This is a genomic window from Nocardiopsis sp. NPDC055551, from assembly GCF_053619415.1.
Window position 1 is genome coordinate 1 of record NZ_JBSHJJ010000003.1, and the last position, 55,612, is coordinate 55,612.

The 55,612-nt window shown below is 67.7% G+C and carries 56 protein-coding genes and 1 pseudogene (1 of these 57 cut by a window edge); 23 read left to right on the forward strand and 34 right to left on the reverse strand.

Going from position 1 to position 55,612, the window contains the following annotated elements; translation table 11 throughout:
• Both ACWGSK_RS06380 and ACWGSK_RS06385 read right to left on the reverse strand, forming a co-directional pair.
• A partial coding sequence (locus ACWGSK_RS06380; RefSeq protein WP_452455367.1) for a trehalase-like domain-containing protein occupies positions 1-1,317 on the reverse strand: 1,317 nt, incomplete at its 3' end.
• A 396-nt stretch (positions 1,318-1,713) separates the two neighbouring features.
• Positions 1,714-2,427 carry a class I SAM-dependent methyltransferase gene (locus ACWGSK_RS06385; RefSeq protein ID WP_358514534.1) on the reverse strand — a complete coding sequence of 238 codons (714 nt, stop codon included), beginning with the start codon at positions 2,425-2,427 and terminating at the stop codon, positions 1,714-1,716.
• Between the two features lie 144 nt (positions 2,428-2,571).
• On the opposite strand from ACWGSK_RS06385, the gene ACWGSK_RS06390 reads away from it, so the two are divergent.
• The 4 genes from ACWGSK_RS06390 (at position 2,572) to ACWGSK_RS06405 (ending at position 5,393) form a co-directional block, all read left to right on the forward strand.
• Positions 2,572-3,402, forward strand: coding sequence for an SDR family NAD(P)-dependent oxidoreductase (locus ACWGSK_RS06390; protein WP_358514532.1), 831 nt, complete (start codon positions 2,572-2,574; stop codon positions 3,400-3,402).
• 171 nt (positions 3,403-3,573) lie between these two features.
• A complete protein-coding gene (locus ACWGSK_RS06395; RefSeq protein WP_014913038.1) occupies positions 3,574-3,837 on the forward strand; it encodes a phosphoribosyl-ATP diphosphatase in 264 nt (87 codons plus the stop codon).
• 89 nt (positions 3,838-3,926) lie between these two features.
• Positions 3,927-4,781 carry an ATP phosphoribosyltransferase gene (hisG, locus tag ACWGSK_RS06400; RefSeq protein WP_358514530.1) on the forward strand — a complete coding sequence of 285 codons (855 nt, stop codon included), beginning with the start codon at positions 3,927-3,929 and terminating at the stop codon, positions 4,779-4,781.
• 129 nt (positions 4,782-4,910) lie between these two features.
• Positions 4,911-5,393, forward strand: a complete 483-nt coding sequence (locus tag ACWGSK_RS06405) for a permease-like cell division protein FtsX (protein WP_452455368.1) — start codon at positions 4,911-4,913, stop codon at positions 5,391-5,393.
• On the opposite strand, the gene ACWGSK_RS06410 is transcribed toward ACWGSK_RS06405, so the two are convergent.
• The 4 genes from ACWGSK_RS06410 to ACWGSK_RS06425 all read right to left on the reverse strand — a co-directional run bounded on the left by ACWGSK_RS06410 (position 5,333) and on the right by ACWGSK_RS06425 (position 9,481).
• Positions 5,333-5,779: a DoxX family protein gene (locus ACWGSK_RS06410; RefSeq protein ID WP_452455369.1), complete on the reverse strand. Its 447-nt coding sequence runs from the start codon at positions 5,777-5,779 to the stop codon at positions 5,333-5,335. The genes ACWGSK_RS06405 and ACWGSK_RS06410 overlap by 61 nt on opposite strands.
• Positions 5,780-5,855: 76 nt before the next feature.
• Positions 5,856-6,983, reverse strand: a complete 1,128-nt coding sequence (locus tag ACWGSK_RS06415) for a 2Fe-2S iron-sulfur cluster binding domain-containing protein (protein ID WP_358514524.1) — start codon at positions 6,981-6,983, stop codon at positions 5,856-5,858.
• The gene (gene hcp, locus ACWGSK_RS06420; RefSeq protein ID WP_358514522.1) at positions 6,980-8,650 is read right to left on the reverse strand and encodes a hydroxylamine reductase; all 1,671 of its coding nucleotides are present in this window, start codon (positions 8,648-8,650) and stop codon (positions 6,980-6,982) included. Before hcp ends, ACWGSK_RS06415 begins: the two co-directional genes overlap by 4 nt.
• Positions 8,651-8,794: 144 nt before the next feature.
• Positions 8,795-9,481, reverse strand: coding sequence for a Crp/Fnr family transcriptional regulator (locus tag ACWGSK_RS06425; protein ID WP_452455370.1), 687 nt, complete (start codon positions 9,479-9,481; stop codon positions 8,795-8,797).
• Positions 9,482-9,677: 196 nt separating this feature from the next.
• On the opposite strand from ACWGSK_RS06425, the gene ACWGSK_RS06430 reads away from it, so the two are divergent.
• Positions 9,678-10,403, forward strand: a complete 726-nt coding sequence (locus ACWGSK_RS06430) for a spermine/spermidine synthase domain-containing protein (protein WP_358514518.1) — start codon at positions 9,678-9,680, stop codon at positions 10,401-10,403.
• Positions 10,404-10,420: 17 nt separating this feature from the next.
• On the opposite strand, the gene ACWGSK_RS06435 is transcribed toward ACWGSK_RS06430, so the two are convergent.
• From ACWGSK_RS06435 to trxA, 8 genes are all read right to left on the reverse strand, one after another.
• On the reverse strand, positions 10,421-10,639 hold the full coding sequence (locus ACWGSK_RS06435) for an EF-hand domain-containing protein (protein WP_358514516.1): 219 nt from the start codon (positions 10,637-10,639) through the stop codon (positions 10,421-10,423).
• Between the two features lie 124 nt (positions 10,640-10,763).
• Entirely contained in the window at positions 10,764-11,672 is a 909-nt protein-coding gene (gene pstA, locus ACWGSK_RS06440; RefSeq protein WP_358514514.1) for a phosphate ABC transporter permease PstA, read from the reverse strand.
• Positions 11,669-12,673 carry a phosphate ABC transporter permease subunit PstC gene (gene pstC / locus ACWGSK_RS06445; protein WP_087097526.1) on the reverse strand — a complete coding sequence of 335 codons (1,005 nt, stop codon included), beginning with the start codon at positions 12,671-12,673 and terminating at the stop codon, positions 11,669-11,671. The genes pstA and pstC overlap by 4 nt, the downstream gene beginning before the upstream one ends.
• A gap of 161 nt (positions 12,674-12,834) precedes the next feature.
• Positions 12,835-14,034, reverse strand: coding sequence for a phosphate ABC transporter substrate-binding protein PstS (pstS, locus tag ACWGSK_RS06450; RefSeq protein WP_358514512.1), 1,200 nt, complete (start codon positions 14,032-14,034; stop codon positions 12,835-12,837).
• Positions 14,035-14,433: 399 nt separating this feature from the next.
• A complete protein-coding gene (locus ACWGSK_RS06455; protein ID WP_358514510.1) occupies positions 14,434-15,219 on the reverse strand; it encodes a response regulator transcription factor in 786 nt (261 codons plus the stop codon).
• A gap of 49 nt (positions 15,220-15,268) precedes the next feature.
• Positions 15,269-16,141, reverse strand: coding sequence for a phosphate ABC transporter ATP-binding protein PstB (gene pstB / locus ACWGSK_RS06460; RefSeq protein WP_358514508.1), 873 nt, complete (start codon positions 16,139-16,141; stop codon positions 15,269-15,271).
• A 217-nt stretch (positions 16,142-16,358) separates the two neighbouring features.
• On the reverse strand, positions 16,359-16,568 hold the full coding sequence (locus ACWGSK_RS06465) for a hypothetical protein (protein ID WP_452455371.1): 210 nt from the start codon (positions 16,566-16,568) through the stop codon (positions 16,359-16,361).
• Positions 16,569-16,760: 192 nt separating this feature from the next.
• A complete protein-coding gene (gene trxA / locus ACWGSK_RS06470) occupies positions 16,761-17,132 on the reverse strand; it encodes a thioredoxin (RefSeq protein ID WP_067602168.1) in 372 nt (123 codons plus the stop codon).
• A 275-nt stretch (positions 17,133-17,407) separates the two neighbouring features.
• On the opposite strand from trxA, the gene ACWGSK_RS06475 reads away from it, so the two are divergent.
• Both ACWGSK_RS06475 and ACWGSK_RS06480 read left to right on the forward strand, forming a co-directional pair.
• Positions 17,408-17,755: a YidH family protein gene (locus tag ACWGSK_RS06475; protein WP_358514504.1), complete on the forward strand. Its 348-nt coding sequence runs from the start codon at positions 17,408-17,410 to the stop codon at positions 17,753-17,755.
• On the forward strand, positions 17,752-18,111 hold the full coding sequence (locus tag ACWGSK_RS06480; protein WP_358514502.1) for a DUF202 domain-containing protein: 360 nt from the start codon (positions 17,752-17,754) through the stop codon (positions 18,109-18,111). The genes ACWGSK_RS06475 and ACWGSK_RS06480 overlap by 4 nt, the downstream gene beginning before the upstream one ends.
• A 302-nt stretch (positions 18,112-18,413) precedes the next feature.
• Here the strand turns inward: ACWGSK_RS06480 and ACWGSK_RS06485 are convergent, their stop codons facing one another.
• The 3 genes from ACWGSK_RS06485 to ACWGSK_RS06495 all read right to left on the reverse strand — a co-directional run bounded on the left by ACWGSK_RS06485 (position 18,414) and on the right by ACWGSK_RS06495 (position 21,140).
• Positions 18,414-19,397, reverse strand: a complete 984-nt coding sequence (locus tag ACWGSK_RS06485) for an NAD-dependent epimerase/dehydratase family protein (protein WP_452455372.1) — start codon at positions 19,395-19,397, stop codon at positions 18,414-18,416.
• A gap of 99 nt (positions 19,398-19,496) precedes the next feature.
• Complete coding sequence (locus ACWGSK_RS06490; RefSeq protein WP_358514498.1) at positions 19,497-20,210, reverse strand: PIG-L deacetylase family protein; 714 nt, start codon at positions 20,208-20,210, stop codon at positions 19,497-19,499.
• Between the two features lie 111 nt (positions 20,211-20,321).
• Positions 20,322-21,140 carry a WbqC family protein gene (locus ACWGSK_RS06495; protein WP_358514496.1) on the reverse strand — a complete coding sequence of 273 codons (819 nt, stop codon included), beginning with the start codon at positions 21,138-21,140 and terminating at the stop codon, positions 20,322-20,324.
• A gap of 268 nt (positions 21,141-21,408) precedes the next feature.
• On the opposite strand from ACWGSK_RS06495, the gene ACWGSK_RS06500 reads away from it, so the two are divergent.
• Together ACWGSK_RS06500 and ACWGSK_RS06505 are read left to right on the forward strand one after the other, a co-directional pair.
• A complete protein-coding gene (locus ACWGSK_RS06500; RefSeq protein WP_358514494.1) occupies positions 21,409-22,977 on the forward strand; it encodes a glycosyltransferase family 2 protein in 1,569 nt (522 codons plus the stop codon).
• 142 nt (positions 22,978-23,119) lie between these two features.
• Entirely contained in the window at positions 23,120-23,539 is a 420-nt protein-coding gene (locus ACWGSK_RS06505) for a DUF3817 domain-containing protein (RefSeq protein WP_358514492.1), read from the forward strand.
• On the opposite strand, the gene ACWGSK_RS06510 is transcribed toward ACWGSK_RS06505, so the two are convergent.
• Both ACWGSK_RS06510 and ACWGSK_RS06515 read right to left on the reverse strand, forming a co-directional pair.
• Complete coding sequence (locus ACWGSK_RS06510; protein ID WP_358514490.1) at positions 23,515-24,315, reverse strand: SURF1 family protein; 801 nt, start codon at positions 24,313-24,315, stop codon at positions 23,515-23,517. The two genes, ACWGSK_RS06505 and ACWGSK_RS06510, sit on opposite strands and share 25 nt — an antisense overlap.
• Before the next feature lie 377 nt (positions 24,316-24,692).
• On the reverse strand, positions 24,693-25,226 hold the full coding sequence (locus ACWGSK_RS06515) for a DinB family protein (RefSeq protein ID WP_358514488.1): 534 nt from the start codon (positions 25,224-25,226) through the stop codon (positions 24,693-24,695).
• 151 nt (positions 25,227-25,377) lie between these two features.
• Here ACWGSK_RS06515 and ACWGSK_RS06520 point away from each other — a divergent pair, with 151 nt between their 5' ends.
• Positions 25,378-26,145: an alpha/beta fold hydrolase gene (locus ACWGSK_RS06520; protein ID WP_358514486.1), complete on the forward strand. Its 768-nt coding sequence runs from the start codon at positions 25,378-25,380 to the stop codon at positions 26,143-26,145.
• An 11-nt stretch (positions 26,146-26,156) separates the two neighbouring features.
• On the opposite strand, the gene ACWGSK_RS06525 is transcribed toward ACWGSK_RS06520, so the two are convergent.
• Both ACWGSK_RS06525 and ACWGSK_RS06530 read right to left on the reverse strand, forming a co-directional pair.
• On the reverse strand, positions 26,157-26,600 hold the full coding sequence (locus tag ACWGSK_RS06525) for a VOC family protein (RefSeq protein WP_358514484.1): 444 nt from the start codon (positions 26,598-26,600) through the stop codon (positions 26,157-26,159).
• 201 nt (positions 26,601-26,801) lie between these two features.
• A complete protein-coding gene (locus ACWGSK_RS06530) occupies positions 26,802-27,467 on the reverse strand; it encodes a class II aldolase/adducin family protein (protein ID WP_358504024.1) in 666 nt (221 codons plus the stop codon).
• Positions 27,468-27,767: 300 nt separating this feature from the next.
• On the opposite strand from ACWGSK_RS06530, the gene ACWGSK_RS06535 reads away from it, so the two are divergent.
• The 8 genes from ACWGSK_RS06535 to ACWGSK_RS06570 all read left to right on the forward strand — a co-directional run bounded on the left by ACWGSK_RS06535 (position 27,768) and on the right by ACWGSK_RS06570 (position 37,998).
• Positions 27,768-29,303 (forward strand): aldehyde dehydrogenase family protein, encoded by a 1,536-nt coding sequence (locus tag ACWGSK_RS06535; protein WP_358504082.1) that lies wholly within the window; start codon positions 27,768-27,770, stop codon positions 29,301-29,303.
• Between the two features lie 188 nt (positions 29,304-29,491).
• Positions 29,492-31,066 (forward strand): GMC family oxidoreductase, encoded by a 1,575-nt coding sequence (locus tag ACWGSK_RS06540; protein WP_358504021.1) that lies wholly within the window; start codon positions 29,492-29,494, stop codon positions 31,064-31,066.
• Complete coding sequence (locus ACWGSK_RS06545) at positions 31,063-32,229, forward strand: quaternary amine ABC transporter ATP-binding protein (RefSeq protein ID WP_358504018.1); 1,167 nt, start codon at positions 31,063-31,065, stop codon at positions 32,227-32,229. Before ACWGSK_RS06540 ends, ACWGSK_RS06545 begins: the two co-directional genes overlap by 4 nt.
• A gap of 1 nt (position 32,230) precedes the next feature.
• Positions 32,231-34,201, forward strand: a complete 1,971-nt coding sequence (locus ACWGSK_RS06550; protein WP_358504015.1) for an ABC transporter permease — start codon at positions 32,231-32,233, stop codon at positions 34,199-34,201.
• The gene (locus ACWGSK_RS06555; protein WP_358504012.1) at positions 34,194-35,165 is read left to right on the forward strand and encodes a glycine betaine ABC transporter substrate-binding protein; all 972 of its coding nucleotides are present in this window, start codon (positions 34,194-34,196) and stop codon (positions 35,163-35,165) included. The genes ACWGSK_RS06550 and ACWGSK_RS06555 overlap by 8 nt, the downstream gene beginning before the upstream one ends.
• Before the next feature lie 105 nt (positions 35,166-35,270).
• Positions 35,271-35,588, forward strand: a complete 318-nt coding sequence (locus tag ACWGSK_RS06560; RefSeq protein WP_358504009.1) for a hypothetical protein — start codon at positions 35,271-35,273, stop codon at positions 35,586-35,588.
• 206 nt (positions 35,589-35,794) lie between these two features.
• On the forward strand, positions 35,795-35,986 hold the full coding sequence (locus tag ACWGSK_RS06565) for a hypothetical protein (RefSeq protein WP_358504006.1): 192 nt from the start codon (positions 35,795-35,797) through the stop codon (positions 35,984-35,986).
• 116 nt (positions 35,987-36,102) lie between these two features.
• Positions 36,103-37,998, forward strand: a complete 1,896-nt coding sequence (locus ACWGSK_RS06570; RefSeq protein WP_452455373.1) for an endonuclease/exonuclease/phosphatase family protein — start codon at positions 36,103-36,105, stop codon at positions 37,996-37,998.
• 37 nt (positions 37,999-38,035) lie between these two features.
• On the opposite strand, the gene ACWGSK_RS06575 is transcribed toward ACWGSK_RS06570, so the two are convergent.
• Positions 38,036-38,284 (reverse strand): hypothetical protein, encoded by a 249-nt coding sequence (locus tag ACWGSK_RS06575; RefSeq protein ID WP_358504000.1) that lies wholly within the window; start codon positions 38,282-38,284, stop codon positions 38,036-38,038.
• A gap of 157 nt (positions 38,285-38,441) precedes the next feature.
• On the opposite strand from ACWGSK_RS06575, the gene ACWGSK_RS06580 reads away from it, so the two are divergent.
• Positions 38,442-38,714 carry a helix-turn-helix domain-containing protein gene (locus tag ACWGSK_RS06580; protein WP_358503997.1) on the forward strand — a complete coding sequence of 91 codons (273 nt, stop codon included), beginning with the start codon at positions 38,442-38,444 and terminating at the stop codon, positions 38,712-38,714.
• 62 nt (positions 38,715-38,776) lie between these two features.
• Here ACWGSK_RS06580 and ACWGSK_RS06585 read toward each other — a convergent pair.
• The 9 genes and pseudogenes from ACWGSK_RS06585 to purS all read right to left on the reverse strand — a co-directional run.
• Positions 38,777-39,101: pseudogene (locus ACWGSK_RS06585) on the reverse strand (AIR synthase-related protein); the annotation flags it as partial.
• 191 nt (positions 39,102-39,292) lie between these two features.
• The gene (locus tag ACWGSK_RS06590; protein ID WP_452455374.1) at positions 39,293-40,573 is read right to left on the reverse strand and encodes an outer membrane protein assembly factor BamB family protein; all 1,281 of its coding nucleotides are present in this window, start codon (positions 40,571-40,573) and stop codon (positions 39,293-39,295) included.
• Positions 40,574-40,620: 47 nt separating this feature from the next.
• A complete protein-coding gene (locus tag ACWGSK_RS06595; RefSeq protein WP_452455375.1) occupies positions 40,621-42,987 on the reverse strand; it encodes a TPR repeat region-containing protein in 2,367 nt (788 codons plus the stop codon).
• Positions 42,988-43,005: 18 nt separating this feature from the next.
• The gene (locus ACWGSK_RS06600; RefSeq protein WP_452455376.1) at positions 43,006-43,344 is read right to left on the reverse strand and encodes a hypothetical protein; all 339 of its coding nucleotides are present in this window, start codon (positions 43,342-43,344) and stop codon (positions 43,006-43,008) included.
• A 217-nt stretch (positions 43,345-43,561) separates the two neighbouring features.
• A complete protein-coding gene (gene purL / locus ACWGSK_RS06605; RefSeq protein WP_452455377.1) occupies positions 43,562-45,856 on the reverse strand; it encodes a phosphoribosylformylglycinamidine synthase subunit PurL in 2,295 nt (764 codons plus the stop codon).
• An 81-nt stretch (positions 45,857-45,937) separates the two neighbouring features.
• Positions 45,938-46,468, reverse strand: coding sequence for a hypothetical protein (locus ACWGSK_RS06610; RefSeq protein ID WP_452455378.1), 531 nt, complete (start codon positions 46,466-46,468; stop codon positions 45,938-45,940).
• Positions 46,469-46,523: 55 nt separating this feature from the next.
• Positions 46,524-47,219 carry a phosphoribosylformylglycinamidine synthase subunit PurQ gene (gene purQ / locus ACWGSK_RS06615; RefSeq protein WP_358503988.1) on the reverse strand — a complete coding sequence of 232 codons (696 nt, stop codon included), beginning with the start codon at positions 47,217-47,219 and terminating at the stop codon, positions 46,524-46,526.
• Between the two features lie 312 nt (positions 47,220-47,531).
• Entirely contained in the window at positions 47,532-47,999 is a 468-nt protein-coding gene (locus tag ACWGSK_RS06620) for an ATP-binding protein (protein ID WP_358503985.1), read from the reverse strand.
• A 168-nt stretch (positions 48,000-48,167) separates the two neighbouring features.
• A complete protein-coding gene (gene purS / locus ACWGSK_RS06625) occupies positions 48,168-48,410 on the reverse strand; it encodes a phosphoribosylformylglycinamidine synthase subunit PurS (protein WP_067602247.1) in 243 nt (80 codons plus the stop codon).
• 278 nt (positions 48,411-48,688) lie between these two features.
• Here purS and ACWGSK_RS06630 point away from each other — a divergent pair, with 278 nt between their 5' ends.
• A complete protein-coding gene (locus ACWGSK_RS06630) occupies positions 48,689-49,318 on the forward strand; it encodes a sigma-70 family RNA polymerase sigma factor (protein WP_358503981.1) in 630 nt (209 codons plus the stop codon).
• Between the two features lie 428 nt (positions 49,319-49,746).
• Here ACWGSK_RS06630 and ACWGSK_RS06635 read toward each other — a convergent pair whose 3' ends face one another.
• From ACWGSK_RS06635 to ACWGSK_RS06645, 3 genes are all read right to left on the reverse strand, one after another.
• Positions 49,747-50,820 carry a CPBP family intramembrane glutamic endopeptidase gene (locus ACWGSK_RS06635; protein WP_358503978.1) on the reverse strand — a complete coding sequence of 358 codons (1,074 nt, stop codon included), beginning with the start codon at positions 50,818-50,820 and terminating at the stop codon, positions 49,747-49,749.
• Between the two features lie 118 nt (positions 50,821-50,938).
• The gene (locus ACWGSK_RS06640) at positions 50,939-51,337 is read right to left on the reverse strand and encodes a VOC family protein (protein WP_452455379.1); all 399 of its coding nucleotides are present in this window, start codon (positions 51,335-51,337) and stop codon (positions 50,939-50,941) included.
• Complete coding sequence (locus ACWGSK_RS06645) at positions 51,334-51,627, reverse strand: ArsR/SmtB family transcription factor (RefSeq protein ID WP_452455380.1); 294 nt, start codon at positions 51,625-51,627, stop codon at positions 51,334-51,336. The genes ACWGSK_RS06640 and ACWGSK_RS06645 overlap by 4 nt, the downstream gene beginning before the upstream one ends.
• Positions 51,628-52,069: 442 nt before the next feature.
• Here ACWGSK_RS06645 and ACWGSK_RS06650 point away from each other — a divergent pair, with 442 nt between their 5' ends.
• The 3 genes from ACWGSK_RS06650 to pdhA form a co-directional block, all read left to right on the forward strand.
• Entirely contained in the window at positions 52,070-54,535 is a 2,466-nt protein-coding gene (locus tag ACWGSK_RS06650) for a molybdopterin oxidoreductase family protein (RefSeq protein ID WP_358503969.1), read from the forward strand.
• Positions 54,532-54,999, forward strand: a complete 468-nt coding sequence (locus ACWGSK_RS06655) for a hypothetical protein (RefSeq protein ID WP_358503966.1) — start codon at positions 54,532-54,534, stop codon at positions 54,997-54,999. Before ACWGSK_RS06650 ends, ACWGSK_RS06655 begins: the two co-directional genes overlap by 4 nt.
• A gap of 304 nt (positions 55,000-55,303) precedes the next feature.
• On the forward strand, positions 55,304-55,612 hold the 5' portion of the coding sequence (gene pdhA, locus ACWGSK_RS06660; RefSeq protein WP_358503963.1) for a pyruvate dehydrogenase (acetyl-transferring) E1 component subunit alpha. 807 nt of this gene lie beyond the right edge of the window; the window shows 309 of its 1,116 coding nt (coding positions 1-309); its start codon is at positions 55,304-55,306; its stop codon lies beyond the right edge, outside the window.

The window sequence follows — 55,612 nt, forward strand, 5'->3', positions numbered from 1 at the left end:
GGTGGCGGCGGCCATGACCCCGCCGGTGGGGGTGCACAGGCCGCGGAGGGTCAACGCCGATCGGGCCGCCAACGAACTCTCCGTACCGGGCAGGGTCAGGGTGTCCAGCCACCGGGACCAGTGGTGGGCCGCCCTCTCCTGGCGTTCGGGTTCGGTGCTCTCCTCGGCGGCGAGGGAGTCGGTGCCACAGCGCAGTTCCAGGACCACGGGCTGCTCGGAACGCGGGTGGACGGTGGCTCGGGCGACGTCGTCGGTGCCGTCGTGGTCCACGTGCCACTCCACACCGGGGGAGCGCAACACCATGGGGAAGTCGGCGCCCTGGACGCGCAGCCCCTCGGGCTCGATGGTGAGGCGGATCGGGGCGCGACCGAAGTCGGGGCGTGGCGCGAACTCGATGGTGGCGGGCGTGACACCGGCGATCACACGGATGAGGTCGGTGCGGCCGGGTTCGGTGTCCTGGGCGAGGTAGTCGGTGACCTCCAGCCGCGACCAGCGGGTGCGCACGGTCATGGTGCCGGGCAGGTAGCGCTGTCCCAGGGGGAGACCGCCGTGGGCGGGGGCGATCGCGAAGACGCCCGCCTGGCGCCCGCCCAACACCTCGGCGAACAGGGCGTTGGAATCGGGTTCGGGGTGGCAGAACCACAGCAGCCGCGCGTCCGGTCCGATCAGCGCCACGGAGGACTGGTTGGAGAGCATGGACATGCGCTCGATGGGAGTGGGCCGTTCGCCGAACACCCAGGAGCGACGCTCGTTGGCGAGCAGGGTCAGGAGCGTGGCGGCGGTGGGGGTGTCCGGGACGCTGTGCGAGGCGACGGTGGGTTCGGGGCCCACGCGGACACCCGCGTCGGCTCCGGTGTTCAGGTTCGTGAACACCGGCTCCTCACCCTCGCCGCCGCCGATGTAGAGGAGCGCGGTGGCGTCGACCTGTTCGCGGAGCACCTCCAGGGCGGCGGACTTGTCCGTGGGGGTGTCGACGGTGAGGTCGGTGTCGAACTCGGTGCCGTGGGCGCCGACGAGGCGGACCTCGGCGGGCAACCGGGACAGCACGGCGAGGTCGCGCAGGGGACGGGCGGAGACGACCGCGCACACGGTGCCCGGCAGGTCGGCCAGGTCGCGCAGGGCGCGGACGGCCTCCGGCAGGGGGCCGCGGTGGTCGGAGCCGACGGGGGCCAAGGCGCCGTCGTAGTCGCAGGCGACGAGAAGTCGCGAGGTGCGCGCCAACGCGGAGACGCGTTGGCGCGCGTCGAGAGGCATGGTCGCGAGAGTTGTGTCGGTCGCCCTCGTGGACGTCGCTTCGACCGCTTGGGTGAGCGTCACGTTGCCTCCTCCACATGGTCCACTACATGACCTGGGAAAATAGGTGAGATGTAGGACTCCGCGCACATGCGATCGGTTCACACGGGATCGGTGTGGAAAACGTAGACGCAAGGATGGTGGCGCGGGATGAGCCTCGGGGAACTTTGACCAGATATCAGGAACTTTTAACGCGCAGTGTGGCGAATCAGCTGATGTCGGTCGTTCCAGGAAAGAACGTCTCCCCCGGAGGTCAACGCGAGACTACCCGCGTCGTGGGACTCCTGCGACCGGAGTGCAAAGTGATGCAGATCACCCGAAAACGAGGACCGGAGAACCTCGGGAGGTTCCTCATCTTCGGCGCTCGAAAAAGGCCGGGTGGGACGGTGTGTCGCCCACCCGGCCGGGACTTCGCGGAAGTCAGCCTCGGAGATCGTTCTCCGGCTTGCGAAGGTGGTGGACCCAGGCGGGCGGGACGTTCGCGAAGACCTTCTCCGAACCGATCCCGTAGCGGTCGATCCAGTCCTGGACCACCCAGCTCGTCCGGGCCTGGCGCAGGTAGTCCTCGCGCTTGGCGATGACCGCCTTGACCTCCTTCGTGTACAGGTATCCGTAGAACGACAGCGTTCCGCCGGGGCGGAGCACCGTGAAGTAGTAGTCGAGGATGTCCTTCACCTGGTCCGCGGTGAAGTTGGCGAACGGCAACCCGGACACGATCACGTCGTAGGTCCGGTCGGTGCCCAGGTCGTTCACCAGGCAAGCGTGCACCGTGGCGGAGTCGGCGATCCGTGACATGTCCGGGTCGGTCGACAACAGCTCCTCGACGTGGGCGGCGAACTCGGGGTTCGCCTCGACGAGGTCGAGGGTGTCGCCGGGGCGCATGGCGGCCGCGATCCCACGGCTGATGGCGCCGGTGCCGGCGCCCGCCTCCAGGATGCTCAGGGTCCCGTCGGGGTCGGTGCGGTGGCGGATGTGTTCGGCCATCTCATAGGCGAGCGCACCACTGCTGGGCAGGATGGATCCGGTGGCGTGGAAGGTTCGCAGCGCCTGACTGAAGAACAGTCGGGTGTCGCGCAGTCGTTCCTCGATTCGGAGGGCGGAAAGGGGTCCGGCATGGCTGTGTGTCTCGGACATGCTTGAACGCTAACGCCTCGGCGGGTCGTGGGGGAATTCACGTGGGCGTTTGTCCGGGAAACACCGGGTGGGCATCGCCACTCGGAAAACGGGAACCGGTGGTGGGCCCGCGCCGTTCCACACCGCCCGCCCTACCCTGAGGGCATGAGCGCACCGGACAGCACATCCCCCGTCCCCGACCACCCTCGAACGGCGTTGGTCACCGGTGCCTCCAGTGGGATCGGTGAGGAGTTCGCCCGCAGGCTCGCCCAACGCGGCCACGCCCTCGTCCTGGTCGCACGTCGCGCGGAGCTTTTGGCGGAGGTCGCGTCCGACCTGCGGGAGAGCTACGGAACCCCCGTCGAGGTCCTCGTCGCCGATCTGGGCGTCCCCGAAGGCCTCGCCTCGGTCACCGAACGCCTCGCCGTGGACGGCACGGGGGGCCTCGATCCCATCGACCTGCTCGTCAACAACGCGGGGCGTGGGGACGGCGGCGTCTTCGCCGAGCAGGAACCCGCCGAGATCGACGCGATGCTCGACCTCAACGTTCGCGCCGTCCTCCAACTGACCCGAGCCGTGCTCCCCGTCCAGATCGCCCGGCGGGCCGCCGGCGAGACCCGGAGACTGGGCGTGGTGAACGTGGCGTCCATGGCCGGGGAGATTCCCGCCAACCCGGGTGGTTCGGTCTACGGGGCGGGCAAGAAGTTCGTCACGATGTGGAGCGAGAGCGTCGCCGCCGAGGTACGTAAGAAGGGTGTGCACGTCACCGTGGTGCTGCCGGGGTTCGTGCGCACCGACATGACCCGCGAGGTCCAGGCGCAGGGAATGCCCCAGTTCGCGTTCGTCCACAAGGAGCACATCGTCCGCGACGCGCTCACCGCGTGGTCGGCGGGGCGCCCCGCGGTCATCCCCGGGGCCCAGTACAAGACCGCCGACGGGCTCCTTCGTCTGCTGCCACGACCCCTCGTACGGGCCGTGGCGCGTCGTCTGGCCTGACCCGTGGCCCCGACCCGCGGACCGGGATCGGACGGTGGATACCGGGCGGGGCCCTTGCCGTGACCTGGCACACCCGCCGTTCTCACATGCCGAGACTCCTGGGCCCCGGTTGGGCACCGGTGGTCCGGAGCACCTACTCTGGTACAGCACTGTCGGTCGAGGAAAGAGACCATGAAGACCTTCGAAGAGCTGTTCGCCGAGCTGTCCGAGAAGGCACGCTCCCGCCCCGAGGGGTCCGGGACCGTCGCCCAACTCGACGCCGGCGTCCATGCCATCGGCAAGAAGGTCGTCGAGGAGGCAGCCGAGGTCTGGATGGCCGCCGAGTACGAATCGGACGAGCAGGCCGCGGAAGAGATCTCGCAGCTCCTCTACCACCTCCAGGTTCTGATGCTGGCCCGTGGCCTGCGGCTCGAGGACGTCTACAAGCATCTGTAGGTCGGCCCGCCCCATGCCCCTGCCGGGCGTGAGCGTTCGCCGGCCACCGGACGTCCCCGTACACGTAAGAGCGATCAAGGAACCACGACATGCCCGACATGCTCAGAATCGCCGTGCCCAACAAGGGCCAACTCTCCGAGCCCGCCGTCCAGATGCTCACCGAGGCCGGTTACCGGCAGCGCAAGAGCAGCCGTGACCTGGTGCTGGTCGATCCGGACAACAACACCGAGTTCTTCTTCCTGCGACCCAAGGACATCGCCGTCTACGTCGGCGAGGGCATCCTCCAGGCCGGGATCACCGGCCGCGACATGCTGCTGGACTCCGGCGCGCCCGTCGACGAGGTCCTTCCCCTCGGCTTCGGGGGGTCCACCTTCCGATTCGCGGCTCCCGGCGGCGCCGGAATGAGCATCGACGACCTCAACGGCAAGCGCATCGCCACGTCCTTCGACGAACTGCTCCGCTCCTACCTGGAGGAGCGGAACGTGTCGGCGCGGGTCATCCACCTCGACGGAGCCGTGGAGAGCTCGGTGCAGCTCGGCGTGGCCGACGCGGTGGCCGACGTGGTCTCCACCGGGACCACCCTGCGCAACGCCGGGATGGAGACCTTCGGTGACCCCATCCTGGTGTCCGAGGCCGTGGTCATCCGGCCCACGAACGCGCCCGACAACCCCCAGATCGATCTGTTGCTGCGGCGGCTGCGCGGCGTTCTGGTGGCTCGGGACTACGTGATGATGGACTACGACGTGCACGCCGAGAACCTGGAGGGCGCGGTCGCGCTCACTCCGGGCATGGAGGGGCCGACGGTCTCCCCACTGCACCGTGAGGGCTGGGTCGCGGTGCGTTCGATGGTGCCGCGCAAGGAGGCCCAGCGCATCATGGACGACCTGTGGCAGTTGGGGGCCCGAGCGATCCTGGTCACCGACATCTACGCCTGCCGCCTGTAGGGAAACGGCCCGTACGAACGCGCCCCGCTCCGTTCCGCCGAAGACGCGGTTCGGGGCGGGGTTTCTCGTTTCCCTCCGCGGCTCCGGCATCCTGGGGGTGCCGTCGAAGAGAAACGAGGATCGTGGAAGATGTCCGCCCCCCTGCGCCCGGTCGCCCTGGCCGCCGTCCCCCTCCTGTTCGTGGTCACCACCGGATGTCTTCCCCCCGGACTCGACCAGGATTTGGTACCCGACGAGGACCAGGACCTGCTCAACGTCCTGGTGTGTTCACAGACGTACCTGGACCCGTTGTGCGAGGGGCGTGAAAACGGGTTCGACGACGAGTGGGAGGAGATCGAGACCTTCCTGAACGAATCACCCGAGGTCGTTTCGTACCTCTTCGTCACTCAGGAGGACGCCTACCGGCAGTTCCTCGAAATCTCGGAGGACCCGCCGGAGGGGTTGCGCCCGGATAGCTTCCCGCCCCGGTACGACGTGAGGGTGGAAGACGGTAACCGGCGTGGGGCGGTCGCTTCGGCGATGGCGGAGATGTGCGGGGTGGTGGAGGTCCACTACGTCGAGGCCGGAGAGGATACGCGTACCGACTTCCCCGGGGCCGGATCGGGGTGCTGATCGTCGGCGGGACGTGACTGTAGGGCCGCCCAGATCAGCGGAACCTGGAGGGGCACACGGCCCCAGGCGATGAGCCGGTTGTCGGCCGGCCCGGGCAGGCGGCCCGAACCCGAGTCCAGGGCCATCCGCACGTTGGCGGGCCACACGGACACCAACAGCGCGGCGGCGGCCGGACCGGCCCACTTCCGCCGGGCCAGCAGACCGACCCCGCAGGCCAGTTCGGCCGCCCCACTGCCGTATACGAACGCGCGGTGGGCGGGCAGCCGCCGGGGCATGATCGCCTCGAACGGCTTCGGTGCGACGAAGTGCAGCATCCCGGAGGCGACGAACAGGCCTCCGAGCGCCCGCGGGGCCACTCTGCGCAGTACGCTCACGCGTTCGCTCATGAACTCTCTCCCTCTCGTGACGTGCCGGGATCCAACTTACTCGCCGGTAGGTTCGGGGCGGAAGGGAGACAGCCCTTCACGAGGGCAGGAAACGCTCCCAGAACACGTTCTCCTCGGAGACACCGCCCTCGACCGCGGCCTCCAGAACCGAGTCGATTAACGGCGGCGGCCCGCACACGTACAGGTCGGGGAGCACGCCCTCGGACTTCAGACCCGATCGCACGAGGTCGGCCGGGGTCCCGACCGACCCCCGCCACGTGTCGCTCGGGCGCCACACGCAGACGTCGAAATCGAAGCCCGGGAGGCCACCGAACGCGGAGATCGCCGGAGCCTCGGCGGACAGCTCACGCATCTCCGACAACCCGAAGACCTCCTCTTCCTCGTTGACCCCGAGGATCAACCGGACCGGATACGGCTCCTGCCACTCGACCATGTGCCGGGCCATCGACAGCATCGGCGCGAGACCGGTCCCGCCGGCGACGAGCCAGCGTGGCCGCAGCCCCGTCTCGTTCAGTCCGAAGGCGCCCAGGGGGCCGCGAACGATGAGCTTCGATCCGGTTCGGGCCTCGTGCCGGAGGTGACCGGAGAACGCGCCATCGGGCCGCAACCGGACGAAGAACTCCATCAGTCCTTCCCAGTTTCCGGTGTTGGCCAGTGAGTACGCCCGCTTGGCGTCCTCCCGGTCCGGCGGCTGGAGTTCCACGAACCGGCCGGGCTCGAACTGGCAGTCGAGCCCCTCTTCGGAGTCGGTGTCGACCCGCACTTCGAGGCGGACGGTGTCCTTGGCCACCTCCTCCAACGTGGTGATCGTGGCCTCCCACACCGGGATCTCACCGCGCAGCACACGCGAACCGTCATAGGGCAGGTCCGCCGAGACCGGTCCCCGGGGGAAGGTGCGGCACAGCAGCACACCCCTGTGCTCGTCCCGGTCCTCCTCCGGCAGCGCCTGAGGACTGTGGGAGCCCAACTCGTACTCGCCGTCCGTCACGTTGGCGTGGCAGGACCCGCAGGTGCCCCGCTTACACGAGGCGGGCAGAGTGGCGCCCGCCGCCGCTGCGGCCTCCAACACGTTCTGCTCGGGTGGGCAGCAGAACTCCAGGTCCTCTCCATCGGAGGTGGACAGTGTGATCGGGTGGCACCCGCCACCGCCGCACCCGCAGGGCTCGGAATCGGCCGCCGACGAGTCCGGGACCGTTTCGGTCATGCCCCCACCTCGCGCAGCGCCGCGGCCACGTCGGCCACCGGGTCGTCGATCGTCCGCAGCCCGAACCGGTCGATGAACTCGTCGGCCAGGTCGGGTGTGAGGTAGGCGGGGAGCGTGGGGCCGAGGTTGATGCCGCGGAAGCCGAGTGCCAGCAGCGTGAGCAGGACCGCCACCGCCTTCTGCTCGGTCCAGGACAGCACCAGAGTCAGGGGCAGGTCGTTGATCCCGCACTCGAACGCGTCGGCCAGCGCCATGGCGATCTTGATCGCGGAGTAGGCGTCGTTGCACTGCCCCGCGTCCAACAGCCGGGGGATCCCCTCGATGTCACCGAAATCGTGTCGGTTGAAGCGGTACTTGGCGCAGCCCAGGGTGAGGATGATCGAGTCGTCCGGCGCCCCGAGCGCGAACTCCGTGTAGTAGCTGCGCCCCGGCGTGGGCCCGTCGCATCCGCTGATCAAGAAGAAGTGCCGGATGGCGCCCCGCTTGACGGCGTCGGTCACCTGGTTGGAGATGGCGAGCACCGCGTCGCGCCCGAAGCCCACCATGATGGACTTCTCCTCCGGATCGGTCTCCTCGTATCCGGGAAGCGCCTTCGCCGCCCGGATCACCTGGCGGAAGTCACCGTTGGCGACGTGCCGTACCCCGGGCCACCCGACGGGGCCCGTGGTGAAGATCCGGCGCCGGTAGGAGGCGTGTGGTTCGATGATGCAGTTCGACGTCATCAGGATCGCGCCGGGGAACCGGGCGAACTCCTCCTGCTGGTTCTGCCAAGCGCCACCGTAGTTGCCGACCAGGTGGGGATAGGCCTTGAGTAGCGGGTAGCCGTGGGCGGGGAGCATCTCGCCGTGGGTGTAGACCTTGACCCCGGCGTCCTTGGTCTGTTCCAGCAGATCGGCCAGATCCCGCATGTCGTGCCCGCTGACCAGGAGCGCCTTGCCCTCGACCGGTGTCGTCCGCACGGCCGTGGGCTGTTGGGCGCCGAAGGTGCCGGTGTTGGCCCCGTCGAGCAACTCCATGACGGTGAAGTTCAGGTGCCCCAGGTCGAGGGCCCTTTCGAGCAGTTCCTCGATGTCGGTCGGGTCGGTGGCCAGGTAGTCCAACGCCGATTCGACCCCGCCGAAGACCTCCGCGCTGTGGCCCCCCAACACGTGAGCGTGGTGGGCGTAGGCGCAGATCCCCTTGAGCGTGTAGAGGTGCAGCGAACGCATCCCGATGACGTCCGGGCCGACGGCGTCGAGACCGGCGTCGACGCGGACGTCGGCCGACTGGCGCAGCAGCCCCTCCATGTCCGGCGCCGGCCGCCAACGGGCGGGGCCGGCCGGCTCCTCGGGGATGATTCCTCGGGCTCGCGCGGCCTCCTCGTACGCGGCCTTCGCCCGGTCCCGGACCGCCGCGGCCTCCTGTAGGAGGGTGACGAACCGAGTCTGGCTGAAGTTCACGTTGGTGAGCGTGTTGAAGACCGAGAAGAGGATGAAGCCCGCGGCCTCGTCATCGGGCGCGGACAACGCCCGCGCTCTGGTCGCGTACTGGGCGATGCCCTTGACCGCGTGGACCAGGAGGTCCTGTAGGTCCGAGGTGGGGGCGTCCTTGCCGCAGTTGCCGACGGGTCCTCCGCAGCCGATGACGGCGCCGGTCCTGTCGGTCTGCTCGCACTGGAAGCAGAACATGCGTGGTCCTTTCACGGACTCGTCGTCTCCGTGGGCTCCGGATGTGGTCGGAGCCGCGGGGCGAACGTAGACCCGTGCCGGGACCCGTTTCCTTGACCCCGGTCAATCGGCGACCGAGTGTGACTCGGATCCCACGGTCGGCCCTCACCGCTCCAGAAGGGCGGCCAGCCGGGGAACGTCGTGCAGGACGATGCGGTTTCCCGCCACCTCGATCAGACCGGCGGCGGACAGGTCGTGCAGTACCCGGGAGAACGTCTCCGGAGCGATGTTGAGCCGGGAGGCGAGCACCTGCTTGCGGGTGGGAAGGAGAACCACGCTCCCGCCCGCGCCGTCGCTCTCGGCCTCCCGTAACAGCAGCCCCACGACCCGCTGTGTGCCCGACATCAAGGAGTAGGACTTCACGTCCTGGAGCAGCTGGTGGAGGCGCCCCGCCATGTTCGCCAGGATCCGGCGGGCGAACGCCGGGTCCCGGTCGAGCAGACCGAACACCGCCGTTCCGGTCACGACCAGCAACTCCGTGGCGGTCAGTGCGGTCGCGGTGGCAGGGGCGTCGTGTCCCTCGAAGAGGATGGCTGCCCCGAAGCTCTCACCCTCCCGGATGATCTCGACCACCTTGCGGGCTCCGTCGGCGGTCGACACGGTCAGTTGCATCTGCCCGCGCTGGACCATGAAGAATCCGCGGACCGGGCTCCCCTGGTGGAAGGCGGCCTCGTCCTGGTCCAGCGATAGGAACCGACAGCCCCTGGAGAGGGCGTCGAGTTGTCCCGGGGCGAGCCCTTGGAAGAGCGGTGTTCGTGACAGCAGGTCCGACACCGACGTGGTCGTGAGCATGTGGGGGTATCTCCTGCTCGGGGCGGGCCGGAGCCGGTGGCGGGCGCCCGCGTCCGGTTCTTCGGGTGACCGTGCGTCCCCAGTGTCCCTCGGCGCATCGGCCCTCGTCTGCCGACGATGGTCTCCGTTCGTCCGCCGAAGGGCGCATGTCCCGAGTCATCGCCCCCTTTCCGCTCGGGGCGGGCACAATGGGGCCATGAACCAGCGAACGGGATACCTCGCACCTGAGGAGGAATCGGTCACCCTGGCCCGCGTGACCGGGGAGACCGGCGGCGATCTGGTGCTGCGCCGTGTGGGCGCGCACTACGAGATCTACTCCAACGGTCTTTTCCTCATGGACACCCGGGACGGCACCTCGGAGCGGGAGATGGTCCGCGAGAGCCTGGAGGCCCTACCGAAGGGGCGTTCACACGCACGTGTGCTGATCGGTGGGCTGGGCGTGGGTTTCTCCGCCAGGGAGGCCCTGGACCATCCGCAGGTGTCTCGTGTGGACGTCGTGGAACTGGAGCCCCAGGTGATCGCCTGGCACGACGACGAGCTCGGTGAGGCCGCCGACTTCGTCCACCACGACCCTCGCTGCCGGGTGCACAACGAGGACATCGTCGCCTGGCTGGCCAAGGCCGCGGCGAAGCCGAAACCCGCCCGCTACGACGTCATCTGTCTGGACACCGACAACGGACCCGACTGGACCGTGGTGGAGAACAACAACCGCCTGTACGAGGCGGCCGGCCTGGAACAGCTCATCCGGTTGCTGGCTCCCGGAGGGGTGCTCTCGTTCTGGAGCGCCAACGCCGTCGAGAGCTTCGAGAAGCTGCTCCACACCCGCTTCGAGGTGGTGGAGGTCGTTGAGGTCACGGTCGCCCGGGGCGTCCCCGACACCGTCTACCTCGCCTCGAAACCGTGGGTGGAGCAGCCCTCCTAGTGCCGCGACGGCTCGGATCAGCCCCTGTTCCGGGACATGTAGCGGGCGAACTCCTCCAGGGAGATGCGCTGGTCACCGTCGGAGTCCATCGCCCGGACCACCCCGGCGGCCTGCTCCTCGGTGGTCTCCTCACCCAGGTTGCGCATCAGGGAGGCCAGCTCCTGCGCGGAGATGAGGCCGTCGCCGTCGACGTCCACAAGGGCGAACGTGGCGGCGTACTCGGTGGTCTCGGGCATCGGGGGTCACACTCCGGATCGTCTCGGGATGAGGGCTCGGGCAAGGTTACCGCCGCCCGACAGGGCCGGGAAAGCCCGCGGGGCCGTGCTCCGAAAGGAACACGGCCCCGCGACAGGGGATGGCTCAGGCGTTGTTGGTGGAGGCCCTGGAACCGACCCACCGGGCGATCACGGTGAAGAGCAGCACCAGCACGAACAGGCACAGCGCGGCGCCCCAGGCGCGGTCGATACCGGCTTCGAAGGGCTGGGCGGCGCCCTTGAAGAGCTGGAGGGGAACGGCGCCCTGCGGGTCGCCTTGGAAGCCGGTGACGATGAGTCCGGTACCGAAGGCGGTCAGCATCAGCGGAGCGGTCTCACCGATGCCTCGGGCGATCGCCAGCATCGAACCCGTGGTCAGACCCGGCGCCGCGGTCGGCAGCACCGTGTGCACGATCGTCTGCCACTTGCGCGCGCCCAGACCGTAGCTGGCGTTGCGCATCTCGTTCGGGACCAGCCGCAGCATCTCCTCGGCGGACCTGGTCACGATGGGCAGCATCATCACGGCGATGGCCACGGCGCCCACGAAGGTACCGAAGCCCATGCCGCCCCAACCGATCACCAGCAGGCCGTACACGAACAGACCCACGAAGATCGACGGGATACCGGTCATCACGTCGGTGAAGAAACGGATCGCCGAGGTCATCCGGTTGGGCCCGTACTCGACGATGTACACGGCGGTGGCGATGCCGAACGGGATCGACATCAGGATGGCCAGCGACATGATGTACAGGGTTCCGAAGAACCCGGCCGCGTAGCCGCCGCCATCGCGTCGGGGCGGGGGCTCGGTCTGGGTGAAGAAGTCCAGGTTGACCACGCCGATACCGCGACGGGTCACCTCGAAGATGATCAGCACCAGGGGGATCATGGCGAGGATCATCGCGCCGGTCAGGAGCACGGTGGCGCTGCGGTCCTTGAACCGGCGGAACCCGGAACCAGGGGGGCGTTGGCTCAGCGGAACGTGCTTGCGCGGGGGAGTCGAGGTCATGGTGCTCATACGGCGGCGTCTCCCGTCATGCGCCCCAGGCGCCAGACGATGACGCGGGCGAGGATGTTGACGATCATCGTGACCAGGAACAGGGCGACACCGATGGCCATCAGTGCGGTCCTGGCCTCGGGGCCCGCCTCGCCGAAGGTCGCGGCGATGTGCGAGGCCATGCTGCTACCGGTGCTGAACAGGCTCGACCCCCAGGACTGGGAGCCACCGATGAGCATCAGGACCGCGATGGTCTCACCCAACGCACGGCCCAGACCCAGCATGGCGGCGGCCACGATCCCGGAGAAGCTGGCCGGTAGCACCACCTTGCGCAGAACCTCCCATCGGGTGGAACCCAGGGCGTAGGCGGCCATGCGCTGGTCGATCGGGTGTACCACGATGACCTCGCGGATGATGGCGGTCATGATCGGCAGGATCATGATCGCCAGAACGATCCCGGCGGGCAGATAACCGACACCGCGGATCGGGCCCTCGAAGAGGAAGAACCACCCGAACGTGTTCCCGAGGAACTCGAAGAACGGGCGGAGCACGTTCGGCAGGAACCAGTGCAGGCCCCACAGACCGAAGATGACGCTGGGCACCGCGGCCAGCAGCTCCACCGTGTAGGAGAGCGGCTTGGCGAGACGGCGCGGTGCCAGGTGCGTGATGTAGAAGGCGACCATGATCGCCAGCGGCAGTGCGATGACGATGGCGATGGTCGCGGTGACCAGGGTGCCGTAGATGAACGGCCAGGCACCGTAGGTACCGGTGATCTCGGTCCGGGAGCTACCGGAGGTCCAGTCCTCGCCGGTGAGGAAGCCGAAGAAGCCTTCCTTGGCGAAGACGGGCCAGGCTTCGGTGGTGGTGCGGATCACCATCAGGGCCAGGATGACCAGCACGATCGTTCCGCAGGCCGCGACGACCCACTTGAAGATCGGGTCGGCCATGCGCCCCTTGCCTGAGCGGAGGGAACTGCGCCGGGGTTCCTCCGGGGCCGGGGCCTCGGGGGCCTGAGTGGACATTGTGCTTCTCCTTGATGGCTTTCGTGGGAGTCGGAGAGCGGTTCACCCCTGTTCTGCGTGCCCCGGGGTGTGAGGGGGGCGGGGCCGGAACCGGAGTTCCGGCCCCCAAGAAGCGAGAGAGGCGGTGGGGCCGGGACCCAGCGGTCCCGGCCCCGGAGGGGTTACTCCTCCTCGGAGCCCTCTTCGGCCTCGGCGTCTTCCTCGGTGCCGGCCTCGGCGTCGTCACCGTCGGTGGCGTCGTCCTCGGCGCCCTCCTCGGTGTCGCCCTCGCCGCCGCCGTTCTCGGAGTTGGTCTTCTCCAGCTCGGCGATGACGCGGTCGGTCAGCTCGTCACCGAGCGGCGCGTAGCCCAGCTCACCGGCGACGTCCTGAGCACCCTCGTCGGTCAGGGCCCAGGTCCAGAAGTCGATGATGGCGTCGGCGGTGGCGTCCTCGTAGCCGCAGGTGTAGGTGAAGATCCAGTTGGTACCGGCGATCGGGTAGCCCTCGCCACCGATGTTGTCGATCGAGAACTGGAAGTTCTCCGGAACCTCGGCCTCCTCGGAGGCCGCGATGGTGGCCTCAAGGGTCGGCTCGATCGGGTTGCCATCCTCGTTGACGATGGTGGCGACGGACAGGCCCGCCTCCTGGGCGAAGGACTGGTTCAGGTAGCCCATGCCGCCCGGGTTCTGGCTGATGCCCTGGGCCACGCCGTCGTTCTGCTGGCCGCCGACCAGGCCGGACGCCCAGTCGAGCTCCTTGCCCTCGCCGTATTCGTCGGCCCACGACTCGACCTCGGTGGAGAGGTAGTGCGTGAACACCGCGGTGGTGCCGGAGCTGTCGGAGCGGTGGACCGGAACGATCTCGTCGCTGGGCAGGTCCAGGTCCGGGTTGAGCTCGGCGATCGCCGGGTCGTCGAACGTGGTGATCTCGGTGGAGTAGATGTCGGCGATGGTCTGCGCGTCCAGGACCAGACCGTCCAGGTCCGGGTTGTCGAAGGCGATGACCACGGAGCCGAACACGACCGGGAACTGGACCGCTTCGCAGCCGCGAGTCTCGGCGGCCACGGCCAGGTCTTCGTCACCGAGGTACTCCTCGGAGGAACCGAAGTCGACGGTCTCCTCCAGGAACTGCTCGATGCCCGCGCCGGAGCCGACGCTCTGGTAGTTGATGTCCACGCCCGGCTGGACGTCGTTGCCGTAGGTGTAGATCCAGTCCTGGAAGAGAGGGTCGGGGAAGCTGGCCCCGGCACCGGTCAGCGAAGCGCTGAGCTCGGCGTCTGTACTGGCGGCACTGCCGCTGTCCTCGTCACCGTTGCTGCACGCCGCCGCGAGCAGGGGGATGGCCGCCAGAACGGCGAGCTTGGAACGCCCGTTGCGCATGTCGTAGTTCTCCTCGTTGAATCACCGCTGTCGGGGCTGACGTAAAACGACACTAGGCGGGCAGAAAGACCCCGGGTCATCGGAAGAGAAGACGTTCGATAGAAGAAGAGTGAATGCCGGATGAACGAAAGTCACTTTTAGATAACGGGAGTCGTGTGGGTCGGTTTCCGTTATCTCGCGTGTTCGGCGAGTGACGTGCCGTTCACCCGCTTGAACTGGGAAAATAAGAAAGTGGTGTGGAGGGATGGGATTGTTCATCCCTGGTTCCGATGACGTGTCGACTCCCGCTGTGTCACCTGAACGTGTGTCGGAGAAGGCCGTTTGGAAACACGGTAGAACGGCCTCTCCGATCGCGCCGGAAGGCCTTTTCCTTGGAGTGCGGAAGATTCTTTCTCCGGCCTATCCACCGTTTCCCGTGTCGAGCCGATAACCGATCCCGCGCACCGTGTGGATGAAACGGGGTCTGGCCTCGGAGTCACCGAGCTTGTGCCGCAGGCGCCGGATGTGCACGGCGATCGTGTTGTTCACCGGGGGCAGGGGCTTGTGCCACACCTCGGTCCACAGTTCCTCGCGACTGACCACGCGACCGCTGTTGCGCAACAGGAAGTCCATGATCCCGAACTCCCGCAGGGCCAGGTTGACCGGCTGCCCGTCCACGAACAGTCGGTGGCCCAGCGCGTCCAGCTCAAGGTCACCCGAGCGAAGCGCCGAGTGGGAAGTGGTGGAGTTGTCCAGCAGGCCTTCGGTCCCTGGCAGTGAACCGCGCAGCAGCGCCGAAAGTTCCGGGATCCGGTAAGGCCGGCTCACGCACGCCGTCGCACCCGCGGCCAGGGCCCGGACCGCCCGTTGTGAGTCACCCGGACCCACCCCGATGAGGATGGGGATGTCCGTGGCCCGCCGGGTCACCCGAACCAGGGTCTCAAGATCGACCTCCGACGGATCGGAGCTGGTCAGCAGGGTGTCCGGGCGCAACAACCCCACTCTCAGCAGGGCCTCCGCACCGTCCACGCACACCGTGATGTCCACGTCGTGCCCGCTCAGCGACAGCACCAGCTGATGCGACTGCTCGGACTCGGGCTCCACCAACAGAACGCGCAGTGGACCCTCGGCCCGATCCGTGCGGACCTCGTCGTCCGGCGCACCCGAAGGAGGCGGAACCGGTGAGGAGGAGGCGAGCGCGGTCATGGGCGGGGTCCACTTCGTCGAGGGGGCGGTCGGGTGGCGCGCGTCGGCTCTACCCGAAGCGGCCCGAGATGTAGTCCTCGGTGCGCTGGTCGGCCGGCTTGCTGAAGATCGTCGCGGTCTCGTCGAACTCCACGAGGCTGCCGAAACGGTCGCCGACGTCGTCCACACCCGCGGTGAAGAACGCGGTGCGGTCCGAGACACGGGCCGCCTGCTGCATGTTGTGCGTGACGATCACGATCGTGTACTCGGCCGCCAGCTCGTACATCAGGTCCTCGATCTTGAGCGTGGCGATCGGGTCCAGGGCGGAGCAGGGCTCGTCCATGAGGATGACCTCGGGGTTCACCGCGATGGTGCGGGCGATGCACAGACGCTGCTGCTGACCACCGGACAGCGCGAAGGCGCTCTCCTTGAGCTTGTCCTTGACCTCGTCCCACAGGGCGGCCTTGGTGAGGGTCTCCTCGACCAGGTCGTCCATGTTGCCGCGCATCCCGTTGATCCGGGGACCGTAGGCGACGTTGTCGTAGATCGACTTGGGGAACGGGTTGGGCTTCTGGAAGACCATGCCGATACGACGGCGGACCTCGATCGGGTCCACGTCGGAGGCGTACAGGTCCTCGCCGTGGTAGGTCACCTTGCCCTCGACCCGGGCGCCCGGGATGAGGTCGTTCATGCGGTTCAGGGTCCGCAGAACGGTGCTCTTGCCGCAGCCGGACGGACCGATCATCGCGGTGATCTGGCGCGGACCCACCTGCAGGTTCACGTCGCGCACGGCCTTGTTGGACCCGTAGTGGATCGACAGGTCGGCGATGTCGAAGACGGGGTCGCCCAGGTCGGGAACCTCACGGTTGTACCGGACGGTGTCGGGGGCGACTCCGCGGCCGGACTCGGTTCCGCGAGGGGACGCGGTGTTGCTGACAGACATGTGGCCACTTCCGGTTCGGACGGGGCTTGCGCGGTGTTGTCACTCGGGGAGGACACCCGCGGCGCGCGGTCGATACCCATCGAAACGGGTGAGCATGAAGCCAAGGTGAACGAACCTCGTGGCCAAGATGAACGTGGAAGGTGAAGTGAGAAGCCCCCGGTGACCTTCCGGTGTCCTGCTCGTTGAGCGGGGTAGGGCGCCGAGGGCCGGACGACGGTCAGATGGACAGGACCAGGTCGGGCCCGGCGGCCTGAACCGCTCGCAACACCTCGACGTACCGCCCGCGCGGGGCCCTGATGGTGACCCGGGTGAGCGGTTCGTGGACACTCGTGGGCGGCTCGTTGATCGCTCGGTTGTCGAACGAGCACCAGTTGGGCGCCACGGTGACCCCATCGGGATGTCCCTCTGGGTCCTGGGGCGGGTGCATGTCGGGAAGTGTGTCAGGTGGAACGGCCGTGGTCAGGGGCAGGCCACACCCGACCAACGCCCGGCGGCGCTTCGAACACCCACGATCACATGCGGTGATGGTGTCGGTGACCGGTCCCGGACAGACGACGGCCGCCCCCGCCGTCCCAGGGGACGGTTGCGAGGGCGGCCGAACCCGCTGCCGGGGAAGGACCTACTGCCGGGACTCGCCCTGCTCGGCGATCTTGCCCTTGACCTCGTCCATGTCGAGCTCCCGGGCCTGGGTGATCAGGCTCTCCAGCGCCTCGGAGGGAAGCGCGCCCGGCTCGTTGTAGATGACCGTCTGGTCGCGGACGATCATCAGGGTCGGGATGGACTGGATCTTGAACTCGAACGCCAGCTCGCGCTGCGCCTCGGTGTCGACCTTGGCGTGCACGATGTCGCCGTGCTTGTCCGAGGATTCCTCGAAGACCGGGGCGAACTGTCGGCAGGGGCCGCACCAGTCCGCCCAGAAGTCGATGAGAACGAAGCTGTTGTCCTTCAGCGTCTCGGCGAAGTTGTCTTTGGTGAGTTCGACGGTGGACACGTGGTCTCCTGCTCTTCGTTCGTCTTGTTGGTGTCGACCGGTGGCCAACTGCCATCCTCCTGGGTGCTACAGCGGTCGTGCCCGCTTGTTTGTTCCACATGCGTGCGGGAGGTCGCCGAACACCGGATGGCCTGTCGATTTCCGACTCAACACGTGTTTCATATCGGTTTGGGAGGCAAGCCCCCCTGGGGTTAGTGTCGCCGTGCGGGACACGGGTTCATTGTGGTGACCGTGATCTCGGACCGTGGGCCGAACGCGCGAAACCGGGGGGACCGATGGGTACGGGAGAACCCGAGGGTGACGAGGCCGTCGACTACCGGTTCACCCTGGCCAACGAGCGCACCTTCCTGGCCTGGATCCGTACCGCGTTGGCCCTGCTGGCCGGGGCCGTCGCCGTACTGCACCTGCTTCCGCTGGGCTGGGCCGAGGCACCGCGCACCGCGGTCGGGCTGCTCTTGGCCCTGATCGCCGGTGTGGTGACGGTGTACGCGCCGGTGCGCTGGTTCCGTGTCCAGCGCATCATGCGCCGTGGTGACACCCTGCCGATGAGCGCCCTGCCCCTCGTGACCACGTTCGTCGTGGGGCTGGTGTGTCTGGTGGTTCTCCTGGGGAACCTGCTGTGATCCGGCGGGATCCAGGGCTGCAACCGGAGCGCACCCTGCTGTCCTGGCAGCGAACGCTCATCCTGGTGGTCCTCGTGGGACTGCTGTACCTGCGTGGACCGTTCGTTCCCGGGGCCGGCGTGGTCCCCGAGGTTCCGGCGCCGCTCAGGATCGGCGTCATGGCCTTGTCCCTGTTGATGTGCGGCGGTCTCGGACTCCACCTGTGGCTGAGGTGGCGAAGGACCGAACACGGTGTGCGGGAGGAGGGTGGCTCCGGGCCACCGCTGAGCGTGGCCCGCCCTTGGGCCCTGATCCTGTTGAGCGCCGGTGTGTTCGCGCTGACCGTGGCCGTGACGGCGACGGTGATCGTGCCCTGAACCGGTGTGCGCCCGCCGGGTCACCGGGCCTCGCGTCGGTGCGGACCGGGGCCGGTCGATGCCCTGTCACGGGCGGAGACGTCTCATGCCCTGTAACGGGCGGTTCGGTCGCGCTCTCGCGTACCGAAGGATGGTGGGGGCTCGCGTGGAATCCCGGGCCGGGACCGTTCCCTGCTCGGGTGTGGGCGGCGACCGATGGTGAGGCGGGGACCCGGCCTCGTGCCCGCTCGTGGCTGTGCGCGGGTCGGGTGGAAGAACGAACGCGGGCGGCGGGGCACCCGACGAACTCCCGTTACTCGGAACTACGCGGGCTGCGGAAGGGCCTCGGTCGAACGACGGTGCTGCACGATGGAGTCGATGATCGTGTTCAGGTCCCTGGTCGGCTCGTAGCCGATCAGCCGCGCGGCCAGCGAGGTGTCCGGGTAGCGGCGCTGCATGTCCTCGTACCCCTCACCGTAGGCCTGCTCGTAGTCCATGTAGGTGATCTCGCTGTGGGAACCGGTCAGTTCCACGACCCGGTCGGCAAGGCCCTTGATCGACACCTCTTCGTGCCCACCGAGGTTGACCGCCTGGTTGTAGGCCTCCGGGGTCTCCAAGAGCCGGGACAGGGCCGGCACCACGTCGAAGACCGAACCGAAGCAGCGGCGCTGTGTACCCGTGCCGTACACCGTGATCGGCGCGTCGTCCAGGGCCTGGTCGACGAACCGTGGGACGACCATGCCGTACTGCCCGGTCTGCCGAGGCCCCACCACGTTGAAGAAACGCGTGATGACGCATGGGACCCCGGACTCCTTGCCGTGGACGTGCGCCACCAGTTCGTCCAGGCCCTTGGCGGCGGCGTAGGACCAGCGGCTCTTGATGGGCGAGCCGTAGATCCGGTCGTCGTTCTCGGTGAGCCCGTTGGCGTCGTTCTTGCCGTAGACCTCACTGGTCGAGGCGACCATGTAGGGGACCCGGTGCCGGACCGCGGCCTCCACGACGGTCTCCGTCCCGTGCAGGTTGGTGCGCAGGGACTGGAGCGGTTTGTCGACGATGTTGTAGACCCCCACCGCGGCGGCGAGGTGGAACACGGTGTCCGCCTCCGCGACGAGTGCGTCCACCAACTCCCGGTCCAAGATGTCGCCCTGGACGAAACGAAACGCCGGTGAGTTCCGCAACCGGGACACGTTGGACAGTGATCCGGTCGAAAGGTCGTCGAGCACGATGACCTCGTGTCCCTGGGCGACCAGGTGATCGCTCAGGTGCGAGCCGATGAACCCGGCTCCGCCGGTGATGACAGCCTTCATGGTTTCCCCTCCACTGCGGGCGTTGATCGGTTTCTCTTCTTCGCGGGGGACTGGGTGCGCTGGGGACGGGTGGGGGAGTTCTGGTGCCTCACGGGGTGCTCAGGCCAGGTGCCGGAGCACGTGGTAGCCCTCGCCGAGGGCCACCCCGGCCTGCATACCCCTGAGGACGGCGAGGCTGCGCAGGGTGAGTTCGGAACGGGTGTGCGGGTGCTCGTGGCTCTGCGAGCCGTACAGCTCCATGCCCTGGAGCTTGATCAGCAGGTCCTCCTCCTCCAGTTCGACGATGAGGTTGGGCGACTCCACCGGTTCGGTCCGCCACTGGTCGGCCGCCTCCTCGTAGGCCATCACCAGGCCGGGGTGGTGGCGCAGCCGGTTGTTGGAGGGGCGCAGGGCGGTGTGGACGGCCTCGGCGGTCGCCTGGTGGTCCTGGTTGTAGCTGGTGCGGTGCGGGATGAGCACCACGGTGGGTCGCAGGCGCGCGATCGATAGCGGGCTCTCCTGCTCGACGAGCCGGGCCAGTTCCACGCGAGGGATGCCGTCGAGCCGCAGGTGGTTCGAGTCGCCCGGCAGGGCCATGTGCCAGTCGTCCCAGTGGAAGTGCTCGGAGGCCCTCTTGATCTCGGTGTGGCGTTCCTGGGCCGTGGAGAAGCCCTTCGGGGACTGGTCCGCGGTGTCGCCGACCGTTATGAACTGGACGTAGACCTCCGCGCCCGCGCGTTTGGCCTTGCTCATCAGGCCGCCGCAACCGAGGGTCTCGTCGTCAGGGTGGGGGGAGTAGACCAGGAGACGCTCCTGTGACCAGTCCATCGTCATGTCGGTTTCCCGTCCTTTGCCGAATGTGGGGGCGATCGGTGGTTACCCGGGCGGTTCACGACCTCGTGCCGCGGTCCGGGAGGGCGGTGACCCGATGTGCCGACCAGTGGGTCAGTCGCGGGTTCTTGCCTGTCGGAGTACACGCAACGATTCCGGTCCGGCGTTGAGTAGGAGATCGATCGCGGCCAGGCGGGGGACGAACGGTTCGGTGCCCTTGCGAGTGCGTTGCGGGTACTCCGGGTGTCGGAAGTCCTGCCACTCGATGTCCACCCCGTAGCGGTCCGTGATCTCGGGGTCCATGTAGCCCTTGGACCCTTCTCCGGCGAGCAGCGTGCTCGCGCCGGCCTTCGCGCAGATCTGTGCGAGCAGCTCGCTCTTGGACCCGGGAAAGTCCCCGAGGTCCCCCGCGCGCAGAATCGGTGTGTCGATACCGAACCCGCGCATCAGCATGAGTGTGGTCGCGATGGACAGATCTGCGAGATTCTCCCACTCGGTCTCGTACAGGTGAGCGATTTCGTCTTTGTAATCGTCCCAGTACGGGGCCTTGCGGTAACAGTGTTCAGCCAGTGCCCTGTAGTGCTTCATCCTCCATTTCTGGGTGTTGTCGATCTTCTTGTCCCGAATGAGTTCGGCCCTGCTCGCCTGCCCTACCGGGATGGTCAGCAGGACCGGCTCACCGGATCCCGCTACGTAGTTTCGGTTCTGCCATCCACGGCGTTCGAACTGGACCGTGTCGAGCATGATGAACCGGTCGGATCGATCGATCTTGTCGATGAGCCCCAACCAGGGCCAATAGTGCGGCTGGTGGATCGCCACCGTCGCTCGACCGGGGTCGTCGCCGGTGAGCGGGGTGTGCCGCCGGGTGCCGCTGTGGTCGGGGCGGGCAGGATCTGGCGATGGGGAACGTGAGTCGCCGATCACGCCGGGCATTCTCCTTCTCTCGTCGGGTCACGGGGAGGCGAATCCTTTCCGACTACTAAGACGTATCGGATATTCCGGTGACGTTGACTGTCATCGCTTCGCCTCAAATATCCTCTAATGGTTACCACCTCGCGCAAGCCCGTGTATACGATTTGCGTGGCCTACATAGGACGCGAAGCCGGGTGAACCTATCGGTCGCGCAGGGCGTCAACCTAACACCGACTTTGCGAGTTAATGTCGGTCCGAAACCGATAACTGTCGGAGGAGTCCTAGGGCTGTGCGTATCGCGCGTTTCATCGGTGGCCTACTGACCGGGCTGATCGCCCTGGCGCTGGCCATCGCTCTCTTCGTCTTCTGGTTCGACTTCGCCACGGGCATGGCCGCCGCATCCGGGCTGGGGGCCCTGGGTTACGTGTTCCTGTGGATGGCCTTCGGGCTCAACCTCCTGCTATGGACCGTGATGGGCCTGCTCCGGCTGGCCGAGGACGGTGCCAGGGCGGCTCTGCGCCGTGATCCGGAGCGCAAGAGGAACCGTGCGTCGGCCCGCGGCCGTGAACGCGAGAAGGTGCTCGTCGGAGCCGGCGGTGGTGACACCGGTGGCACGAGCGACACCGGCGAAACCCTCGTGGCCACAAGTGGCAACGACGAGGGGGCCGAGGGGGACCTGATCCGGACACCACCGGGGGGCGATTCCGTCGCGACCGATCCGGACGACATCACCATCGCCGTCATCATCCCGGCGCACAACGAGGAGCCGGTGATCGACACGGCCATCTCCTCGGCGCTGGGTCTGTTCAACCGCTGGGACATCTACGTGGTCTCGGACTCCTCCAAGGACTCCACCGCCGAGATCGCCGCGAAGACCGGTGTGAACGTCCTCGAACTCCTCACCAACCGGGGCAAGGCGGGTGCCATCGAGGCGGTCATCGAGGAGTTCGCGCTGACCGAGAACTACGACGGCGTGCTGATCCTGGACGCCGACACCGAACTCCACCCGGGGTACGTCGAAGGCGCCAAGCGACAGCTGGCCGACCCCGACGTCGCCGCCGTGGCGGGTTTCGTGGTCTCGGAGTGGAAGCCGCGAGAGCGCGGCATCATCGGACGGATCATCTCGGCCTACCGGGACCGCCTGTACTTCATGCTCCAGTACTTCATGCGTTTCGGGCAGACCTGGAAGCGCCTCAACGTCTCCTTCATCGTGCCGGGCTTCGCCAGCGTCTACCGCAGCCGCGCGCTCAAACAGATCACCGTGAACCCGCCGGGGCTGGTGATCGAGGACTTCAACATGACCTTCGAGGTGCACCACAAGCGCCTCGGTCGGGTCTCGATGAACACCGACACCAAGGCCTTCAGCCAGGACCCGTTCACCTTTCGCGACTACCGCAAGCAGGTGGGTCGCTGGACACTCGGTTTCTGGCAGACGCTGCGCAGGCACAAGATGTGGCCCAGCCTCTTCTGTCTGTGCCTGGCGCTGTACGTGTTCGAGGTCGTCCTGGTCTCGTTGCTCTTCCTCGTCACGGTGGCCATCGCGGCGTTCGTGCTGCTCGGCACGTTCGCCGGCGACATGCTCACCGGGCTCCCGTTCTTCACCGACTCGTTCACCGCGGTGACGGCCTTCCTGCCACTTGCGGCGCTGGCCATCGGTCTGCTGGTGCCCGACTACATGCTCACCTGCGTGATGACCATGATCCGGCGCAGGCCCTCGTACCTGTTCTACGGGCTGTTCTTCTTCCCGATCAGGGTCGTGGACTCCTACATCTCGCTGCGGATGATCCCGAAGGCCTGGACCGCCAAGTCCGACGGTCGCTGGAGCAGCCCCGTCCGTGTCTCCAACAAGGACAAGTAAGGACAAGTGAGGCCCGACGGCGAGAATGTGAGATCGAACGGCCACGGCCACCCCGAGCGCGGCGGGTCGCCGGCACCACTTAGCCTCGATGGAGGGGATCCGCCCCTATGCGGGGCCAGTCGTTGAAGTGGGTGTGTTGGCAGTGGACAAGAGGCGTGTGTCGTTCGGGCTGTACCGCGTGTTGGCCTATGTGACGGGTGTCTTCCTCATCGGGTTGACCTTCGTCGCCATGCCCGCCAAGTACCTGGTCGGCGAGACCTCGATGTTCGCCCTCGCGCCCGCGCCGGAGGGCCTGGAACACTGGTTCGGTCCCGAGTCCCCGCTGATGCTCTTCATCGCGATGCCGCACGGCTACATCTACATGCTCTACGTGCTGGTGGTCCTGTGGGTGTCGCTCGACCGTCGCTGGGGCGCCGGCCGCACCCTGGGCGTGGTGCTCGCGGGCACCATCCCGATCCTCGGTTTCGTGGTCGAGCACCGCGTCGTGAAGTCGGAGCGGGCCAAGGAGGAGCGGGCCGCGTCCGCGCGTGGCGGGAGTCAGGAACCCGCGCCCACCTCTTGATCCGTCCGCGCCTTCCCGTCCTCTGAGGCCCCGCCCGATTCCCGGGTGCGGGCCTCCTTCAGGTCACGGCGCATCAGGAGGAACCAGAAGACCAGCGCGGACACCCCGAACATCGCCCACTGGACGGTGTAGCTGAGGCTGCGCCAGTTGATGGTGAACCCGGTCGGTGGTTCCGGCGGCGGCATGGCGGTGAGCCCGTCGACCGCGGGTTCCCGGTCGGGGAGGGTGAGGTAGGCCGCGTACAGCCGCTGGTCCCACGCCGAGACCAGAACCGACGGGGCGATCCGCTCCACCGTGCCCTCCTCGGGCGCGCCCATGGGGACGAACCCGTCCGAGGTGTCCTGTGGGGGCTGGAGCCATCCGGAGACGGTCACGTCGCCCTCGGGCGCCGCCGGAACCGTGTCGGGGTCCTCGGTCCAACCTCGGTTCACCGGCATCGCGACGCCCTCCTCGGTGACGAGGGGGATCACCACGGCGTAACCCTCGGCACCGTCCAGGTACTGGGGCACCAGGACCTGGGAGTCGGCGTCGAAGTGCCCGCTCGCCTCGACCGCGGTGTTCGCGGTGAGGTCGGGGTGCAGGTATTCGCCGGGTTCGCCGAGTTCGTCGACCGTGATGGCGTCCGCGAGGTCCTCCACCGGGTTGGTGATGACGTCGCGGTCCGGCTCGAAGGCGCGTGTGCCCTGCCAATAGGTACCGGCCACGCATGCGATGGCCACGAGTACGGCCGCCAGGTGGATACCGAGCCAACGTGGGCTGAGGAGAGGTGAACTCACTCGTCCAGGCTATGCGCGGGTCCGGGGAGGCGGCTCATGACCCCTGGTTGACGATGGCCACAGCCGCTTGGGCGTTCATCACCCGAGTAATGGCGATCACTTTAAGTAGTTCCTCGTAACTCAGGGTTGTTATCCGTGGGTGCGGTGGGTACTGTTTGTATCAACGCGGAACGACAAGATCGCTTCCGCGGGCAGACCTTGAAGGTCGCGACTCCAGGGGGGAGGAGTCGCAGACCGTTCCCAGAGCGAGGGTCGCCTCCGTACTTTGAGGGGGGATGCGGAGGCGACTCTCGCCACCTCGTCCGGGGCGGGACCACTTACCGGTGGTCCCGCCCCGTCGTTGTGCGCGGACCCCCGGGCCCGGGGGTCCGGCCGGCTCAGCCCATGGTCTTCCGCCCGTCCAGGGACTCCCGGATGATGTCGGCGTGACCACAGTGCTGGGCGGTCTCCCGGATCAGGTGCAACAGCACGTCACGCACGGTCCACTCGGCGTCCTCCGGGAACCACGGAGCCGCGGGCAGCTTGTTGGAGATCTCCAGGTCCGGCAGGGAGCGTACGTACTCCTCGGTGGCCCTCGCGGTCTTCGCGTAGTCGGCGAGCACTCCCTCCAGGGTCTCGTCGCCGACCAGCCGGAAGGTGTTCTCGTGGAAGTCGTAGGTCTCCTGGGCCTCGTAGTCGACCTCCACCGGGCCCTCCTCGATGAATCGGATCCACCCGAGTTCGGCCGTGCTCACGTGTTTGACCAGACCCGCCAGGTGCAGCACGCTCTTGGTCGTGCGCGTGGTGGCCTGTTCCTGGTCCAGACCCTCGATCGTGGTGAGCAGGAACGCGCGCTGTTGGGCGAGGAAGTCCAACAGTGCCTCCCGCTCCACGTCGACCTGGTCGTTCGTCCGGGTGATCGTCGCAGTCATGGGAACCCCTTCATCGTGTCCGTCTCGCCGAACTCGACACTAGAAAGCATGGCGGTCAGTTCCTGTCCGCGACTTCCGATGACCTCGGGACTTTCCTGGCACCGCCGAAAGCACTCCGGATAACCTGGCGGTCTGGCGACCCGGAGGATTCATGGCCCTGATTCCGCTCCAGTACCGACTCGACGGACCCGAACACGCGCCGGTGGTGCTGCTCGTGCCGCCGTTCGGCACCAAGATGTCGGTCTGGGAGCCGCAGATGCCCGAACTCACCCTCAACCGTCGTGTGCTGCGGATCAACCACCGTGGCCACGGCCACTCACCGGCCCCGGACGGCCCCTGCAACATCGAGGACCTGGCCCTGGACGTGCTGGGGGTCCTGGAGGACCTGGGGGTCAGTCGGGTGTCCGCGGCCGGCGCCGGGTTCGGCGCTTCGCTCCTGCTGTGGATCGCGGCCAACTCCCCGCGCACGCTGGATCGACTCGTGCTCCTGGCGGCCGCGCCGCGCACGCCCGTCATGCACCGCTGGGACCGGGTCGCGGCCAGGGTGCGCACCGGCGGCATGGAGGCGGTCACCACCGAGGTGGTGCTGCCGTGGTTCACCCCCGACCTCACCGACCAACGCCCCGAGGTCGCGGCCCGCTTCAGTGAGGACTTCGACGGGATCGACCCGACCGCGTACGCCTCGATCTGCGACGCGATCCAGCGCATGGATCAGCGTCATCTGGTCCCGGGGGTGCGGGTGCCCACCACCGTCGTCTCCGCCGCGCACGATCCGCTGCTTCCGCCCGGGCACGGTCGCAGGCTCGCCGACGGGATCGCGGGGGCCCGCTTCGAGATGGTCTCCGGGGCCGCGCACCTTCTCGGCGTGGAGCGCGCCGATCGTGTCAACGAACTGTTGGTGGAACACGTGGCCGCCTGAGGCGGCGCCCATCAGTCCTCGGGCAGGCTCACCTCGCTCACCGGCTCGGCCGGTTCCACCACCGGGATCAGCGGGCGGTTGATCTCCAGCAGGTAGCCGTCCGGGTCGCGGAAATGCGCCGCCCGGATGCCCCACGCCGTCCAGTCGCGCGGCTCCATCACCTGGCGGGCGCCGTCGTTCACCAGGCGTTCCGCGGTTCCGTCGACGTCCTCGACCTCGAAGATCACCGCCAGTCGGTCCTGGTGGGGGAGTTCGGGGTCGGCGGTGTCGGTCTCCAGGGCCTCGGCCATGACCTCGCGCTGATTGATGGCCAGGCGTGTCCCCGACTCCACGTCGAACTCGGCGTAGCGACTGTTCTCGTCACCCCAAAGCACGGACAGGCCGAGAACGTCGGAGTAGAAGCGGAAGCAGGCCTCGTAGTCGTTAACGAGGAGCCTGATGTAGCTGCAGCGCATGGAGTCTCCTGCCGTGGCGGGGTGGGTCGTCGACACCATTCTCACGTCTGAGGGTGACGGATCACCGAGTATCCGTACCCGAATGTCGTGTGGCCGGATCCGGCCACACGACATCGCTCTCCCCCATCGACCTTTGGTTCCCGCCTCATGCCCCTTCCCGAAGCGACGTCGACGAGGATGCCCCGGAGGCCGACCGAAGACTCAGAGGAAGGGGTCGGGGCCGGCCCAGCCGTAGGTGTCGCGCTGCCGGATCTCGGCCAGCTCCTCCTCGGACAGCACACGCGGGCGACCGATCTGGCGGGCCCGGAGGTAGGCGGCGCTCAGCCAGTCGAGCAGGCGCAGGTTCTCCAGGGCGTGCTCCAGGTCGCGACCCAGCGTCACGCCACCGTGTCCCGCCAGCAGCGCGGCGTCCCGTCCCTTGAGCGCCTTGACCGCCTGGTCGGCGATGTCACCACCGCCGTACGGCATGTACGGGGTGACCGCGACGGCTCCGCCCAGGCCGGCGGCGCGGTGGTGGATCGGGGGCAGCTCCACCTCGACGGTGGACACGGCCACCGCGTCGGCCGTGAACGCGTTGACCACGGCGGTGACGTCCCGGTCGTGGTCGGCGGCCTGACGGTGCACCGCCATGTGCAGGGTGGTCTCGGCGGCCGGATCGCGCCGACCTTCGAGCATCCGGTCGTCCAGGGACATGACCGGGCAGTCCTGGGGCTGGATCTGGTCCAGTGGAACACCGTGCGGGGTGACGACCACCAGCTCGCCGCTGCGGACGCTGACGGTGCCCGCTTCACCGGGGGCGACGCCCGGGTGCCGGGCGATGGAGCGTGCGGTCAGGCAGACGTCACGGCGTTCTTGTTCGAGCAGCATGCGTTCCTCGATGGGGTTCGCGGGCGGCGGTCGCACGGGGGACGACCCGGGCGAGCGGGACGAACCAACTTAGGTACACCTAATGTACGTCAAAATCTTGTCCTTGTATTCCCCGGGGCGGAGTGTCCCTTGCTCACGGCCTCGCTCGTCGACGTAGGTCTATGCCACAGGCCGGTGACCGAGGCCACTGATGGGCGTCCCCAACGGCACAGTGTGCGTTTTGCCTGTTCATCGGCCTTATGGGACGTTGTGGAAAGTGTCCTACGAAAGAGGTCGTTTGTGACTATCAATCCCGGGCAGATGGGCTCCGTGAACCAGACCAACGCAACCCTGCCGTCCGTGCCGTACCTGTCCGCCCCCGGGACGGCCACCGCCACCAGCCTGTACATCGACGGAGAGTGGCGCGCGGCGAAGAACGGACGGGTCCGGGAGATCCTGGATCCCGCCGACGCCTCCGTTCTGACCGTCGTCAGCGAAGGTGGCCGCGCCGACACCGAGGCGGCCATCGCCGCCGCCCGACGCGCCTTCGACACCGGGGAGTGGCGCCGCACCGACGCCGCCCACCGTGGCCGCGTCCTCGACGGGATCGCCGACCTGCTGCAGCGCGACCGCGAGGAGATCGCGGTCATGGAGTCCCTCGACACCGGCAAGACCATCGAAGAGGGAGGCATGGACGTCGACGACGTCACCGCCGTCTTCCGTTACTACGCCGGTCTGGCCGACAAGGACGCGGGCCGACTGGTCTCCGCGCCCGAGGGCGTGCACAGCAAGGTCGTGTACGAGCCCGTCGGCGTCTGCGGCATGATCACGCCGTGGAACTACCCGCTGCTCCAGCTCGCCTGGAAGATGGCCCCCGCCCTCGCCGCCGGGAACACCATGGTGATCAAGCCCAGCGAGGTCACCCCCGTGACCACCGCCAAGCTGGTGGAACTGTCCACCGAGGCGGGCATCCCCGCGGGCGTGGTCAACCTGGTCCTGGGCAGCGGCCCCGAGGCCGGAGCGCCCCTGTCCGAGCACCCCGACGTCGACCTGATCTCCTTCACCGGTGGGCTGGTCACCGGGCGTCGGATCATGGCGGCGGCAGCCGAGACCGTCAAGAAGACCGCCCTGGAACTGGGCGGCAAGAACCCGAACATCATCTTCCCCGACGTCGACCTGGACACCGCCGTCGACTACGCGCTGAGCGCCGCGTTCTTCCACTCCGGGCAGGTGTGTTCGGCGGGTGCGCGCCTGATCGTGCACGACGACATCCACGACGCCTTCACCACCGAACTCGCCCGCCGGGCCGAGGCCATCCGCATCGGCCGTGGTCAGGACGAGGGCGTGCGCTGCGGCCCGCTGGTGTCCGCCGAACACCGCGCCAAGGTGGAGGGGTCCGTGGCCCGAGGCGTGGAGGAGGGCGCCCGGATCATCGCCGGTGGCAAGCGCCCCGACGACGCCGAACTGCGGGACGGCTACTTCTACCGCCCCACCGTGTTCGTGGACTGCGACCGCTCCATGGACATCGTTCAGACCGAGGTGTTCGGCCCGGTCGTGACCGTCGAACGCTTCGAGACCGAAGAGCAGGCGATCGAACTCGGCAACGACACCGACTACGGGCTCTCCGGCGGTGTGTGGACCGACGACACCGCCCGAGGCGAGCGTGTGGCCGCCGCCCTGCGCCACGGCACCGTGTGGATCAACGACTACGGCCCCTACTTCCCCGGAGCGGAGTGGGGCGGCTTCGGCCGCAGCGGGATCGGCCGTGAGTTGGGCCTGGCCGGACTCGACGAGTACCGCGAGGCCAAGCACGTCTACCGCAACCTGGCCCCCGAACCACAGCGCTGGTTCGGCTGATCGACCTCACCCCGGTGGCTGAGGCCCCGGGACCACCGGCCACCCGTCGGCGCGGAACCGTCCGCCGCGTCGACGGGTGTCCCCTCGACGTTCGAAGAACAACCGAAGAACAACCGAAGACACCACCAACACAACACAGGTCGGTTTCCCCGGCATCCCCGCGAGAGACCAACGAGAGGAATCGGTCCGTGTCCGATCAGGAACACACCTACGACTACGTCATCGTCGGCGGTGGAACGGCGGGCTCGGTGATCGCGAATCGCCTCACCGAAGACCCCGGCACCAGCGTCTGCCTCATCGAGGGAGGCCCCGACGACCGCGACCTCGAACACGTGCTCCGGCTCCGTGACTGGCTGAGCGTCCTCGACGGCGAACTCGACTACGGCTACCGGACCACGGAGCAGCCCAACGGCAACTCCCACATCCTGCACTCGCGCGCCCGCGTACTGGGCGGCTGCTCCTCGCACAACACGCTGATCAGCTTCCGGCCGTTCGCCGAGGACCTCGACGAGTGGGTCGCCGCCGGCGCCGAGGGCTGGGACAACACCACCGTCCAGTCCTACGCCGACCGGATCAAGTGCAACATCATCCCGATCGCCGAGAAGGACCGCAACGCCATGGTCCAGGACTGGGTGTCCTCGGCCTCGGAGGCAGCGGGCGTCCCGGTCGTCGAGGACTTCAACGCCCTCACCTCGCACGGTGGCGGCTTCGCCGACGGCACCGGCTTCCTGTCCATCGCCTACGACCCCTACACCGGCTACCGGTCCTCCGCCTCGGTGGCGTACCTGCACCCCATCATGGACGTGCGCGAGAACCTGACCGTGCTGCTGGAGACCTGGGTCGACAAGGTCCTGTTCGACGGCGACCGTGCCACCGGCGTCAGCGCGACGACCAAGGAAGGCGAACGGATCACCGTCAACGCCCGCCACGAGGTCGTCCTCGCCGCCGGAGCCGTCGACAGCCCTCGTCTGCTGATGCTGTCCGGTATCGGCAGGGCCGAGGACCTGGAATCGGTCGGGATCACGCCCCACCACGACCTGGCCGGGGTGGGAGAGAACCTCCAGGACCACCCCGAGTCGATCATCATGTGGGAGACCAACGAGCGGGTCCCCGAGAACACCGTGATGGACTCCGACGCGGCCCTGTTCGTGCGCCGCGACGAGAGTGACCCGCGCCCCGACCTGATGTTCCACATCTACCAGATCCCCTTCGACGACAACACGAAGCGGCTGGGCTACGACTCGCCCGAGGACGGGTACGCGGTCTGCATGACCCCCAACATCCCGCGGTCTCGTTCCCGTGGGCGGCTCTACCTCACCTCCGACGACCCCAAGGTCCAGCCGGCCCTGGACTTCCGCTACTTCACCGACCCCGACGGCTACGACGAGCGGACCATCGTCGACGGGCTGAGGATCGCCCGCGAGGTCGCCGCCACCGAACCGTTCAAGTCCTGGATCAAGCGCGAGGTCGCCCCCGGCCCGAGCATCCAAAGCGATGAGGAACTGTCCGAGTACGGACGCCGCGCCGCCCACACCGTCTACCACCCGGCGGGCACCTGCCGGATGGGCGCGGCCGACGACGACGGAGCGGTCGTCGACCCCCGCCTGCGCGTCCGTGGACTCAAGGGGCTGCGCGTCGCCGACGCCTCGGTCTTCCCGACCCTGCCCACCCCCAACCCGATGGTCATGGTCCTCGCCCTGGGCGAGCGCGCCGCCGACCTGATCCGTCAGGACCGGTCGGCCGAGAAGGGGGAGAGCCGATGAGTACCCAGGCCACCGAAACGACACCGGACGCGGGTACCTCCGATGTGACCTTCTCGGTCCGCAACCTGTGGAAGATCTTCGGCAAGAACGCCGACAAGGTCATCGGCACCGACCTGGAACGCGCCGACCGGGACCGCATCAAGGAGGAGACCGGCTGCACCGTGGCGGTGCGCGACGTCTCCTTCGAGGTGCGTCCGGGTGAGATCTTCGTGGTGATGGGCCTGTCCGGGTCCGGTAAGTCCACGCTCATCCGCTGCCTGACCCGGCTGATCGAGCCCACGTCCGGTTCGGTGCGGCTGGACGGCGAGGACATCGAGCAGGCGAGCGACCAGCGCCTGCGCGAACTGCGCAGACACAAGATGGCGATGGTCTTCCAGCACTTCGGGCTCCTGCCCAACCGTCGGATCATCGACAACGTCGCCTACGGTCTCGAAGTGCGGGGGATGGCGCGCGAGGAACGCTACGCGCGAGCCCGCGAGATGATCGACATGGTCGGACTGTCCGGGTACGAGAACGCGCGCCCCGGCGAACTCTCCGGCGGCATGCAACAGCGCGTGGGTCTGGCCCGCGCCCTCGCCGTCGACCCGCAGGTCCTGCTGTTCGACGAGCCGTTCAGCGCGCTGGACCCGCTGATCCGTCGCGACATGCAGAACGAGGTCGTCCGGCTGCAACGTGAGCTGAACAAGACCTCGGTCTTCATCACCCACGACCTCCAGGAGGCGCTCAAGCTGGGCGACCGCATCGCCATCATGCGTGACGGCGAACTCGTCCAGGTCGGTACCCCCGAGGAGGTCGTGGGCCGCCCCGCCAACGCCTACGTCGCCGACTTCACCTCCGACGTCGCGCGCACCACCGTGCTCACCGCCCGGTGGCTGGTGCGCGACGCGTTCCCGGAGGAACGCACCGATGGGCCGACCACCGCGCCCGGCACCGTCCTGGCCGAGGTCCTGCCGATGCTCGCCGCCAGCACCGCTCCGGTCCGGGTCGTGGAGGGCGACACCCTCCTCGGTTACGTGGGCCGCGACGACGTGCTGCGCGCCATCGCCGAAGACCAGTTGCACGACGTGGACCAGGTGGCCGCGATCGTGGAGGAGACGGTCGAGGAGATCCCTCCGGGGGCCGTCGACCACGGCGACGTCACCTCGCCCGGGGACGGTGCGTGACATGGCCACGGTGACCGAACCGGCCGGCGCCGCGCCGACCGGCGCGTCGGGTTCAGACAGGGGTTCCAAGGGCACCGGGGGGTGGTTGCGCGGCAGCGCGGTCCAGGCCCTCCTGGTGATCGTCGTACTCGTCGCCGGATACTGGGCGGCCCGCCTGATGGGCGACCCGTCCTGGGCGGGCGGTTTCCCGACGGCGATCGGCGACCGCTTCATGGCGTGGCTCGACGGGATCTACGCCTGGGTGGTCGAGAACCGCAACGACAGCCCGCTGTTCCTCTACTTCTTCAACTACGTCTCGGTGGGACTGGGGTCGGCGGTCGTGCTGATCAACCAGTTCCTGGACTTCCTCACCTGGGCGGGCGTGACCGCGCTCGGCCTGTTCGTCTCCTGGCGGTTCGCCGGGTGGCGGGTGGCGCTGCTGGTGCTGGCCACCTTCGCGGTGTTCGCGCTGACGGGTCTGTGGAACGAGTCGATGACGACGCTGTCGCTCATCGTCACGGCGGTCTTCATCGCCCTGCTGTTCGGCGTCCCGCTCGGCATCCTCGCCGGACGCAGCGAGGCGTTCTACCGAGGTCTGCGGCCGGTGCTGGACTTCATGCAGATCATGCCGGCGTTCGCCTACCTGCTGCCGTTCGTGCTGCTGTTCGGCATCGGCAACCCGGCGGCGGCCGTCGTCACCGCGGTGTACGCGCTCCCACCGGTCGCGCGGATCACGGCGCTGGCCATCCGTGAGGTTCCCAAGGGCGCGATCGAGGCGACCACGTCGCTGGGTTCCACGCCCTGGCAGATCCTCACCAAGGTGCAGTTGCCGTTGGCCAAGCGCACCATCCTGCTGGGCGTGAACCAGACCATCATGCTCGCGGTCTCCATGGTCGTGATCGCTTCGGTGATCGGCGCCGGCGGCCTGGGTGACGCCATCTACCAGGCCCTGTCCAAGGTCAACGTCGGGCAGGCGTTCCAGGCGGGTGTGGCGATCGTGATGCTGGCGATCGCGATGGACCGGGTCACGGGCGCGGTCGGCCACGGTACGCATGCCCCGAACCTCCCCGAGCGGTACCGGCTGCCGGTTTCGGCGATCGGTCTCGCCGTGATCATCATGGCGACCGCGGCCGGTCGACTCTTCGGGCTCGGAGGTTGGCCGCGCGACATGGCGGTCGACGTCGCGGCCCCGGTCAACGTCGTCTACGAGTGGATCCAGTCGACGATCGGCGGCTTCACCGCGGCATTGGGAACGTGGCTGTTGAACGGGGTGCTGAGCCCGCTCAGCGACCTGCTCACCGGGTCGCCCTGGTGGTTGGTGGTCCTGGCCGCCGCCGCGCTGGGTTGGATCTTCGCGGGTGGGCGCGTCGCCATCGTGTCCGCGGCGGCCTTCGTCGCCATCGGCCTGCTGGGTGTGTGGGACAACGCCATGGACACCCTGTCCCAGGTCCTGGTGGCGTCCGCGCTCACCATCGTGCTGGGCGTGGTCTTCGGTGTGCTGATGTCGCGCAACGACGTCTTCGCCGCGATCCTGCGGCCGATCCTGGACGCCATGCAGACCCTGCCGCCGTTCGTGTACCTGATCCCGGCGGTCGCACTGTTCACCATCGGTCGGGTCCCGGCCCTGGCGGCGGCGGTCGTCTTCGCGCTGCCGCCGGTGATCCGGCTGGTCAACGACGGAATCCGCGGGGTGCCGGCGGGCACCATCGAGGCGGCCGAGTCACAGGGTTCCACCAGGTGGCAGCTGCTCACCAAGGTGGAACTTCCCATGGCGCGCGGCTCGCTGCTGCTCGCCATCAACCAGGGCATCATCCTCGTGCTGTCCATGGTGGTCATGGGCGCGCTGGTGGGCGCCGGTTCGCTCGGCTTCGACGTGGTCTTCGGGCTCTCCCAGAACCTGCTCGGACTGGGTCTGGCCTCCGGCCTCGCCATCGTCTGCCTGGGACTGTTCCTGGATCGGGTCACGCAGGGAAGGAGGGCACACCGTGCCTAGGTTGCTGAGAAGGGACACCCTGCTCCGGTTGGCCGTGGTGGGGCTGGCGTTGGTGATGGTGAGCTCCTGCGCGGTGCGCACCGACCAGATCGCCAGGGACCCCAACACGGTGCGGATCGCCGTCAACGGTTGGGTCGGCTACGAGGCCAGCGCCGTGGTGCTGGAGCACGTCCTCAAGGAGGAGATGGGCTACCAGGTACAGCTGGTCCGGTTGGAGGAACAGCCCTCGTGGCAGGCCCTCGACCAGGGGGTCCTGGACGTGATCCTGGAGAACTGGGGACACGAGGACCTGTACGAGCTGTACGGCCCCGAGGGCAACGACACCGTCGTGGACGGTGGGTCCACCGGCAACGACGGTGTGATCGGTTGGTACATGCCCGCCTACGTGGCGGAGGAGTACCCCGAGATCACCACGCTGGAGGGGATCAAGGAGCACGCCGAGATCTTCCGGACCGCCGAGACCGGTGACAAGGGCGAGTTCCTGGGTGGTTCGCCCGGCTTCGCCACCCAGGACCAGGGGATGATCAACGCCTTCGACCTGGACATCGAGATCGTCTACGCCGGTTCCGAGGCGTCCCAGGTCACCGAGGTGCGGCGCCGGTACGCCAACGAGGAACCGGTCCTGTTCTACTTCAACGAACCGCAGTGGCTGCAACAGGAACTGGACCTGGTCAAGGTCGACTTCCCGGACTACTACGACGGTTGTGACGCCGACCTGGAGTTCGTGGACTGCGACTACCCGCTCTACGACCTGAACAAGATCTTCCGCAAGGGCTTCGTCGAGGACGGGGGCGACGCCTACCGGTTCCTGGACGACTGGCACTGGACCAACGCCGACCAGAACGAGGTCGCGGCGATGATCGCCGACGAGGGGCTGGACCCGTCGGAGGCCGCGGAGATCTGGGTGGACGAGAACCCGGACGTGTGGCGGGAGTGGCTCCCCGAGGGCTACGAGACCCGCTGATCACACGCGACACCGGGAGGGGGTGGAGGCCGACCGATCTCCACCCCCTCCCATTGTTCCGGGAAAAGTGCTACCCGGTTGCTACTTTTCGTCTACCGTGGAGGTATGTCCGCTGAGAAGCTTTCCGTGTCCCTTGAGTCCGAGACCGTCGAACGTGCTCGCCGTGCGGCCGCGCGCGAAGGCATCCCCCTCTCCAGATGGCTGAACAAGGCCGCGGTCAGAGAAGCGGATCTCGCTGAGGCACAGGCGGCCTTGGAAGCGCACTTCGCCGAACACGGCGAACCCTCACCTGAGGAAAGGGCCGAGGCGAGGGCCGACCTGGAGGCTTCTGGTGTCGGCGGACCCATCCCGTTGGATGAGGTCGAGGCCGGCGAGGAAGCCTTGGCGCATTTGGACCGTGTGAGCGAGGTGGCCGAGGAATGACGGTACTGCGTCCCCGAGGCCTGATCCTCGATGCGGGAGCTCTCCTCCAAGCGGAGGCCAAGCCCAAGGGAAGTGTATGGACCTACTGTCTCCAGGAGGTCGGGGCCGGGCGTCGACCACTTCTGCCGGCCACCGTTCTGGCGCAGGTATGGCGTGAAGGGGCTCGCCAAGCGGTTATGGCCCGCTTGGTGAAGGTCTGCGAGGTAGTGCCCTTCGACGAAGTCGCGGCCAAGCGCGTCGGCGCCCTACTCGGTGCGTCGGCGACCAGTGATGTGGTGGACGCGATGGTGGTGTTGACCGCCATCAGGACGCGGTTCACAGTGGTCACCTCCGACCCGGGGGACATCTCCGAGATCGCTGCCTTCGTCAACTATCGGGTCCCCCTGATCACGGTCTGACACAGGGTGCCGAGGGCGGGGCCGATCGGTCCCGCCCTCGGTCGTGGCCCCTTGCTCCGTGGGGTGGTAGAGGTGAGAATCCCTCATGCCCTCGCCCTTCCACGGAGTGGATCCGCATGCACCAGGGACGACTGGTCACGATGCTCGGCACGGTCCTGCTCTTGGACGTACTCCGGGTCTTCCTGCCCTCGCTGATCACGCTCTTCGGGCAGGCCGGTGCCACCGGGCCCGCGCTCATGGGCGCGTTCGCCCTCGTCTGGTTCCTGGCGCCCTTCCCGTTCGTGTACCTGGCCCGATGGGTGCCGTCCCTGGGATTGGCACTGTCGGCGGGCGGGTTGCTCGCGGTCGGCCGGGTGGTGCTCCAGGCCACCGAGGGCGGTGGACCGCAGATGTACCTGGCCTCGTCCCTGGTCGGCCTGGGCGTGGTGGGACTGGTGTGCACCGTGATGGCGACGGTGACCGACGGCCGGGTGAGCGCGCTCGGGGTGATGACCGGGGTCGTCGCCGGGGTGGCGGCGTCGGCCGCGCTGCACACGGTGCTCGGCACCGTGGACCCGCTGTGGCGGGACGGCGTGCTCGTCTGGGTCGGTGTGTCGCTTCTGGCGGTGACCTACCTCGGCGCCTCGATTCGCGCCTGGCGGGCCACCTCGGTCCCACCGATGCCGACCCCGCCCCGGAGTTGGCTCGCCCTGGGGCCGCTGCTCTTCCTCTCCGGTCTGTACACCGCGAACCCGGCGGTGGCCGAGACGATCGGTGGGACCCCCTACGCGGCGTCCGCCCTCGCGGTGGTCGCCGTGGCCTCCATCGCCGTGGCCGCCCACCCGAGATGGGTCTCCCCGAACCCCCACCCGCCCTTGGCGGTACTGCTCGCGGCCCTGGCCACCCTGGCGTTCGCCGCACACCTGCCCGGCGACGCGTCGGGGGCACTGCCGGCCTGGACCCTGATCGCCCCGCTGCTCGGACAACTCGCCCTGGCGGCCTGCGCGGGATGGGCCGCCACGGACACCGTCACGGCGGCCTCACCGACTCGCACCGGTGTCCTCGCCACCCTGGGGCTGTTGGGCTTCGTGGTGCTGGTGTTCGCCTTCTACGCCGCCTACGACCTGCACGTCACCAACACCTACGTGCCGTTCGCCGCCCTGCTCCTGCTCGCCGTGGCGGTCCTGCCCCGCATGGGACGCGCGGTGCCGCCACCACCCGAACACGTGCTCCCGGCGACCGCCGTCGCGGCCGTGCTCACCCTCGTCGTCACGATCGCCGCGCCCCTGGCCCGACCGGAGGCCGACGCACCCCGACCCTCCACCGACGGTCTACGCGTGGCCGCCTACAACGTACGCATGGGGTTCGGGATGGATGGACGTTTCTCCGTCGCCGAACAGGCCGACACCCTGCGCGAACTCGACGCCGACGTGATCGCGCTGAGCGAGGTGGACCGCGGATGGTTGCTCAACGGTGGCCATGACGGGCTGTCCCTGCTCGCCGCGGACCTGGGCATGACCGCCTACTGGGGCCCCGCCGACGGCCCGTTCTGGGGCGACGCGGTGCTCACGAACCTTCCGGTCTCCTCGGTGCGCGGACACGTTCTGCCCGAGAGCGGCCCCACCGGCGCACAGGCCTTGGAGGTCGCCGTCGACCACGACGGCACCGAGGTCACCGTGGTCTCCACGCACCTGCAACCCGAGGGCTACGACCTGGGGAATCGCACCGCCCGGGAACAGCTGGACGCGCTCTTCGACATCGCGGCGAGCGCCCACGAACGAGGGACACCGGTGGTGGTCGCCGGGGACCTCAACTTCGAACCCGAGGAACTGCCACTGGGGGAGGACTTCCACGACGCCTTCGCCGACGTGCGCCCGTTCCCCACCATGGCCGCCGACACCCGCTCCGAGCAGCAGATCGACCACATCCTCGTCACCGAGGAACTGACCACGAGCGACCCGGCCAACCCGGACGTGCCCCACTCCGACCACCGCCCCGTCGCCGTCACCCTCACCCACCGGCCGGAAGGATGAGAACGACCCCGGGGCGGATGCTCCGGGGTCGGGATCGTCAGTGGCTCGGGCGTTCGTAGTGCAGGCGCCTGCTCACCCAGTAGACGTTGACGCAGGCGGCGACGAACCCGGCGCCCAGGAGCACCACCAACCAGGTCTCGTCGGTCCAGAGCATGGCGGCCGCCGTTCCCAGCAGCAACACCAGAGCCCCGAACACGGCCAGGATCAGCCGAAAACCCAGGGCACTGGCCGGGCGGTCGTGACTCCCGAGAGCGCCCCTCAGCCTTCCGCGTCTGGCGCGTTCCATGTGCGTCCACCTCCTCCCCACAGTCCTACCCCAGCGGCCCGAGACCTTAGCCCCGGGGGCGGCGACGGAGGGAGGCCAGAACCACCGCGCTCCAGGAACGAGAGCGAGAGTTTTCGGAGAATCCAAGCAGAAGCGGGCCGGGCACCTGGAACGGGCGGTGGCCGATGCCGGCGGCCCCGAGGAATTCGAGGCCGGTGTGGGACGTCTCCGTGACCGGGCACAGGCGTGGCGCCTGATGGAGATGCGTAAGCACCGAGGACTGAACCAGGCTCAGGTGGCGGAGCGGATGGGGATCTCCGTCGCCCGAATCTCGCAGATCGAGGCCGGGGACGTCTCCACCCGTGACGTACTCGACCGCTACGTCTCGGCGCTCGGTGGCACGTTGATGATCATCGCGGACTTCGGCGATGAGCAACTGAAGGTCGGCTGAGGCTCCGGGAACGGCGAAAGGGGGCGCCCCGGCCGGGACGCCCCCTCGATCACGTTGAAGTGCTACACGCCGTCCATCACGGCGGGAATGGCCGCCTCGTAGGAGGTGCGCAGGTCCGTCAGAGCGACCTCGACGACGCCTCCCGGGTGCGTCACCGTGAGGCTGTCACCGCCGACCGTGCCGATCTGGGTGACCGGGACGCCGTGTTCGCCGGCCAAGGCCACGAACTCCTCCTCCCTCCTCCTGGCCGGGCTCGACCGCGACGATCGCGCGGGCGCCCGACTCGCTGAACAGCTCCGTGAAGGCGTCACCGTCCAGTTCCACGCGCAGACCCTTGCCGCCGCGCAGCGCCGACTCGGCCAGCGCGACGCCCAGGCCGCCTTCGGTCTGGACAGGGTCATGACATCCTCGTCATAGAGGACCGTCATGTCGACGGAGATCGGCAGCACAGCGATCTCAGCTCTCATCCGCCTTCCGGAACCGATCCCAGATCGGACATCGCCGTGGGCCTTTCGGAGTGATGGGTGCCGTAGTCTCAGCAGTCCTCTCTCGCCTTCACCATGGCCCCGACCTCCCTCTTATTGGAGGGCCACTAGGTGTTCGACCGTGTCGATGCCCGTCGAACGTTCCACGGGAACGTACACGAGCACTGCCCCGGGTACGGCAAGGAGCCGTCCCGGGTCGAGGTTGCTCGCCGTCTCGGTGATGGTCGCGTCGATGACTTCGGTACCACCCTCGCCGTCCCATGGGGTCAGGAGGACGTTGATGGCGTCTTCGGGCGTACCTCGTTCCATGTCGATGCCGAGCAGGTGTTCGGGCAGGCCCACGGCGCTCTCCGGGGTGTCCGCGGGCAGACGGTTGTCGGAAACCGTGACGGTGGCGGTCACCTCGCCGTCGAAGGTTCGAAGCTCATGAGTCGGGTCCTCGGCCAGGGGGTCCGGGCCGGCTAGGTACCCGTCCTCGTGGACCGACAGGACCGGTTTCGGCGACTCGGCGATGGTGGTGCCGTCGGTGGGATCAATGATCAGCCATCCTTCCTCACCGGGAAGGTCGGCGGCCAAGGCGTTCTGGAACATGTTAGTCTGCGCCATCCCCAGGCCCTCGGTGTCCTCGGACTCCACACGCCACAGCTCTTGGCCCTCGGCCGGATCCAGTGCGACCAAGGCATTGATGGTGTCGGGGGCAGGAGCGCGAAGCGCACCCTCCGAGGTGTCCTCCGAACAGTGCAGCAAAAGGACGATCGCGTCGCTGTGATGCGAGGTGGAGATCTGACGGGTCGGTCCACCGTCAGAGCAGGTTTGCGGGGTTTCTTGGCTCCACAGGGTCTCTCCGGTCTCCAGGTCGCTCACCTCAAAGAGGGCCTCGGTCGCCTCGCCTCGCCGGTGTAGTAGGCGACCTCCGTCCAGCAGACGGGCGTCACCACCGCCCTCGACGTCCTCGGCCAGGGACGCGCCGGTCGCGGTGTCCATCAGGATGTCCGGTTCATCCATGGCCGTCACCAAGACGTTCGTCCCAGAAGGAGAGAACGAGGTGGAGAACCCCTCGGCGCCGGGGACCCGGTATCGCCACAGTTCGTCACCGGTGTCACCCCGCAGCCCGACAAGTCCGTCCGCCAGTTCGATCACGGCGCCGACGGGGCCAGGGTGCACCTCCGTGACCCGCTCGCCCTCGCCGGGCCGCCACTCCCAACCGATTCCACTCACGGAGGAGACCGCGTCTGGAGCCGATATCCCCTCCTCGGCGACGTTGTGGTCGGCGCTCGGCTGTGGGCCGTGACTCTCCTCCTGGGAGGGGGAGCAGGCCGACATCATCATTGCCAGACAGACGGCGGAAACAGCCAGGTTTCTTCGATTTCTCACGTCGTGCATCTTTCGTCACGTAGGGGTCGTGTGAGGAAGGCGCCCTACTAGGTCCGTGAGTCGAGGGCCTCCCTGCCCGCCATGTTGAAACGACTGAAATCACTGATGACCGTGTTTCCCAGTTCGTTCTCGGCACCAGGCCATTTCTCGTCTCTGAGATCGCCGTAGATGCTGTCGATGGCTTCCTGGTAAGCCGTCGCGTCGAAGGAGGACTCACCCTCACCCTCCATCCAGAGATGGGGGTTCAGGCTGATCTCGCCGGTACCGGGGTCGCGCAGGTAGTCGACTTCTTCACCGAAGGTGTGTTCTCCGCTGTTCTCCACCGCCATCGCTGCGTGGATCGTCGCCCGGTTGTCCAGAGACACGGAGGAGAAGTCAGAACTCGTATCCCTCGCTACATCGATATGGTCCGTGGCCAGAACCTCCTTGAAGCCCTGCTTCATCACCTCACTGACCGTGCTGACCCCGGGGGCAGGGATCTCATTGAAAATCGCTGCGGTCATGTCGACGGAGTTGTTTGCCACCTGGTTCTTGTAGTCGATGGCGCTGTTGGTGGCGTCCAAGCGATTTTGATGTTCGTTCTCGATGGCCTCCTCGATGAGCGCGTCGAAGATACCCGCAGCCCTGGGTTCGGAGACATCGGGCGGGTACTCGGCGAAGTACGTTGAGGCCGCTTCCTCCGTTCGGAAGAACGACGCGGTTTCCAGTCTGGTCGCGGCGTCTTCACTCCCTACGATGTACTCCGCGAAGGCTAGCCGTGTCATCGGGTCGAGCTGAATCACCCCATCCCCCAAGTACTCGTTGTCCACCGCGTAGATCTCCGGGTCTTGTTCCCCGTCGTCATTGAAGTTGAATCCGGCGACGCTCTCCATCGATTCGATGTTGTTGAGGAAGAGGTTCGTGAAGGAACCGGCAATCTCCGGGTTCAAATGTGTGAAAGACACGTTCTCCCAGGTGACATCATTCTCTTCGCCCTCGATGCTGTGTCCGGTCTCGCCAAGTCGCTCTTGCATTTCCGGAGTGGTGATGGTGTCCACGAGTGCGAGGAAGGCTTCGGATCCCTGGTCGACCTTGTCCGGGTCGTCGCTGTTCTGGAAGTCCTCGATCCAGTCGGTGAGGCCGGCCACAGCGCGACCGTCATCGTTCCAGTCGAACGTGTACAGGTCGGTGAGGATTTGCTCGGAGTCTCGTCCGTTGGGCTCGGAACCATTAGTGAGGAGGGAGTGGTTGGCATCCTCGTTGGCCGTAGAGAACCCGAGCAGTCTCGCCATGGTTGTCTGTTCCTGCTCGTCCGGACTGTAGGTGACGGTCAGGTCGTTGCGGTTGTGCTCGCTGGGAAGGGCACCCGCCACCTCGCTCACCGCGGCGGTGAACTTGAGGGAGGTCTCCTCACCGAGTTCCATCGGCGTCCCGTTGGGGTGACGTGCTCCATCGAGTAGGTAAGTCAGTCCGGCGGCGTCCTCTAGCCACCGCTCGTAGCCGGTGCTCGACCGCCCCGGGCCGCCGATGAAGTAACCCGAGCCCGCACTGAACCCTTCGGAGAGGTTCCGGACGCTCTCCGGGAGACGGTCATGCCCGCCACCGGTGGAGGGATGGGACAGAGCCACGATCGACATGCCCAACATCGCGGCGATCTCTTGCTGCTGCGAGGCGCTGGGTTCACCGCGAAAACCATCGTCATGCAGGTCCAACATGACGTCGTCGGTGCCGTTGAGCACGGCTTCCAAGAAGTCCAACTCACTATCGGAGAGTTCCTCGCCGTTCTGCGCCGCGTTGGCCGCCCTCTCGGACAAGGCGAGTGCCGCGTCGTGCAGTTCGTCGTAGTTCCCGCCGTAGTCACCGCTCCTGATCCGCTCGGCGAGGTCCTCACCTGCCGTCTCGTCATAGGGGTAGTACTCGTGCTCACCCGTCACGGCGAAGGGAGCCATGCCCAAGTGGCCCGCCTCTATCAGTTTGCGCACGGTCTCGGGTGTCGGGCCGTCGGCGAGCATGTCCGAGCAGGCATCGGAATATTCTTCCAATTTCTCATAGGCAATCCGAGCCTGACTGTTGTGCGAGGCCTCGATCGCGGTGTAGGCGGTGAAATCGTCGATTCCGGTGACCGCCGCGTTGAATTCGGTCTCGATCTCATCGATGCGGTTTCGATACCATTGAACGTCCGAGATCCATTGATCGATGACCCCGTGCACGCAGATACAGGCCATTATCGCGCTTTGCCAGGCTTCCTGATTCTCTGTCGCCACAGTTCGAATCGAGTCGCTGATGAGATCGGTAAACTCGGTCGCGGTGGTGTCCACGATGTCGTTGTACTGTACGGTGTCGCCCCGCAGTTTGGTGTAGATGCGGTTCAGATCCATACGGGCGGAGATGAGGCCTGACAGGTTCGCGTCATCTTCGGTGTAGCTGAAACCCATGATCGCTCCCCAGAAGACTCAGTAAAGTTCGACGTTGATGGGACGGGAGAGGTCGCCTCCACTCGCCGAGAAGTCTCCTCCGGACTCCTGGTCGGTGTGAGAGATCTCCTCAGCGCCCGACTGTGTGTTGCCGGCGATCGCGACACATTGATCCTCGACGTCTCGGATGCTGTCGGCGTGCTCGCCGGAGTACCCGCTCCAACCGGTGACGCCCGGAACGTTCCCGGCAGCTTTTCCAGCAGCGCTAATGGCGTCTTCGAAGTCGACGGATGTTCCGAGAATGCGCTGGGCGGCGAGCTCGGCCTGGACGCCGCCGGAGTGTGCTTCTCCGGTGTTGGCTCCGGTTCCGTTTCCCATGGGATCTCGTCCTTATCAGGGGGTTCTTGCAGGTGTTCAGGCCTGCGTTCGGGAAGGGCCGATCAGGGTTGGCCCGAGGTTTTGATGTTCGCGATAAGGGCGACTTCGGAAGAGTAACAAATGGTCCATACGTACTCGAAAATGATCTTGTGGGGATGCTCTTCGAACAAAAAAGGGGGCGCCCCGGCCGGGACGCCCCCTCGATCACGTCGAAGTGCTAAACGCCGTTCATCACGGCGGGAATGGCCGCTTCGTAGGAGGTGCGCAGGTCCGTCAGGGCGATCTCGACGACGCCTCCCGGGTGCGTCACCGTGAGGCTGTCACCGCCGACCGTGCCGATCTGGGTGACCGGGACGCCGTGTTCGCCGGCCAGGGCCACGAACTCCTCCTCTTGGCCGGGCTCGACCGCGACGATCGCGCGGGCGCCCGACTCGCTGAACAGCTCCGTGAAGGCGTCGCCGTCCAGTTCCACGCGCAGGCCCTTGCCGCCGCGCAGCGCCGACTCGGCCAGCGCGACGCCCAGGCCGCCGTCGGACAGGTCGTGCGCGGCCGCCGCCAGACCACGCTCGGCCGCGGTGGCCAGGACCTCGCCCAGGGCGGCCTCGGCTGCCAGGTCCACCTTCGGGGGCAGGCCGCCCAGGTGTTCGTGGATCACGTCGGCCCAGGCCGAACCGCTGAACTCGGGACGGGTCTCGCCCAGTAGGAACACCCGCGAGCCCTCGGAGTCGAAGCCCGAGCGCAGGCGACGGTTCACGTCGTCGATCACGCCGAGCACACCGATGACCGGGGTCGGGTTGATCGGCACCTCACCGGTCTGGTTGTAGAAGCTGACGTTGCCGCCGGTCACCGGGGTGCCGAGCTGTTGGCAGGCGTCGGCCAGGCCGCGGGTGGTCTCGGCGAACTGCCACATCACGCCGGGGTCCTCGGGTGAACCGAAGTTGAGGCAGTTGGTGACCGCGAGCGGCCGCGCGCCGGTGACGGCGACGTTGCGGTACGCCTCGGCGTAGGCCAGTCGGGTGCCCGCGTACGGGTCCAGCCGGGTGAACCGGCCGTGGCCGTCGGTGGCCAGGGCCACCCCGCGGTCGGAGTCGTCGGAGATCCGGATCATCCCGGAGTCGTGCGGGGTCGACACCACCGTGTCACCGCGCACATAGCTGTCGTACTGCTGGGTGATCCAGGTGGGATCGCCCACGCCGGGGGCTCCCAGCACCCGAAGGAGCTGTTCGCGCAGCTCCGGGTCACCCTGCGGGCGCGGCAGCTTCGCGGCGTCGTCGGCCTGTAGCGCGTCCTGGGACTCCGGGCGCGCGTACGGGCGCTGGTAGACGGGGCCCTCGTCGGAGGCGGTCCGGGGCGGCATGTCCACGATGGTCTCGCCGTGCCAGGTCATCAGCAGACGGCCGCCGCGCTCGGCCTCCTCGGGCGTCACGTCGGTGACCTCGCCGATCTCGTCGGCGAGGACGCCCCACTTGTCGCAGATCGCGAGGAAGTCGGCCATCTTGGCCGGCTCGACGATCGCCATCATGCGTTCCTGCGACTCGCTCATGAGGATCTCCTCAGGGGTGAGTCGGTGGTCGCGCAGCGGGACCTTGTCGAGTTGGACGTTCATGCCACCGGTGCCACCCGCCGCCAGTTCGGTGGTGGCGCAGGAGATCCCGGCCGCGCCGAGGTCCTGGATGCCGACCACCATGTCCTTGGCGTACAGCTCCAGGCTGCACTCGATGAGCAGCTTCTCCATGAACGGGTCACCGACCTGGACGCTGGGCCGCTTGGTGTGCGACTCCTCGTCGAAGTTGGCGCTGGCCAGTACGGAGGCGCCGCCGATGCCGTCCGGGCCGGTGCTGGAACCGAACAGCACCACCTTGTTGCCCGGGCCCGGAGCCTGCGCCAGCTTGATGTCCTCGTGCCGCATCACACCCACGCACAGGGCGTTGACCAGCGGGTTCCCGAGGTAACCGGCTCCGAAGCCGATCTCGCCGCCGATGTTGGGCAGACCCAGGCAGTTGCCGTAGAAGGAGATGCCGGAGACCACCCCGGGAAGCACCCGCTTGGTGTCGTCCGCGTCGAGCGGCCCGAAACGCAGCGCGTCCATCACGGCGACGGGACGGGCGCCCATGGTGAGGATGTCGCGGACGATGCCGCCCACGCCGGTGGCCGCGCCTTGATGGGGCTCGACGAAGGACGGGCTGTTGTGCGACTCGATCTTGAAGGTGACGGCTCGTCCGTCACCGACGTCCACCACACCCGCGTTCTCGCCCATGCCCACGAGCAGGGCGTCGTTGTCGGGAGCCTTCTCCCCGAACTGGCTCAGGTGCACCTTGGAGGACTTGTAGGAGCAGTGCTCGCTCCACATCACCGAGTAGATCGCCAGCTCGGAGGCGGTGGGTCGGCGGCCCAGGATCTCGCGGACCCGCTCGTATTCGTCCTTGGCCATACCCAGTTCGGCGTACGGCTGAGGGGTGTCCGGGGTGTCGTTCGCCGCGATGACGGTGTCGAGGCCGGGTACTTCAGACATGCGGTTGTTCCGTTCGGGTCTCGCGAAGTTGCGCGGGTGGTTCAGGCCGAGCCTTGGCAGTGTCCGCCGCCCGGCACCGGATCAGTAGGCGGGCATGCCCGCGTTGCCCAGCATGATGACCGGGATGGAATCACCCGGCGAGGAGGAGTCGGCCACCAGGACGTCGCCGTCGGTGAGGACGGATTCGGTGAGCTCGATGTCGTCGGGGGAGTCGGCCTCGGGCGGCAGCTCCTGGTTCCAACCGTTGGCGAGCAGGTGCTCGTACACCGTTCCGATCGCCTCGTCGGTGTCCATGTCGAGTTCCTCACCGTCCTCACCGGCGACGAGGATCAGCCGGAAGCAGATGCTCCCGTTGCAGTGGGCCTCGTCCTGGTCCACGTAGGTGAACCCGGAGGGTGGGCTGCCCAGGGCGTCGACGTCGGGCGGTGGCTCCTGCTGTTGCCCGTCCGGCGTCCCTTGTTGCCCCTGTTCTTCCTGGCCCTGTTGTCCTTGGGCCACGGGGGCGGCGTTGAACGACTGGAACAGGCCGATGGCCCCGGAGATCACCAGGCCGACCACGACCAGCCCCACCAGTACGAACATGGTCTTCCGGGAGCGCAGCAGCGCCATCATCGCGAGGATCGTCCCCCTGTCGGGTGCATGGGGCCGGTGGACCGGCCCGGGTCGGTCAGACCTGAGCCGGGGTTCCGGACGCCAGGTGGCTCAGGATCGAGGTGAAGAAGCCCAAACCCTCGGTGGAGGGGCCGGTGAGGGCCTCCACGGCGTGTTCGGGGTGCGGCATGAGGCCGACGACGTTGCCGTGCTCGTTGGTGACGCCGGCGATGTCGCGGCGCGAACCGTTGGGGTTGGCGTCCACGTAACGGGCGATGACCCGGCCCTCGGCCTCCAACCGGTCGAGGGTGGCCTCGTCGGCGACGTAGCTGCCCTCACCGCTCTTGAGGACGACGAGGATCTCCTGGCTCTCGTCGTAAGCGTTGGTCCAGGCGGTGCTCGTGTTCTCCATCCGCAGGACCTGGTCGCGGTTGACGAACCGCAGCGAGGAGTTGCGGGTGAGCGCGCCGGGCAGCAGGTGGCTCTCGCACAGGATCTGGAAGCCGTTGCAGATGCCCAGGACCGGAAGGGCGCCCGAACGCGCCGCCGGGACCAGTTCGGACATCAGCGGGGCGAACCGGGCGATGGCGCCGCAGCGCAGGTAGTCGCCATAGGAGAAGCCGCCGGGCAGGACGACGGCGTCGACACCTTTGAGGTCGGCGTCGGCGTGCCACAGCGGGACGGGTTCGGCGCCGGCCAGGGACACGGCGCGAGCGGCGTCCTTGTCGTCAAGGGAGCCGGGGAAGGTGACGACGCCCACACGGGCTGTCATGAGCACACTCCGAGATCGTGGTTCGACGGGGAGAAGTTCGGTGCCCGACCCCGCCACGAGGACGGTGGGTCCGCTACCCCCGCAGCGTACCCGCTCACCTGTGCTCGGGTACGACGGTCACCCCGTTAGGGAAGGTCCGACCTGTGTGATCCTCCGAAGGAAACCCCGTCTGGAGGGGGCGCGGGTGTGCGACCGGACAGTTCTCGTGGCGTGCGTCACGTCTCGCCTTTTCCGTCGTGATCTTGCTACCAGAAGCGAAAAAGGCCTCTTTCTCGCCCCTGGTAGCAAGATCACCAGGGGAGGGCCCGGCTGTTAGAGCAGGGCGAAGCGGGCGTGTGGGTTCTCTCCCGTGTGCTCCGGGTCGCACGACGTGGCCCGTTTGCGCAGGATGACGGTGGTACGGGGCTCCCCACGGAAGTCGACCTCGTCCATGAGGTACCGCATCAACGAGATGCCCCTGCCCGATTCCGTTTCCAGACCCGGGAGGGGCGTGTGCGGTGAGGTGAACCTGTCGGCGAGCGCCGCCATGTCCGGCGCCCTGCCGCTATGGGAGACCCGCATCTCGTACCAGCCGGGGGCGAACTCGGTCTCCACCTCGTAACCGGCGTTCGGCCCGCCGTGCTCGATGGCGTTGGCACAGGCCTCCGAGACGGACAGCAAGATGTCGTCGACGCATTCCTGGCACAGTCCCGACCTGCTGAGAAGTGCGCCGAGCATGTCGCGGACTATGGCGACGGTGTACGTCCTTCGTGGGAGGGAGATCGAGAATACGGTGTCCATCCGTGAACCCCTCGTGCTCCGTGTCGTTGGCTACCCGGCGTCAGGAACCCTTCCCGAGGTCGCTCCGGGTAAAACGAACAGCCGCGCCCTCGGGGGGGCACGGCTGAACAAGTCGGACACTTCCGGCGCGTGGGTTCGGGGTATGCGGCGCGGAGTGTGCGGGGAGGGTCAGGCGGGACGGACCTCGAAGTCCTCGATGACGGTGTTGGCGAGCAGGGTCTCGGCCAGGCGACGGACGTCGGCGAGCTTGGCCTCGTCCACCTCGCCCTCGACCTCGACCTCGAAGCGCTTGCCCTGGCGGACCTGGTCGATCCCCTCGAAACCGAGGCGGGAGCAGGCCCCGGCGATCGCCTGACCCTGGGGGTCCAGGATCTCGGGCTTGAGCATGACGTCAACCACGACGCGGGCCACAGGTCCTCCACAGGAAAACTGGAAAAAGGGGTATGCCATCGGTCCACCGTGCGAAGGGCGCGGGACGCACCTGGTGGCGACGCCAGCGTATGACACCCGGTGGTGAACACCGGCCTCGGCCAGGCGCCACGCCGGCTGTTTACCGCATGCTTACCGGTACCGGATACGGATTCGGTGGGTTCGTGACCCGTATCACGTGGATTGATGTCATCATTGGGAAGGTGATGCTGCGTCTAACAGAGTGGAAGTGATCGTTCCGGTCGTCCCGAGGGGGAATCTTGACGACTCTCGAAAAAGAACACGTCTCCACGAACGGTGAGGGCAAGGAAGAGACTCTCGACTTCGCCGCCGCGGTCACACCGTTCGCAGACCAGCTGTACCCGACGGCCCTGCGCATGACGCGCAATCCGGCCGACGCCGAAGACCTCGTTCAAGAAACGTTCGCCAAGGCCTTCGCCAATTTCCACCAGTTCCGGGCCGGTACCAACCTGAGGGCCTGGCTTTACCGAATTCTTACCAACACCTTCATCAACGGCTATCGCAAGAAGCAGCGGGAGCCCCGCCAGGAGACCACCGACGAGATCAAGGACTGGCAGCTCGCCGCCGCCGAGGCCCACACCTCGTCGGGCATGCGGTCGGCCGAGACCGAGGTCCTCGACCGTCTGCCGGACTCCGACATCAAGCAGGCGCTGGCTCGACTCCCGGAGGAGTTCCAGGAGGTCATCTACCTCGTGGACATCGAGGGCTACGCCTACAAGGAGGTCGCCGCGCGCATGGGAACACCCCTGGGCACGGTGATGTCGCGACTGCACCGCGCACGTCGCCAACTCCGCGAGATGCTCGCCGACTACGGCCGTGAGCGCGGCATGAAGGCGCCCACGCCCAAGGCTCGCGCGGCCACCGAATAACGGTGATGGGAAGGCCCCTGAACGGGGCCGTGCGCGGCCCGCAATTCCCACGGGCCAGAGCGTCCCCGCCCCGTGTCGGCGGTGGTGTGGGGACGATGGAGTTCACTCCGACCGGGTGGCCCCGTACGCACCTGGAGTAACTCGAAGTAACGCGAGGTAAGACGCCCGAGGAAGTGGCTCAGGTCGCATCATCGCTCTTCCCGGCCGTTCTTCTCGACCGCTCTTCCCGAAACCCCGGAAACGAGCGTTTTCGCGCACTCGTGAAACCGCGTTCCGGACGAATCCGCCGAAGCTCCCCACCGATTTATCACGGAGACCACACCGATGGTGACTCGCGGTCGGCATCGGTTCCGAACCCCTGCCCGGGAACCGGAAACGGCGTCGCCCGAACCCCCCGGCCGGGTTCGGGACGCCCCTCGACCCTGGTCTCAGCCCCGGTTCTCCACCGTGGTGGCCGATTCCGGCTGCGCCGCGACAGCGGATGTGAGCGGTGGCCCGGTCCGTCGCGACCGCGTCCACACCACGGCCGTGATCACGGCGAGCAGCACACAAGGCACGAGCATGACCGGGGATCCGGTGCCCACCGACCGGTCCATGCCCTCGGTGAAGTCGGTGTGCGTGACGAGGGTGAGCAGGAAGGCGAGCGTGTTGTTGACCGCGTGGATGACCACCGCGAGCTCCAACCCACCCGTACGCCAGGTGATCAGGGCGAGGGTGGCGCCGAACGTGAGGTAGTAGAGGTTCAGCCACGGGTCGAACGCGAAGTGCGCCACCATGAACAGCAGGCTGGAGACCACCACGCCGAGCAGCAGCGCCGTACGCGGGCCGCGCCCCCAGCTCGCGGCGACCCGGAAGGCCAGTCCACGGAAGCCGTACTCCTCACCCGCCGACTGCAATGGGGTGAGCAGAACGACGAGGCCGAGCATGACGACCAGGTCGACGGTCGTCCACGAGGTCGTCGGGTAGGGCGTGAACACGGAGAAGGCGGTCAGGTAGACCGTCCAGATCGGCAGGATCACCAGCAGGGAACGGCCGAACACGTCGGGGCGGAACCGCGACAGGATCGAGTGCAGTGACGCGCCCTTCACCCCGTAGAGCCAACGCTGGATCAACATGCTCCACGGCAGGAGGACGGCCAGCCCGAGCATGCTCGTGGCGTGGGTCGCGGGGGTGAAGTCGGTGCCTCCGGTCAGGATGCTGTCGCGGCCGAGCGCCATGTCGATCGCGACTCCGAGGAACATGAACGCGAAGGCGAAGACGAGCAGGCCGCCCATGAGCAGCGTGAGCGCGGCGATGCCCCGCCAGATCCCGCGCTTCTCGCGGGTGAGGACCCGGTGGTAGGGGACTCCCGGCGGGACCGGCCGCGGACCGCGCCGCCGCTTGGTCGGTGCCTGCGGGGCGGGTGGTGCGGACACGCCCCCGGCGGTGGGGGCGTCCGTGTGCGGGGGAGGCGTGTGGGGTGCCGGTGGGGTGGATCCGGGCTGTTCGTCGTCGCGGTTCATGTCTTGAACCTAAGTCCGCGGGGTGCTCACTCGGCAGTCCCCGGAATCACCGGTTCCGACTGCGATCCGCGGAGACCGGCACATGACATCCGTCATTCACCGGTCTCCGCGGTGGGAGTCACCGGAGCTGTTGGATCTGAATGAGGTTGCCGCACGTGTCGTCCAGGACCGCGGTGGTGACCGGGCCCATCTCCAGGGGTTCCTGGGTGAAGCGCACACCCAGTTTCCGCAGACGTTCGTACTCGGCACGGACGTCGTCGACCGCGAAGGCTGTGGCGGGGATGCCGTCCTGGACCAGGGCCTCCTTGTAGGGGCCCACCGCGGGGTGTCCGGAGGGTTCGAGGACCAGTTCGGTGCCCTCGGGGTCCTCCGGAGAGACCACGGTCAGCCACCGGTGCTCGTCCACGGGTTCGCCCAGCGGGATGTCGTGCTTCTTCACGAATCCGAGCACGTTCGTGTAGAAGTCCAGGGCCTTGACCTGACTGTCGACGAAGACGCTGTTCAGGTGGATCCTCATGGTGTGCCGTCCTTCGTGTCGGGTCGGAGCCACCGTTCGGTGATGTGTCGCAGTGGCTCCGGATCGATGTCGTGGAACTTGTAACGCCCCTCCCGGCGACTCCTGACGAGTCCCGCGCCTTCCAGTACCGCCAGGTGCTGGGAGACGGCCTGTCGGGACATGCCGAGCTCGTGCTTCATGAGCAGTCGTCCGCAGAGCTCGAACAGGGTCTGTCCGGACCTTTCGGTGAGCTCGTCGAGGATCGTCCGCCGGGTGGGGTCGGCCAAGGCCTTGAAGATGTCATCGGCCATGCGGCCACTATAGGCAAGTAAGTACTTGCCTATCAACCTGTGACCTGCCCCTTCTCGGTAAAGATCCAGTGCCCCCGAGAACCTTCATGCGCGACCCCCATGAGGCCGTTTCCCGGTTTCCGCTGATGACGGGGATGAGAGGTCGCCAGGTCGTCCGTCGCCGGCCGAGGTGAAGGCGCCTTGACGCCGGGAGTCTTCCAACCCCTACGCACACCTGAGTTCGGCCACGCCGGGCGAAGGTCCGGACGACCGCCATCACACGTGAGCGGCTTGGGTGGGTCGGGCACGCGTCATCCTCACCTGGAACCCGGCCGATTCACCCCGCGCTCCCTTGGCCGGACCCGGGGACGGCCGGGTGTGGGCGGGTGGGCGACCGGGTAGCCGGGATGGCACCGGTTCGGGCCGACCCGAACCGCGTCTCGACGAGAAGGGGTGGTCACCCGTGCCGTCCAGGGACCCGATCGCCGAACCGTGGGGCACACGGACCCCCTACGGCCAGGGAGAGCAGTGGCCCGTGCGGGTCGACCGGCACCTCGCCGAGGGGGTGGATCCCGATGACGTGGACCGCTGGGTGCGAACCGCGTCGATCCTGCACTCCAACGGCGACGCGATGGACATCGCGGTCAAGGACGGCCGGATGGTGGGGGTGCGCGGGCACGGTGAGGACCGGGTCAACCGTGGGCGCCTGGACCCCAAGGACCTCTACGGCTGGCGGTCCGGCCACTCACCCGACCGACTGACGCGACCCCTCGTACGCCGCGACGGCGAACTGGTCGAGACCGACTGGGACACCGCGATGGACCTGGTGGTCCGGCGCAGCGGGGAGCTGCTCGACGAGCAGGGCGCCAGTGCCCTGGGGTTCTACACCAGTGGACAACTGTTCCTGGAGGAGTACTACACGCTCGCGGCCATCGGCCACGGTGCCATCGGCACCAACCACATGGACGGCAACACCCGCCTGTGCACGGCCACGGCCGCCGCCGCGCTGAAGGAGTCGTTCGGCTGTGACGGCCAACCCGGCTCCTACGGCGACATCGACCACGCCGACGTCATCGCCCTGTACGGCCACAACATGGCCGAGACCCAGGCGGTGCTGTGGTCCCGGATCCTGGACCGCCTGGCCGGACCGAACCCGCCCCTGCTGCTCTGCGTCGACCCCCGGCCCACACCGGTGGCCCGGGAGGCGACACTGCACCTGGCGCCGCGCCCGGGCACCAACGTCGCCCTGATGAACGCGATCCTGCACGAACTCATCCGTACCGACCGGGTCGACCACGCCTACGTCGAGGCGCACACCGTCGGCTACGAGGCCCTGCTGGAGACGACGGAGGCCTACCCGCCCGAGCGCGCCGCGCGGATCTGCGAGGTGCCCGCCGACCACATCCGCGAGGCCGCCGCGTTGTTGGGCGGGGCCGAACGCCTGCTCTCCACCGTGCTCCAGGGCTTCTACCAGTCGAACCAGGCCACGGCGGCGTCCGTGCAGGTCAACAACGTGCACCTGCTGCGGGGCATGCTGGGCCGACCCGGCGCGGGCGTGCTCCAGATGAACGGCCAACCGACCGCCGAGAACACCCGCGAGTGCGGCGCCGACGGCGACCTCACGGGCTTTCGCAACTGGAACAACGACCGGCACATCACCGACCTGGCCAAGGTCTGGAACCTGGACCCGATCCGGATCCCGCACTACGCCCCGCCCACGCACGCCATGCAGATCATGCGCTACGCGGAGAAGGGTTCCATCCGCTTCCTGTGGGTCAGCGCGACCAATCCGGCGGTGTCCCTGCCCGAACTGGGCCGGATTCGGGGACTGCTCGCGAGTAAGGGCCTGTTCCTGGTGGTTCAGGACCTCTTCATGACCGAGACGGCCGAGCTCGCCGACGTGGTGCTCCCCGCCGCGACCTGGGGAGAGAAGACGGGGACGTTCACCAACAGCGACCGCACCGTGCACCTGTCGGAGAAGGCCGTGGAACCACCGGGCGAGGCACGGCCGGACCTGAACGTCTTCCTCGACTACGCGCGACGCATGGACTTCCGCGACAACGACGGGCATCCCTTCCCACAGTGGCATGACCCCGAGTCCGCCTTCGAGGCGTGGAAGCGGGCGAGCGCGGGCCGCCCCTGCGACTACTCCGGGATCACCTACGACCACCTGCGCCGCACCGGCGGTGTCCAGTGGCCCTGTAACGAGGAACATCCGCGGGGCACCGAGCGGCTCTACGCGGACGGCCGGTTCTGGGCGAGCCCCGAGGAGTGCGAGAGCTTCGGCAAGGACCTCGTCACGGGGGCGCCCTCGGAGGAGGGGGAGTACCGCTCGACCAATCCCGAGGGCCTGGCGATGATCAAGGCCGTGGAGTACGTGCCCCCGCACGAGGAACCCGGCGAGGAGTACCCCTTCACGCTGATCACCGGCCGCACGATCTACCACTTCCACACGCGCACCAAGACGGGGCGCGCGCCCGAGCTCCAACGGGCGGCCCCAGAGGTGTGGGTGGAGATCGCCTCCGCCGACGCGCGGGAAGTGGGGATCGACGAGGGCGACCACGTCGAGGTCCGTTCGCCGCGTGGCCGAATCCACGCCCGCGCCAGGGTCAGCGGAATCCGTCCCGGGGTGCTGTTCGTCCCCTTCCACTACGGCTACTGGGACACCGACGCCTCCGAGGACGGTGACGACCGGGACCGGGCCGCCAACGAGATGACCGTCAACGACTGGGATCCGGTGTCCAAGCAGCCCCTGTTCAAGACCGCCGCCGCGAGCCTGAGGCCGCTGGGTCGGGGCGATGGGCGACCGTCTCCGGCGCCCACCACGACGGCGTCCGCGCCGGTCGACGCGCGGGTGCCGGCCACTCGGGGCGAGCCGGACACCGTGGAGGAGCCGACGGCGGAAGCCACCGAGGGGAGGACACGATGAGGATCGGAGCCGCCCTGCGGGAGCTTCACCGCTCGGAGAGCGCCCTGGCCACCGAGTTGTCACGGGTGTCCGAGCGGTATCCGAAGGAACAGGAGGTCCATCACGTGGCCGAGGACCTGGCGGCGTGGTCCCGTGACCACGTGCGCGTGATCGCCGAGGTGGCGCCCCGTTACCGTGTGGACCCCGCCGCCCTGGAAAGCCCCGAACCCTCGGAGGAGGGGCGGCCCGAGCTGCCCGGGGAGGGCTCCGACAAGGAGATGGCGCTCTTGGCCGACCTGAGACGGCTGTACCGGATGAGCGGCGGGGTGGCGCTGGACTGGGACCTGCTCGGACAGGGCGCCCAGGCCGTCGCGGACCCCGACCTGCTCTCGGTCGCCGAGCGGTGCCGGCCTCGCTCGGTGCGTCAGATGCGCTGGGCGCGGGGGATGCTCAAGGCTCTCTCACCGCAGATCCTGGCGACCTGAGGAACGGGTTCCGGTGGCCTCGCCACGAGTGCCCGGCCCGTCGCGGTCGCGTGCTCGAAAAGTTGTTGGAAGTCCTTGTAGATGCTAGGAACCCCTGCTAATCGGCCTGGTCACGGATCCGGGAACATGGGTCGCGCCGCGTAAAAGGTGTCGCCGGGGGCTTGCGCACCCCATGGTGAGGTCTGTCACGATGTGGGCAGGACTGTCCATGACCCTCCCGACACCCTGGGAGCGCGCATGGACCGTTAAACGGTCGGCCAGCGTTCACCCACGCGAAGTCGGCCCCGAGAACCCGAGGAGCGACGTGTCGGAAACCGCCGCGCACGAGGAACCGGAGCTCATCCAGCTCCTGACCCCGGAAGGGGAGCTCAAGGAGCACCCCGACTACCCCCTGGACATCAGCGCGGAGGAGATCCGCGCCCTGTACCGTGACCTGGTCCTGGTCCGCCGGGTCGACAGTGAGGCCGTGTCCCTCCAGCGCCAAGGCGAGCTGGGCCTGTGGGCCTCGCTCCTGGGCCAGGAGGCCGCGCAGATCGGCTCCGGCCGTGCTCTGCGCCCCGAGGACATGGCCTTCCCCTCCTACCGCGAGCATGGCGTCGCCTGGTGCCGCGGC

Excerpts from the sequence above, each read along its gene's own strand:
- ACWGSK_RS06430 (WP_358514518.1), top strand. The coding sequence starts at position 9,678 with ATGAACCAGCGAACGGGATACCTCGCACCTGAGGAGGAATCGGTCACC.
- ACWGSK_RS06600 (WP_452455376.1), bottom strand. The coding sequence starts at position 43,344 with ATGGGAAACGGAACCGGAGCCAACACCGGAGAAGCACACTCCGGCGGC.
- ACWGSK_RS06640 (WP_452455379.1), bottom strand. The coding sequence starts at position 51,337 with ATGAGGATCCACCTGAACAGCGTCTTCGTCGACAGTCAGGTCAAGGCC.
- ACWGSK_RS06595 (WP_452455375.1), bottom strand. The coding sequence starts at position 42,987 with ATGGGTTTCAGCTACACCGAAGATGACGCGAACCTGTCAGGCCTCATC.
- ACWGSK_RS06655 (WP_358503966.1), top strand. The coding sequence starts at position 54,532 with ATGAGGATCGGAGCCGCCCTGCGGGAGCTTCACCGCTCGGAGAGCGCC.
- purQ (WP_358503988.1), bottom strand. The coding sequence starts at position 47,219 with ATGACAGCCCGTGTGGGCGTCGTCACCTTCCCCGGCTCCCTTGACGAC.
- pstB (WP_358514508.1), bottom strand. The coding sequence starts at position 16,141 with ATGTCTGTCAGCAACACCGCGTCCCCTCGCGGAACCGAGTCCGGCCGC.
- ACWGSK_RS06515 (WP_358514488.1), bottom strand. The coding sequence starts at position 25,226 with ATGACTGCGACGATCACCCGGACGAACGACCAGGTCGACGTGGAGCGG.
- ACWGSK_RS06635 (WP_358503978.1), bottom strand. The coding sequence starts at position 50,820 with ATGAACCGCGACGACGAACAGCCCGGATCCACCCCACCGGCACCCCAC.
- ACWGSK_RS06525 (WP_358514484.1), bottom strand. The coding sequence starts at position 26,600 with ATGCGCTGCAGCTACATCAGGCTCCTCGTTAACGACTACGAGGCCTGC.
- ACWGSK_RS06415 (WP_358514524.1), bottom strand. The coding sequence starts at position 6,983 with ATGACCGAAACGGTCCCGGACTCGTCGGCGGCCGATTCCGAGCCCTGC.
- ACWGSK_RS06410 (WP_452455369.1), bottom strand. The coding sequence starts at position 5,779 with ATGAGCGAACGCGTGAGCGTACTGCGCAGAGTGGCCCCGCGGGCGCTC.
- pstA (WP_358514514.1), bottom strand. The coding sequence starts at position 11,672 with ATGAGCACCATGACCTCGACTCCCCCGCGCAAGCACGTTCCGCTGAGC.
- ACWGSK_RS06535 (WP_358504082.1), top strand. The coding sequence starts at position 27,768 with ATGGGCTCCGTGAACCAGACCAACGCAACCCTGCCGTCCGTGCCGTAC.
- ACWGSK_RS06475 (WP_358514504.1), top strand. The coding sequence starts at position 17,408 with ATGGGTACGGGAGAACCCGAGGGTGACGAGGCCGTCGACTACCGGTTC.
- hisG (WP_358514530.1), top strand. The coding sequence starts at position 3,927 with ATGCCCGACATGCTCAGAATCGCCGTGCCCAACAAGGGCCAACTCTCC.
- ACWGSK_RS06485 (WP_452455372.1), bottom strand. The coding sequence starts at position 19,397 with ATGAAGGCTGTCATCACCGGCGGAGCCGGGTTCATCGGCTCGCACCTG.
- ACWGSK_RS06455 (WP_358514510.1), bottom strand. The coding sequence starts at position 15,219 with ATGACCGCGCTCGCCTCCTCCTCACCGGTTCCGCCTCCTTCGGGTGCG.
- ACWGSK_RS06520 (WP_358514486.1), top strand. The coding sequence starts at position 25,378 with ATGGCCCTGATTCCGCTCCAGTACCGACTCGACGGACCCGAACACGCG.
- pstC (WP_087097526.1), bottom strand. The coding sequence starts at position 12,673 with ATGTCCACTCAGGCCCCCGAGGCCCCGGCCCCGGAGGAACCCCGGCGC.
- purL (WP_452455377.1), bottom strand. The coding sequence starts at position 45,856 with ATGTCTGAAGTACCCGGCCTCGACACCGTCATCGCGGCGAACGACACC.
- ACWGSK_RS06545 (WP_358504018.1), top strand. The coding sequence starts at position 31,063 with ATGAGTACCCAGGCCACCGAAACGACACCGGACGCGGGTACCTCCGAT.
- ACWGSK_RS06490 (WP_358514498.1), bottom strand. The coding sequence starts at position 20,210 with ATGACGATGGACTGGTCACAGGAGCGTCTCCTGGTCTACTCCCCCCAC.
- ACWGSK_RS06560 (WP_358504009.1), top strand. The coding sequence starts at position 35,271 with ATGTCCGCTGAGAAGCTTTCCGTGTCCCTTGAGTCCGAGACCGTCGAA.
- ACWGSK_RS06530 (WP_358504024.1), bottom strand. The coding sequence starts at position 27,467 with ATGCTGCTCGAACAAGAACGCCGTGACGTCTGCCTGACCGCACGCTCC.
- ACWGSK_RS06385 (WP_358514534.1), bottom strand. The coding sequence starts at position 2,427 with ATGTCCGAGACACACAGCCATGCCGGACCCCTTTCCGCCCTCCGAATC.
- ACWGSK_RS06390 (WP_358514532.1), top strand. The coding sequence starts at position 2,572 with ATGAGCGCACCGGACAGCACATCCCCCGTCCCCGACCACCCTCGAACG.
- ACWGSK_RS06465 (WP_452455371.1), bottom strand. The coding sequence starts at position 16,568 with ATGCACCCGCCCCAGGACCCAGAGGGACATCCCGATGGGGTCACCGTG.
- ACWGSK_RS06550 (WP_358504015.1), top strand. The coding sequence starts at position 32,231 with ATGGCCACGGTGACCGAACCGGCCGGCGCCGCGCCGACCGGCGCGTCG.
- ACWGSK_RS06395 (WP_014913038.1), top strand. The coding sequence starts at position 3,574 with ATGAAGACCTTCGAAGAGCTGTTCGCCGAGCTGTCCGAGAAGGCACGC.
- ACWGSK_RS06610 (WP_452455378.1), bottom strand. The coding sequence starts at position 46,468 with ATGATGGCGCTGCTGCGCTCCCGGAAGACCATGTTCGTACTGGTGGGG.
- hcp (WP_358514522.1), bottom strand. The coding sequence starts at position 8,650 with ATGTTCTGCTTCCAGTGCGAGCAGACCGACAGGACCGGCGCCGTCATC.
- pstS (WP_358514512.1), bottom strand. The coding sequence starts at position 14,034 with ATGCGCAACGGGCGTTCCAAGCTCGCCGTTCTGGCGGCCATCCCCCTG.
- ACWGSK_RS06620 (WP_358503985.1), bottom strand. The coding sequence starts at position 47,999 with ATGGACACCGTATTCTCGATCTCCCTCCCACGAAGGACGTACACCGTC.
- ACWGSK_RS06405 (WP_452455368.1), top strand. The coding sequence starts at position 4,911 with ATGTCCGCCCCCCTGCGCCCGGTCGCCCTGGCCGCCGTCCCCCTCCTG.
- ACWGSK_RS06645 (WP_452455380.1), bottom strand. The coding sequence starts at position 51,627 with ATGGCCGATGACATCTTCAAGGCCTTGGCCGACCCCACCCGGCGGACG.
- ACWGSK_RS06570 (WP_452455373.1), top strand. The coding sequence starts at position 36,103 with ATGCACCAGGGACGACTGGTCACGATGCTCGGCACGGTCCTGCTCTTG.
- ACWGSK_RS06425 (WP_452455370.1), bottom strand. The coding sequence starts at position 9,481 with ATGCTCACGACCACGTCGGTGTCGGACCTGCTGTCACGAACACCGCTC.
- ACWGSK_RS06435 (WP_358514516.1), bottom strand. The coding sequence starts at position 10,639 with ATGCCCGAGACCACCGAGTACGCCGCCACGTTCGCCCTTGTGGACGTC.
- ACWGSK_RS06495 (WP_358514496.1), bottom strand. The coding sequence starts at position 21,140 with ATGCCCGGCGTGATCGGCGACTCACGTTCCCCATCGCCAGATCCTGCC.
- ACWGSK_RS06575 (WP_358504000.1), bottom strand. The coding sequence starts at position 38,284 with ATGGAACGCGCCAGACGCGGAAGGCTGAGGGGCGCTCTCGGGAGTCAC.